General features: G+C 64.6%; 42 protein-coding genes and 1 tRNA gene. 22 read left to right on the forward strand and 21 right to left on the reverse strand.

The window, feature by feature from the left end; genetic code table 11:
• The first annotated feature begins 96 nt into the window (after positions 1–96).
• Together dnaJ and dapB are read left to right on the forward strand one after the other, a co-directional pair.
• Entirely contained in the window at positions 97–1,188 is a 1,092-nt protein-coding gene (gene dnaJ / locus ABZF37_RS02160) for a molecular chaperone DnaJ (protein ID WP_372716279.1), read from the forward strand.
• Positions 1,189–1,195: 7 nt separating this feature from the next.
• Entirely contained in the window at positions 1,196–2,020 is an 825-nt protein-coding gene (dapB, locus tag ABZF37_RS02165; protein WP_372716280.1) for a 4-hydroxy-tetrahydrodipicolinate reductase, read from the forward strand.
• Positions 2,021–2,056: 36 nt separating this feature from the next.
• Here dapB and ABZF37_RS02170 read toward each other — a convergent pair whose 3' ends face one another.
• From ABZF37_RS02170 to ABZF37_RS02180, 3 genes are all read right to left on the reverse strand, one after another.
• A complete protein-coding gene (locus tag ABZF37_RS02170) occupies positions 2,057–2,383 on the reverse strand; it encodes a lipoprotein (RefSeq protein ID WP_372716282.1) in 327 nt (108 codons plus the stop codon).
• A gap of 16 nt (positions 2,384–2,399) precedes the next feature.
• Complete coding sequence (locus ABZF37_RS02175) at positions 2,400–5,645, reverse strand: TonB-dependent receptor domain-containing protein (RefSeq protein ID WP_372716284.1); 3,246 nt, start codon at positions 5,643–5,645, stop codon at positions 2,400–2,402.
• Positions 5,646–5,742: 97 nt separating this feature from the next.
• Complete coding sequence (locus tag ABZF37_RS02180) at positions 5,743–7,803, reverse strand: CHASE2 domain-containing protein (RefSeq protein ID WP_372716286.1); 2,061 nt, start codon at positions 7,801–7,803, stop codon at positions 5,743–5,745.
• A gap of 33 nt (positions 7,804–7,836) precedes the next feature.
• On the opposite strand from ABZF37_RS02180, the gene ABZF37_RS02185 reads away from it, so the two are divergent.
• On the forward strand, positions 7,837–8,490 hold the full coding sequence (locus ABZF37_RS02185) for a Crp/Fnr family transcriptional regulator (RefSeq protein ID WP_372716288.1): 654 nt from the start codon (positions 7,837–7,839) through the stop codon (positions 8,488–8,490).
• 20 nt (positions 8,491–8,510) lie between these two features.
• On the opposite strand, the gene ABZF37_RS02190 is transcribed toward ABZF37_RS02185, so the two are convergent.
• Together ABZF37_RS02190 and ABZF37_RS02195 are read right to left on the reverse strand one after the other, a co-directional pair.
• A complete protein-coding gene (locus ABZF37_RS02190) occupies positions 8,511–9,005 on the reverse strand; it encodes an aromatic-ring-hydroxylating dioxygenase subunit beta (protein WP_372716290.1) in 495 nt (164 codons plus the stop codon).
• A complete protein-coding gene (locus ABZF37_RS02195; protein WP_372716292.1) occupies positions 9,002–10,171 on the reverse strand; it encodes an aromatic ring-hydroxylating dioxygenase subunit alpha in 1,170 nt (389 codons plus the stop codon). The genes ABZF37_RS02190 and ABZF37_RS02195 overlap by 4 nt, the downstream gene beginning before the upstream one ends.
• Positions 10,172–10,300: 129 nt before the next feature.
• On the opposite strand from ABZF37_RS02195, the gene ABZF37_RS02200 reads away from it, so the two are divergent.
• The gene (locus ABZF37_RS02200) at positions 10,301–11,449 is read left to right on the forward strand and encodes an alkaline phosphatase family protein (RefSeq protein WP_372716294.1); all 1,149 of its coding nucleotides are present in this window, start codon (positions 10,301–10,303) and stop codon (positions 11,447–11,449) included.
• Between the two features lie 7 nt (positions 11,450–11,456).
• On the opposite strand, the gene ABZF37_RS02205 is transcribed toward ABZF37_RS02200, so the two are convergent.
• The 3 genes from ABZF37_RS02205 to ABZF37_RS02215 all read right to left on the reverse strand — a co-directional run bounded on the left by ABZF37_RS02205 (position 11,457) and on the right by ABZF37_RS02215 (position 13,657).
• Complete coding sequence (locus ABZF37_RS02205; protein WP_372716359.1) at positions 11,457–11,897, reverse strand: CBS domain-containing protein; 441 nt, start codon at positions 11,895–11,897, stop codon at positions 11,457–11,459.
• Between the two features lie 69 nt (positions 11,898–11,966).
• Positions 11,967–13,040 carry an ACR3 family arsenite efflux transporter gene (arsB, locus tag ABZF37_RS02210; protein WP_372716296.1) on the reverse strand — a complete coding sequence of 358 codons (1,074 nt, stop codon included), beginning with the start codon at positions 13,038–13,040 and terminating at the stop codon, positions 11,967–11,969.
• 176 nt (positions 13,041–13,216) lie between these two features.
• Positions 13,217–13,657, reverse strand: a complete 441-nt coding sequence (locus tag ABZF37_RS02215) for a hypothetical protein (RefSeq protein ID WP_372716298.1) — start codon at positions 13,655–13,657, stop codon at positions 13,217–13,219.
• Between the two features lie 120 nt (positions 13,658–13,777).
• Here ABZF37_RS02215 and ABZF37_RS02220 point away from each other — a divergent pair, with 120 nt between their 5' ends.
• Genes ABZF37_RS02220 through ABZF37_RS02235 form a run of 4 tightly spaced genes read left to right on the forward strand, consistent with a single transcriptional unit; the run spans position 13,778 to position 15,415 of the window.
• Positions 13,778–14,296: an RNA polymerase sigma factor gene (locus ABZF37_RS02220; RefSeq protein WP_372716300.1), complete on the forward strand. Its 519-nt coding sequence runs from the start codon at positions 13,778–13,780 to the stop codon at positions 14,294–14,296.
• Positions 14,293–14,661, forward strand: coding sequence for a hypothetical protein (locus ABZF37_RS02225; protein ID WP_372716302.1), 369 nt, complete (start codon positions 14,293–14,295; stop codon positions 14,659–14,661). The genes ABZF37_RS02220 and ABZF37_RS02225 overlap by 4 nt, the downstream gene beginning before the upstream one ends.
• Complete coding sequence (locus ABZF37_RS02230) at positions 14,658–14,825, forward strand: hypothetical protein (RefSeq protein ID WP_372716304.1); 168 nt, start codon at positions 14,658–14,660, stop codon at positions 14,823–14,825. Before ABZF37_RS02225 ends, ABZF37_RS02230 begins: the two co-directional genes overlap by 4 nt.
• Entirely contained in the window at positions 14,822–15,415 is a 594-nt protein-coding gene (locus ABZF37_RS02235) for a DUF3106 domain-containing protein (RefSeq protein WP_372716306.1), read from the forward strand. Before ABZF37_RS02230 ends, ABZF37_RS02235 begins: the two co-directional genes overlap by 4 nt.
• A gap of 163 nt (positions 15,416–15,578) precedes the next feature.
• On the opposite strand, the gene ABZF37_RS02240 is transcribed toward ABZF37_RS02235, so the two are convergent.
• Complete coding sequence (locus ABZF37_RS02240) at positions 15,579–16,082, reverse strand: cytochrome c5 family protein (protein WP_372716308.1); 504 nt, start codon at positions 16,080–16,082, stop codon at positions 15,579–15,581.
• A gap of 226 nt (positions 16,083–16,308) precedes the next feature.
• Here ABZF37_RS02240 and ABZF37_RS02245 point away from each other — a divergent pair.
• The 3 genes from ABZF37_RS02245 to ABZF37_RS02255 all read left to right on the forward strand — a co-directional run bounded on the left by ABZF37_RS02245 (position 16,309) and on the right by ABZF37_RS02255 (position 18,909).
• Positions 16,309–16,385, forward strand: a tRNA-Arg gene (locus ABZF37_RS02245).
• A gap of 114 nt (positions 16,386–16,499) precedes the next feature.
• On the forward strand, positions 16,500–17,972 hold the full coding sequence (gcvPB, locus tag ABZF37_RS02250) for an aminomethyl-transferring glycine dehydrogenase subunit GcvPB (RefSeq protein WP_372716361.1): 1,473 nt from the start codon (positions 16,500–16,502) through the stop codon (positions 17,970–17,972).
• Between the two features lie 4 nt (positions 17,973–17,976).
• The gene (locus tag ABZF37_RS02255; protein WP_372716311.1) at positions 17,977–18,909 is read left to right on the forward strand and encodes a carbohydrate kinase family protein; all 933 of its coding nucleotides are present in this window, start codon (positions 17,977–17,979) and stop codon (positions 18,907–18,909) included.
• Positions 18,910–18,918: 9 nt separating this feature from the next.
• Here ABZF37_RS02255 and ABZF37_RS02260 read toward each other — a convergent pair whose 3' ends face one another.
• From ABZF37_RS02260 to ABZF37_RS02285, 6 genes are all read right to left on the reverse strand, one after another.
• Positions 18,919–19,653, reverse strand: a complete 735-nt coding sequence (locus ABZF37_RS02260; protein ID WP_372716313.1) for a 16S rRNA (uracil(1498)-N(3))-methyltransferase — start codon at positions 19,651–19,653, stop codon at positions 18,919–18,921.
• A gap of 10 nt (positions 19,654–19,663) precedes the next feature.
• Positions 19,664–20,434 (reverse strand): 16S rRNA (adenine(1518)-N(6)/adenine(1519)-N(6))-dimethyltransferase RsmA, encoded by a 771-nt coding sequence (rsmA, locus tag ABZF37_RS02265; RefSeq protein WP_372716315.1) that lies wholly within the window; start codon positions 20,432–20,434, stop codon positions 19,664–19,666.
• Positions 20,431–21,423, reverse strand: a complete 993-nt coding sequence (gene pdxA, locus ABZF37_RS02270) for a 4-hydroxythreonine-4-phosphate dehydrogenase PdxA (protein ID WP_372716317.1) — start codon at positions 21,421–21,423, stop codon at positions 20,431–20,433. The genes rsmA and pdxA overlap by 4 nt, the downstream gene beginning before the upstream one ends.
• Before the next feature lie 6 nt (positions 21,424–21,429).
• On the reverse strand, positions 21,430–22,692 hold the full coding sequence (locus ABZF37_RS02275) for a peptidylprolyl isomerase (RefSeq protein WP_372716319.1): 1,263 nt from the start codon (positions 22,690–22,692) through the stop codon (positions 21,430–21,432).
• A 23-nt stretch (positions 22,693–22,715) separates the two neighbouring features.
• Positions 22,716–24,917 (reverse strand): LPS-assembly protein LptD, encoded by a 2,202-nt coding sequence (locus tag ABZF37_RS02280; RefSeq protein ID WP_372716321.1) that lies wholly within the window; start codon positions 24,915–24,917, stop codon positions 22,716–22,718.
• A 232-nt stretch (positions 24,918–25,149) separates the two neighbouring features.
• Positions 25,150–25,818, reverse strand: a complete 669-nt coding sequence (locus ABZF37_RS02285; RefSeq protein WP_372716323.1) for an HAD family hydrolase — start codon at positions 25,816–25,818, stop codon at positions 25,150–25,152.
• Positions 25,819–25,971: 153 nt separating this feature from the next.
• On the opposite strand from ABZF37_RS02285, the gene ABZF37_RS02290 reads away from it, so the two are divergent.
• The 6 genes from ABZF37_RS02290 to ABZF37_RS02315 all read left to right on the forward strand — a co-directional run bounded on the left by ABZF37_RS02290 (position 25,972) and on the right by ABZF37_RS02315 (position 31,211).
• Positions 25,972–26,487 carry an RNA pyrophosphohydrolase gene (locus tag ABZF37_RS02290; RefSeq protein ID WP_372716325.1) on the forward strand — a complete coding sequence of 172 codons (516 nt, stop codon included), beginning with the start codon at positions 25,972–25,974 and terminating at the stop codon, positions 26,485–26,487.
• Between the two features lie 23 nt (positions 26,488–26,510).
• Positions 26,511–27,512, forward strand: coding sequence for a uroporphyrinogen-III C-methyltransferase (locus tag ABZF37_RS02295; RefSeq protein ID WP_372716327.1), 1,002 nt, complete (start codon positions 26,511–26,513; stop codon positions 27,510–27,512).
• Entirely contained in the window at positions 27,509–28,771 is a 1,263-nt protein-coding gene (locus ABZF37_RS02300) for a heme biosynthesis protein HemY (RefSeq protein WP_372716329.1), read from the forward strand. Before ABZF37_RS02295 ends, ABZF37_RS02300 begins: the two co-directional genes overlap by 4 nt.
• A gap of 6 nt (positions 28,772–28,777) precedes the next feature.
• Positions 28,778–30,046, forward strand: a complete 1,269-nt coding sequence (locus ABZF37_RS02305; protein WP_372716331.1) for an HlyC/CorC family transporter — start codon at positions 28,778–28,780, stop codon at positions 30,044–30,046.
• Positions 30,047–30,218: 172 nt separating this feature from the next.
• Positions 30,219–30,701, forward strand: coding sequence for a glutathione peroxidase (locus ABZF37_RS02310; RefSeq protein ID WP_372716333.1), 483 nt, complete (start codon positions 30,219–30,221; stop codon positions 30,699–30,701).
• Positions 30,702–30,755: 54 nt separating this feature from the next.
• Positions 30,756–31,211 carry a DUF3237 domain-containing protein gene (locus ABZF37_RS02315; protein ID WP_372716335.1) on the forward strand — a complete coding sequence of 152 codons (456 nt, stop codon included), beginning with the start codon at positions 30,756–30,758 and terminating at the stop codon, positions 31,209–31,211.
• Between the two features lie 7 nt (positions 31,212–31,218).
• Here the strand turns inward: ABZF37_RS02315 and ABZF37_RS02320 are convergent, their stop codons facing one another.
• Positions 31,219–32,928 (reverse strand): FAD-dependent oxidoreductase, encoded by a 1,710-nt coding sequence (locus ABZF37_RS02320; protein ID WP_372716337.1) that lies wholly within the window; start codon positions 32,926–32,928, stop codon positions 31,219–31,221.
• 135 nt (positions 32,929–33,063) lie between these two features.
• Between ABZF37_RS02320 and ABZF37_RS02325 the strand changes: the two genes are divergently transcribed.
• The 4 genes from ABZF37_RS02325 to ABZF37_RS02340 all read left to right on the forward strand — a co-directional run bounded on the left by ABZF37_RS02325 (position 33,064) and on the right by ABZF37_RS02340 (position 36,559).
• On the forward strand, positions 33,064–34,425 hold the full coding sequence (locus ABZF37_RS02325; RefSeq protein WP_372716339.1) for an aromatic ring-hydroxylating dioxygenase subunit alpha: 1,362 nt from the start codon (positions 33,064–33,066) through the stop codon (positions 34,423–34,425).
• A 15-nt stretch (positions 34,426–34,440) separates the two neighbouring features.
• A complete protein-coding gene (locus tag ABZF37_RS02330) occupies positions 34,441–35,016 on the forward strand; it encodes a 3-phenylpropionate/cinnamic acid dioxygenase subunit beta (protein ID WP_372716341.1) in 576 nt (191 codons plus the stop codon).
• A 75-nt stretch (positions 35,017–35,091) separates the two neighbouring features.
• Positions 35,092–35,457: a putative quinol monooxygenase gene (locus tag ABZF37_RS02335; protein ID WP_372716343.1), complete on the forward strand. Its 366-nt coding sequence runs from the start codon at positions 35,092–35,094 to the stop codon at positions 35,455–35,457.
• A gap of 19 nt (positions 35,458–35,476) precedes the next feature.
• Positions 35,477–36,559: a VOC family protein gene (locus ABZF37_RS02340; protein WP_372716345.1), complete on the forward strand. Its 1,083-nt coding sequence runs from the start codon at positions 35,477–35,479 to the stop codon at positions 36,557–36,559.
• A gap of 72 nt (positions 36,560–36,631) precedes the next feature.
• Here ABZF37_RS02340 and ABZF37_RS02345 read toward each other — a convergent pair whose 3' ends face one another.
• The 5 genes from ABZF37_RS02345 to ABZF37_RS02365 all read right to left on the reverse strand — a co-directional run bounded on the left by ABZF37_RS02345 (position 36,632) and on the right by ABZF37_RS02365 (position 42,038).
• Positions 36,632–37,552, reverse strand: coding sequence for a hypothetical protein (locus ABZF37_RS02345; protein ID WP_372716347.1), 921 nt, complete (start codon positions 37,550–37,552; stop codon positions 36,632–36,634).
• Between the two features lie 8 nt (positions 37,553–37,560).
• A complete protein-coding gene (locus ABZF37_RS02350; RefSeq protein ID WP_372716349.1) occupies positions 37,561–37,896 on the reverse strand; it encodes a cytochrome c in 336 nt (111 codons plus the stop codon).
• A complete protein-coding gene (locus ABZF37_RS02355) occupies positions 37,893–39,605 on the reverse strand; it encodes a PQQ-dependent dehydrogenase, methanol/ethanol family (RefSeq protein WP_372716351.1) in 1,713 nt (570 codons plus the stop codon). The genes ABZF37_RS02350 and ABZF37_RS02355 overlap by 4 nt, the downstream gene beginning before the upstream one ends.
• 156 nt (positions 39,606–39,761) lie before the next feature.
• Positions 39,762–40,550: a glutathione S-transferase family protein gene (locus ABZF37_RS02360; protein WP_372716353.1), complete on the reverse strand. Its 789-nt coding sequence runs from the start codon at positions 40,548–40,550 to the stop codon at positions 39,762–39,764.
• A 36-nt stretch (positions 40,551–40,586) separates the two neighbouring features.
• Positions 40,587–42,038 carry an NAD-dependent succinate-semialdehyde dehydrogenase gene (locus tag ABZF37_RS02365; protein ID WP_372716355.1) on the reverse strand — a complete coding sequence of 484 codons (1,452 nt, stop codon included), beginning with the start codon at positions 42,036–42,038 and terminating at the stop codon, positions 40,587–40,589.
• 100 nt (positions 42,039–42,138) lie between these two features.
• Between ABZF37_RS02365 and ABZF37_RS02370 the strand changes: the two genes are divergently transcribed.
• Positions 42,139–42,551: thiamine pyrophosphate-dependent enzyme (locus tag ABZF37_RS02370; protein WP_372716357.1), on the forward strand; the 413-nt coding region annotated here is incomplete at its 3' end.

A 42,551-nucleotide genomic window follows, 5' to 3' on the forward strand; every position in this document is an offset into this window, starting at 1 on the left:
CCGCGCGCTGTTTGAGCAGCGCGCGAGGTTGACACCCCCACGTCGGGCGCAGCCACGCTTCGCCCGACGTTTTGATGTATTCGGCGGCGACGACCCATGGCGCAAGTGGATCTTTATGAAGTGCTCGGCGTATCCCAGACGGCCGACGAGGCGGAAATAAAAAAGGCCTACCGACGCCTGGCCATGAAATACCACCCTGACCGCAACCAGGGAAATGAGGAAACCGAAGAGCGCTTCAAACAGATACAAGCGGCTTACGCCGTCTTGTCCGATCCCCAGAAACGGCAGTCCTACGACCGTTTCGGCCACGCCGGCATCGACCCGCAAAGCGCCGGAGGCGGCGGCTTTGGCGATATCTTCGGGGATGTTTTCGCCGACATATTCGGCGCTGGGCGCAGCAGTCGTGGGGGTGCCAGTCGTGGCTCCGACCTTCGCTACGAACTGGACATCAGCCTGGAGGAAGCCTTTCACGGCACCACCTCGACACTGAATATCCCGGTGCTGACAAACTGCGGCACCTGCGACGGCAAAGGCACCAAACCGGGCACCGCACCCGTCGCCTGCAGTACCTGTGGCGGACACGGACAGATACGTACCCAGCAAGGCTTTTTCTCGCTGCAGCAAACCTGCCCTACCTGCCGCGGTGCCGGGCAAGTGATCCGCGACCCCTGCCTTGACTGCCATGGCGCCGGACGGGTGGAAACGCCCAAGTCCCTGCAAGTGAAAATCCCTCCGGGTGTCGATAGCAACGACCGCATCCGCCTGGCCGGCGAGGGCGAGGCCGGGCGCCGTGGCGGACCACCTGGTGATCTTTACGTCGATATCCACTTGCGCCCGCATGCGCTGTTCGAGCGCGACGGCGGCAACCTGCACACCGAAGTCCCGATCAGCGTGGTCACCGCGGCACTCGGTGGCGAACTGGAAGTGCCGAGCCTGGAAGGCCGGCTCGGCCTGACCGTCCCCGCGGGCACCCAGACCGGGCGGGTGTTCCGACTGCGCGGCAAGGGCATGCCGTCAGTCCGCGGTGGCGGGGTGGGCGACCTCATGATTCGCGTGGCGGTGGAAACCCCGGTCAACCTCGATAGCGACCAGATCGAACTGTTGCGAAAACTGGGCGAAACTATGGGCGAGAATCACCAGCCGCGCGGACAATCCTGGTTGGGACGCGTGAAAAGCTTTTTCGAGTAAGACGCCAATGAACGGCAACGCCACGCCGAAGACGCGAATCGCCATCGCTGGCGCGGTGGGCCGCATGGGCCAGACCTTGATTGCCGCCTGCGCCGAACACCCGGACCTGGACCTCAGCGTCGCCTTTGAACATGCCGGCAACAGCGCACTCGGCAGCGACGTCGGGCTGCTGGCCGGGCTTGCCGCCAGTGGCCTGCAGCTCAGTTCGGATGCTGCGCTGGCCACAACAAGCTTCGACGTACTGGTGGATTTCACCAGCCCGGCCGCCACCCTGATCCACGCAGCGGCCTGCGCGGACCAGGGCCGCGCCATGGTGGTCGGTACTACTGGCCTGGACGCCAGCCAGAAGGCACAGCTCGCCGAGCTGGCGACGCGTATTCCGGTGATGTTCGCGCCCAATATGAGCATCGGCGTTAACCTGTGCTTTGCGCTACTGGCGACCGCCGCGCGCGTGCTGGGCGATGACTTCGACATCGAGATCATTGAGGCACACCACCGCCACAAGGTGGACGCGCCGTCCGGCACCGCTTTGCGGATGGGCGAGGTGGTGGCTGAGGCGCTCGGACGGGACTTGCGCCAATCCGCCGTGTACGGGCGCGAAGGCCAGACCGGCGCCCGCGCGCGGGACGCCATCGGCTTCGCCACCGTGCGCGGGGGCGACATTATCGGCGATCACACGGTGCTGTTCGCCGGTGACGGCGAGCGGATCGAAATCACCCACAAGGCGAGCAGCCGTCTCACGTTTGCCCGTGGCGCCCTGCGCGCCGCAGGCTGGCTCAAGGGTCGCCCGGCGGGGCTCTACGACATGCAGGACGTGCTCGGGCTGCGCTGAAACACGGTCAGCGCGGCGTGTTCGCTTGCGGCTTGGCTAGCACGGCACCTTGTACCACTGGCCGCCGACGTAAATCCAGTGCCAGCATGAGCCCTCGACCTTCAGCACCAGAACCTGACTTACGCCGCGGATGGCCGTGATGCCTTCCGAGGGCGGCGTATCGCTCGGCTGTAGGGGCTTGCCGGTTGCATCCCGCGGTTCGAGTTCACCGGTGGGTCCCGGCACCAGCACGAACGGCAAACCGGCGAAGGGATTGACCTGCCCCGGCGAGTCGGGCGGCGGGCCCTTCCTGCCGCAAGCAGTCAGGACAAGACTGCTCACCAACACAACAACCAAAGCAACGGCGCGGTACTTGTTGACCATCGGACCCTCCGGAAAGTCAGTCGAAATAAAGACTCAGACTTCCATACAACAGGCGCCGTGGGTGGATTAGCGGATGCTCCGGATCCGCGTCCTGAAAGCGCACCGCCTGGTCGAACAGGTTCAGCACACCGACGCTGAGCAAGCCAGTCCTGCGCGGCAGTCCCCAGGCCAGCCTGGCATTGCTAACCCAGAAGTCATCCCGGGCGTGGCGCGGCTGTCCCGAGGTGCTGAGCAGGAAATCACCGCTCTGCCAGTAGGCCGTGCTGGACAGATCGGCCAGCCAGCCCGCGGGGTGGCTGTAACGTATGCCCAGGGGCAGGCTCTGGGTCCGCAGCCTGAATATCTCCCAAGCTCCGGATTCGACGATAGCCGGCGCCTCCTCGGCATGAACCGCCCCCTGGTAGCGATACTCCGCCCGCAGTGCCCAACGCGGCGCCGGCGTCCAGTAAACATAGGCGCGGTGCAGCTGCTCACGAGCATCGGCGAAGGCGGCAACCGCTGACTCAAGATCAGGCGGAACCAGCTCGAAATAGGGTTTTTTCAACTTGCGCCAGGTGGCTTCGACACCGACGTCGAGGCCTGTCCGCAGCCGCCGGTCCAGACCCAGGCCGTAGCGCTCGCTGCGAGTGCCAAAATTATCGTCGAAGTACTGCACGAAGCCGGCCACCTGCACCGGCTCGATCGTGCCCTTGCCGACCAGCTCACGCTTGACGGCCCGCAGTGCCACGGCACGCAAAGTGGTGCTGTCGTCGAGCATCCATGTCAGGCCAAGCTTCGGACTCCAGTGAGTTTCCTTGATCTCGGTGGTTTCAACCTCGTCGATCGCCACGCCGACGGTCCAGCGCGTTCTGGCCGGACCGTCCAGATGCCCATACATGTAGCCATTTCTTTGCTCTGTGCGGGATTCGTCAGCGAATGAGAAGAAGCCGTTACCGAAGCCGAAGCTCAGATTTTCGCGGTAGAACCCACCACCAACCTGCAAGGTGCCGAGGCGTGTGGTCAACACTTGCTGTGCTTCGGCCAGCCACGGCCGGGCCTGCTCGCGACTCTGCAACACCAGCGGCGGCAACTCGAACTCCGGCGGCAGTTCGAGCTCGTAATCCTGCCCACGACGGGCGTTCTGGCGCTGCACTGATAGCAGCGTGTCGTTGCCCGGCAACCAGGTATGCCGCAGACCCAGCCGATAGGTATCCACGTCATCGAAGCGGCGCAGTGTCGGCGAGGCGACATCCGGGAACGGATACAGGGCAATGTCGCCGCGCTCGCGTTCGCTGCGCCGCACCTCAGCCTGCACGCTGGTATCCGGCGTCACACGCCAATGTGCAAACAGGTTGTACAGATCAATCGCCTGATCGGCGTTGTGCCGAAAGCCATCGGTTTCGTAATGGAACTGCGCCGCTGAAACTGACAGTGGCCCAGCCAGCACGGTGGCCATCAAGTCATCGCTGAACAGGCCATCGCCTCCACCAACCGCACTGGCTAGCGCCGTAACCCCGTCGCGCACGAACAACGGCGTGTACTCATTGAGCCCGCTTTGCAGGGACACGGCACCCTGGCGGATGGCCAGATCCTCCGCGCGCGCCCGTGGCTGCAGGGGCAGGACCGTTTGCGGCTGCCACAGCTGCGCCTGGAGCAGCTCGGACAGGCGACCGGTTTCGTGCTGTGGCATACCCAGATAACTGTCCGCCAGGAGGCGGTGTGCGGAAAAATCGGCGGGATCAGCCGCCAGCGATTCCGCGCCCCGACGCTGCGCCAGCTGGGTGAAGCCGAGCGCCTCGTAAGCACGTCCGGCACCGGCCTGGCGCGCCGCAAGATCCTCATCCAGTTGCAGTTTCGAGCGGTAGACAGCGCGGTTGTCGTTGCGCTTGATGGATTCTTCGATGGCCGCCAGCGCTTCGACCGGTCGGTTGTCGGCCAGCAACGCCAGCGCCTCGTAAAACCAGGGCGTCGGGTCGGCCGGATCGAGTGCCTTGGCGCGGCCCAATTCTGCCTGCGCCGGTTGCCTGCGGCGTTCCGACAAGTAGGCCTTGGCAAGGTAGCTGCGCAGCAGCGACTGGCCAGGGTCGAGACTGACGCCGATTTCCATCTGGCGTCTGCCGGTGGCCAGCCGATTGTGCCGGATCAGCGCCAGGCCAAGACCCAGCCGCGCCAGCGGATCAAGCGGGTCGGCCAGGGCAGCATGCTCGAACGCAGCTTGCGCCGCCTGTGCATCATCGGCCAGTAAATGCGCAAAACCAAGCGTGCGCAGGGCCAGCGCCGCCGCCGATCCGTCAACGGCAGCCTGTGCCAGGCGGCGGGCCGCGCGATGGTTGCCGCTGGCCAGTTCAAGCTCGGCCAGGCGCAGCGTCGGCAAGCCATCGGCCGGTGCCAGATCGACCGCTCGGGCGGCAGCGGCCCGGGCTCCGGGCAGATCGAAAACTGCCTGCCGCGCATAGGAACGCGCCAGCCATGCGTTCGGCAAGGCCGGCGCCAGGGCCACGGCGTCCCTGCTCAAGGCATCGGCCAGAGTCATATCACCCTGAGCGATCGCGATCACCGCCTGCAGGGCCACGGCCTCGGCACGCTGCGCCGGGTCATCGCTGCGCACTGCCGCCGCAGCCAGTTGCGCTGCCGCGGGGATATCACCTGCCGCCAGCCGCTGCCGGGCCTCGCCCAGCGCGCCGGTTGCCAACGGCGGGTAATAGAGCGCCCAGTCCAGACCCTCACGGCTGCGCACGGCCACCTCTAGTTCGCGCGTTCCCGCAGAGCCCACGCGCAGGCGTTGGCCCGGCGCGACCGATTGGCCATCGACCATGACCCGACCGTCAAACACGATCAGCTCGTCCCCCTGCGGCGCGGCCGAAAGCAGAAATTCGGTGCCGTCGATGGCGGCGTTCAGATACGGCGTTGAGACATCGAAGCGCTGGCGAGTACGACTCAGGAAATGGCCCCGACCGCGTTCGATATGCGCCGTCAGTGTCGGTGCGCTGGGGTCCTGGCGAATGGACGCGGCGCTGAGCCCGGACAGGCGCAACACAGTATCGTTTGCGAGTTCCAGCACGGCGCTGCCGCCCTCGCCCACCCGTACCGAGACATCACCGCAGAAGGCCTCCCCCGATCGGGCAACACGCCAGCCGGCAGCGCCAGGCAACTGCACCTCGACTACGCCCCGGATGCTCGCCAGTCGCACCAACCAATGGTCGCATGCCTGCGCCGGCATGGGCACCAGAATAATCAGGGCCAAACACAGCCGCACCAACCCACTCAACCACTCCCTGTCCACAACGAGCAACTCCTGGATATTTTTGTTGTACCTCCCAAGATTGGCAGGAGGTCTGCGGCTTCTTCAAGCCTCTGGCCACCGCTGCGACACGGTTGCGCTATTTCGGGACGACGATCACCCCATCCGACGGCACCTTATCATTCTGCCCTTGCAGACTCGCCAGGTAGAAAGCCGCCACCGTGTCGCCAGGATCGGTGGCCAGCACCTCGGCAAACGCGTCCCGGGCCGCGCCGACGTCGCCTGCCGCGAACGCGTCCAAAGCCCACTCGAACAGCGGTCGCGCGGCTACTGGCACGGCTAGCAACTCATACAAGACCACGGCGTCCGTTTTCCCCGCCAGACGGAACCGCCCGACTCGCCTGCAATCGACCCCCGTCAGACTGCCGATCACCTCATGACTGGCCAGTACCTGGGTGCCAAGACGCTTGTTCAGAACCTCAATACGGCTGGCCGTATTGACGACGTCGCCCACCGCCCGGTACTCGTAATGATCCAGAGCGCCGACCGGCCCCAGCACCAGCTCACCGACATGCAACCCGACGCGAGTCGGCAGGCCTCCGCCAAACCCGGCCAGCGCCTGCTGGATACCGAGCGCGGCACGGCAGGCGCGCAACTGCTGCGCGATTCCGCCGTGCCGGACCGGCCACAGCGCCAGCGCCGAATCGCCAACGATGTCCGTGACGATCCCACCCTGGACGCGGATGGGCGCCAGCAGGGCAGCGTAGTACTGATTGATCAGCTCCCTCAGGGCAGCCGCCGGCAGGTGCTCGGACACGGTTGTATATCCGGCGGCATCGCTGATCAGACACACCGCGCGCAGCGGTACTGGCCGGCTTTGCGAGGGCGCACTACCGGTTTCACGGGCCACGCGCTCCACCACGTGGGCGGGCAAGTAGTGGCGAAACGCCGCGGCCACCTGTTGACGTTCGCGGCCACTGTCGCGCGCGCGCAGAACGAGCGTTCCCAGCAGCGCAACCGTGACCTCGGCCCACCACGGAGCGAGCGGCAACCAGACATGGAATCGCCCGAATGCCGTCAGAACAGCCAGGTAAGCGGCGCCCGCCAGGGTTACCGCCAGGACACTCGCGCCAACCGGCCGCAGCGGCAGACTCGACGCCGCCAGCACAAGCGCACCCACGAGCAGTCCACCTGCAATGATTCCCGGTGAGGCCGGCTTCAAAGATTCGCCTCGCAGCAGATTCAGATAGGCGGTGGTAGCAATCTCGACCCCCGACAGGTCAAGGCCATCGGGACGACTTACGGCGGTAAGAAAACTATCCAGCTGGTTGGGGAAATACGGCTCGACATGGCCGATGAACACGGCGCGACCGGCCACATCCGGCACTTGGCCGAGCAGCACATCCGCTGCCGGGATGATATTCAGGGTGCGCGGCGGTCCATAGAAATTGAGCATGCGCTCGTTGGCGCCGACCGTCAGATCGCAGGCCGCCCTCTGAGCGCGTGTCATCTGCGGCTTGGCTGGGCACGAGGGCGAGCCGGCCTGAACCTGTACCGCGGCAGCCGGTAACGTGGCCAAGGTTGGCATGGCCGGGTGGTAGGTCCAGACGGTGTCGACCCGCGTCGGCGACTTGGGCAATGCGAAGGTCGCCACGGCCGCCGCGGCATCGGCCAAGGGCTTGTACGGTCGACGCAGCCGATCCACCCGCAACTGCCCTTGCGCCTGGGTGCCGGGCACGTCTTGCACCTGCCGTTCCAGGTTGCCAAACAGCACCACGTTACCGGCGTCGGAGATGGCACCGGCGAGCGCCGCATCGCCGTCACCCGAGCGCGCCCGAGCAAAATACACGTCGACCGCGATCACCGCAGCCCGACCCTGGGCCGCGCGCCCGATCAGATCGGCATGGATGCGCCGCGGCCAGTCTGCAAGCCGTGATGGCAAACCCAGCCGCCGCGCGGACGCACTGTCGATGGCGAAGATCGTCGCCTCGGCTGGTGCCGGCAGCGGTCCACGCTGGGCAAACAGCCACGGCAAGGTCACTTCCCGCTCGAACCGGTCCGCACCAGGCAGTTGCCAGGCGACCAGGCCCGCCAACCACACCACGGCTGCCAGCATCAAGCCACTGCGCAGCGGCTTGCGCTGATCCACGCCACCGGTTTGCGCCCGACCGACGGCGGGCCGGATAATTTGCGTCGTCACTACGTTCTCGACACGCAAAAGGCCACGCAGCCCATGTCCAAGGAACTCATGCAGTTCTCCATTCTGCAGCCGCTGTCGGACGCAGACCTGCAACGCTTGCGCCAATTCGGTCGATTGCGCTCGATAGGTGCCAATTGCCGCCTGATCGAGGAAAACGAGGCCACCACCACGGTGTTCTTTCTGCTGGCCGGCGAGGCGCGAGTGTTCGTTACCGGTGCCGACGGCCGGGAAGCCACGGTCAACGTGCTCAAGGCCGGCAACTGGTTTGGCGAGCTCGCCATCCTTGGTGACGGCCTGCGATCCGCATCGGTCGTCACCAGTACTCCGGCACGGTTGCTGGTTATACCCGGCCCGGCTCTGCGCAGCATCCTGGTGCGTTACCCGGCTTCCATGGAGCGCCTGCTGGAGACCCTCGGCCTGCGCATCCGCGAGCTGACCGAGACCGTGCGTGGGTTTGCCCTGGGTGACGTATACCACCGCCTGGCGCGGCTGTTCGGTGAACTGGCCATCGAGCGTGACGGCCAGCTACTGATTCTGAACCCGCCGCCACAGCGCGAAATGGCGTCGCGGTGCGGGGCGTCACGCGAAATGGTGGCACGGGTGCTGCGGGAACTGCGCAAGGGTGGCTACGTCCAGACCAGCCGCCAGCAGATCATTCTCAAGAAGTCATTGCCGATGCGCTTCTGAAATCCACACCGCCCAGCGGATTACAACGGATAGATGATGTAGCGCGGCGGCACCGCGGTATCCATTACCGCCCGTTTGGAGGCAAAGCGCAGCGCGCCGCCCTCATCCACAATGACATCCTCGTAATGCCCCACTGCCAGCAGGGCCGACTTGCCCTCGGCGTTGGTATAGAACACCGAGAAGTTGGTGCTGGCCGCCAGGCTGCCGTCCTCACCCCAGGCACACAGGTCACGCGACATCAGATGACGCGGCTGGTAGTGCTCGACGGCGTGATTCCATACCTCGTTCACGTACTTGACCCGATCGCGCAGGCGTTCGTGGCAGTCGTCCAGCATCATGCCGACCGGCAGGCCCATACGCACGTTCTCGGCCGACGTCAGCTCGTAGCGGCCTGTGCTGGCAAAGCAGGCCAGCCAGCCCGCCATATCACGTCGGTCGAGCGCGCGCGCATAAGCCTGCTGCAGGGCATCCACCCGCGCCAGCAGCCCGGGATCCGTAATGGCAGGCGCACTCACAGGCCCATCACCTGCTTGTAGTAGCGCCACCAGGGCGTGTTGCCGGCCTCGTCGTTCTGTAGGCTTCGATGGCCGTCCGGGCTTTCCTGCAGGCCTTTCAGGAAGTTGATTTCGCCCCCTGGCGCGCCCATGGCTTTTTGCACCCGCTCGAACATCGAGCCGTCCTCAATGCTCACGAAGCCGCTGGGCCCCAGCAGGTTGGCGCTCTGGCGAACGCGGTGCTGCAGCAACTCCGGCGGATCGTCGGCAAACCCAAGGTAGGTGTAGTGCACTTCGGTCTTGCCCGGACCCAGTGGGCGACCGAAGCGGAAGTTCATGGAATTCAGGTGCTTGACCACCTGCGTCACCGGCCGCAACAGATTGACCGCAGCGGTGCGCTCGTCGCCCTCGGTGAACACCAGGGTCGGGTCGGCCAGGTAGCCGTTGTCGACCATGCGCTGGGCGCCGTAATGCGCTCCCCAGTGCCCGGCGAAGCCGTCGGCCACCAGCGGTGCGGTGCCCCCCTGATAATTCAGCATGCGAAAAGCGGTGTGGAGCAGGCCGGCGTGATAGCCGTCGTTGTCCATGTACACCTTCCAGTTGCAGTTGAAGATGATCTTCTGGTAGCCGAGCAGCTTCAGCCTGCGCTCGCCGCCGCCCAGCGCGGCGCGAATCGAGTCGGCCACTTCGCCGAAAAACTCGTCGATCGGTGGCGTGGCGTCGTCAAAGGTGGCCCACAGCACCTGGTTCCACAGCACCGCGCGCAACCGGCGCAGGCCGTAGTTGCCCCTGTCGAAGTTTTCGGGGAAGCGCTCCTCGCCCGGGGCTTTTCGCAGGTTGCCGCAGTTGTCATAGGCCCAGCCGTGGTACGGGCAGGTGAAGTCAGTCGCCGCGCCTTTGAATTCAGTGGTGATCTGCACCCCCCGATGGGCGCAGGCATTGACCATGACGACGAATTCATCGGCTCCGGTACGGGTAACGATCAGGGGCGTCTCGCCGACCACAACGGTCTTGTAGTCGTTGACGTCCGGCAGTTCCGCTTCGAGTGCCACCGGCTGCCAGAACGGTCCATAGAAGATACGCTCCAGCTCCTGACGGTAAATCGCCTCGTCGGTATAGAGAGCATAGGGAATGCGCGTGTGGTCAGTCCACGCCCGGACCGGCAGGTCGCGGCTGGGTGCGTTCATAATTGGTGCTCCGGAATGATCGGCGGCAGGGCTCGGCGTGCCCTATCGGGCTTTATATAACACCTTCGCGTGAACACACCAGAACATTCCTTGACCGCCGCCCAGCCAGCGCAAGCTGGGAATACGGCCTTGACGGCACCCGATTACGGGCGCGGCACGCTGGCGTTGATGGCCTCGGTGGAACTGGCCTGCGGCGGGCCCGGATCAGGGTTAACGCCGCTTCCCGCGCTGCCCCCGGCGATGCTGTCGGCAAAGCGCAGCGTGGTGGTGCTGATCATCGACGGCCTGGGCCGCGATTACCTGCTGCGAACGCTGCCTGGTAGCCTGCTGGCCAGCCACCTACTGTGCAGCCTGGACAGCGTATGCCCGGCCACCACGGCGACTGCCGTGACCAGCTTTTTCACTGGCCTGACTCCGGCCAGCCATGGCCTGCTGGGTTGGTTCACGCCATTCGAAGCCCGCGACCAGGTGGTACTGCCGCTGCTGGCGCGCGTACGCAATGGCCCGGGCCTGCCGGCACCCGATCTGGCCACTTTGTATCGCAGCCCGCCGCTGGCGGCCCGCCTGACCCGAAACTGCCATATCGTCACGCCCCGGCGTATCGCCGGTTCGGCGTACACGAAACATCATGCCGGCCCGGCTCAGGTACATGGCTACCGGTCACTGGGCGGGATGTTCGGGCAGTTGGAACGCCTGATACGCGCCGATGGTCCGCCACGCTATGTGCATGCCTACTGGCCGGAGTTCGACCACCTCGCTCACGAGTGCGGTGTGGGGCACCGCCGCACGCGGGAGCACCTGAGCCAGATCGAGGCCCAACTGGCGGCCTTCCTGCGCCGCCTGGTCGGCGCCAACGCAGTGTTACTGGTAACGTCCGATCACGGCTTTGTCGACACGACGCCACAGCGCAGCCTGCTGCTGAACGACTATCCGGCGTTGAACGCGCAACTGCGCCTACCGCTGGCCGGTGAGTCACGCCTCGCTTTTGTGCATTCCCAGCCGAACCATCGCCACACCCTGGGGACGGATCTGGCGGAATTTCTGGGTGATCGGGGCACCGTCTTCAGCGGCGAGCAGTTCATCGCCAATGGTTTCTTCGGCCCCGGCACGCCTCACCCCGCGCTCGCACAGCGGGTTGGTGACTGGGTGGTGGCAATGGCCGATGGCTGGACCCTGCGCGACCGGCTACCGGGTGAGCAGCCGTTTTCGCCAGTGGGCGTACACGGTGGCCTGAGCGATGCCGAACGGGGAGTGCCGCTGGCGGTTTTCGAAGCCTGACCCAGGCTCAGGCCGCCTCGTCACCCGGCGGTGAGGGCTTGGGCGGCGGCGGACTTTGCTCACGCAGCAGGCGGGCCAGTTCGCGACAGGCATCGGTCACCGTGAATACGCCTGCCAGGCGGCCCTTGCGCGTGACCAGCGCCGAGCCGATGCGCCGTTCCACCATCGTGTCGAGCACCTGGTCCAATGGCGTACTGAGGTCCACCACATAAATGTCCGTCGCCATGGCCTCACGCACTTGCAGACCGCTGCGCTGCGCGTAGTCCGGATTCAGACCGAGCAAAAGCTTGATGTCACGATCGCTGATCACGCCCACCAGGCGCTCGCCGTCCATCACTGGCAGGTGGTGCAAACGGTGCAGGTTCAGGAATTCGCGCGCCTCCGACAAGGGCGCATCGGCCGCGATGGCATGCGGAAACGGCGTCATGATGCGGCGAATTTCGGGCATCCGTTTCACGACACGATCCGGTGGCGGTAGATTCCGGCCAGCATGCCACAAGATGCCGGCGGCGCCGTGTTAGGCCACCCGCGCCGCGCCGCGCTGATACCACTCGCGGCTGCGATTGACCAATGCCACCAGCGCCAGCATAGCGGGCACCTCCACCAGCACGCCAACCACGGTCGCCAGCGCGGCTCCGGAGTGCAGGCCGAACAGGCTGATCGCCACCGCCACCGCCAGCTCGAAAAAATTGGATGTGGCGATCAACGCCGCGGGCGCTGCGACCGTCAGCGGCACCCGCCAGGCGCGCGCCCACAGGAATGCGATGGAGAAAATCAGCGCCGTCTGCAGCAGCAGCGGTATGGCGATCAGCGCGATATCCAGGGGGCGCTCCATCAGGGTGCGCGCCTGAAAGGCAAACAGCAGCCCGACGGTGACAACCAGCGCCGCCACTGTTAACGGCTTGATGCGCGCCGTGAAATCGCGGACCGCCTGAACGCCACCGCGCCGCTGCAGCCGCCGGCGCGTCAGGTTGCCGGCCACCAGCGGGATCACCACATACAACAACACCGACAGCAGCAGCGTGCTCCACGGCACACTGACCTGGGTGACGCCGAGCAGCAGGACCACGATGGGCGCAAACGCAAACACCATGATCAGATCGTTCACCGCCACCTGCGCCAGGGTGTAGTTCGGATCCCCGCGCGTCAGGTTGCTCCAGACGAACACCATGGCCGTACACGGCGCCGCGCCCAGCAGAATCATGCCCGCGATATAGGCCTGCGCCAGCTGCGGGCCGACCCAGTCACCCCACAGCGGACCGAAGAACAGCAGCGCGATACCGGCCATGCTGAACGGCTTGATCAGCCAGTTCACCACCAGGGTGATAACCAGCCCGCGCGGCCGCTCGCCGACCCGGCGCACGGCGGCAAGATCGACGCTCACCATCATCGGGAAAATCATCGCCCAGATCAGCACCGCCACCGGCAGATTCACGTGCGCATATTCCAAGCGCGCCAGCGCTGCAAACGGCGCGGGCGCCAGGTTGCCAAGCCCGGTTCCAACGAGCATGGCCAGCGCTACCCAGACACTCAAATACCGCTCGAAAACCCCTAATGGCGATGCCGCGGATGCTTTGCGCGACGTATTCATCAAATACTCCGAAGCATTGGGTACTGGCGGCCGCAGGACGTTTGAATGAACCCGCCGGTCGCGAGTCTACCCGCGCCCTGTTGTGGTTTTTTATTGACGGCCGTGTCAACCCTGCTGATTCGCCAACCGTTATCCATGACAGGCTAGCGGACACCGGCCTGATCACCCTCTCGAACTCAAGGAGCCGACCGATGAACAAAAACTTCTGGCTGAGCACCCTGCTCGGTTGCAGCCTGGTTGCCGGCGCGGCATCGGCCGAGGACCGAGGCGACCGCGTCGAACAGCGCCTCGACCAACGCGGCGACCGGGTGGACCAGCGCCTCGATATCCGTGGTGATCGCATCAACACGCGCCTGGACAACCGCGGCGAGCGTATCGACACCCGGCTTGATGAGCGCGGCGATCGCGTCAATCAGCGCCTCGATGACGCCGCAGAGCGCGCTTACGATTCCGGACACGAACAGGCCGGACAACGTCTGGACGCGCGCGGCGACCGAATCGACACTCGGCTGGACAACCGCGGCGAGCGTATCGAAACTCGCCTGGATTCCCGCGGCGATCGCATTGACCAGCGCCTTGACGCCCGTGGCGATCGCGTCAACCAGCGCCTCGACCATCGTGGCGAGCGCATTAACAGCCGCCTGGACAACCGCCCTCGTACCCATGCCACAGGTGCCCGGCGACGCAGTCGCTGAACCCACCCCACGATTGACCGGGTGCAAAATCGGCAATCGGCCATGGACCAGTTCCTGGCCAGCGTGGAACGGCGCGCGCTGCGCATGGCGGAAATCGCTGTTGGCAACCGCGCCGACGCCCTGGACATCGTACAAGACGCCATGCTGAGCCTGGCCCGTCGTTATGGTGGCCGGGATCCGGCACAGTGGCCACCTCTGTTTCATCGCATCCTGGAGAACCGGATTCAGGATTGTCGCCGCGGGCGCCAACGCAACGGTCGTTACTTTCTGGACCTGCCCCACACCGACGACGACACTGCCGACCCGCTGGACGTCCTGGCGCGCGATCCCGCGCCCGGACCGGACCGGCGCGCCCAGGGCAGCCAGGCGCTCATATGTCTGGAAGCCGCAATACGTACTCTGCCCGATCGCCAGCGGGAAGCGTTCTCGCTTCGTATCTGGCAGGACATCGACGTCGCTGGCACGGCCCGCGCCATGGGCATCAGCGAGGGCAGCGTCAAAACGCATCTGTTCCGGGCGCTGGCTGCGCTGCGCGGCGCGCTTGGGGAGCACTGGCCATGAACTACCGCGATCCCGAACAAGATGCACTCACGCAGACCGTGCGCCGCCTGCTGCGGGACAGCGAACAGGATATCGACGCGCCAACCGCAGCGCGTCTTGCTTCGTTCCGTCGCGATGCGACCGCGAAACTGGCGCCAGCCACTCCATGGCGACCCGTGCTCGATCGGCGCTGGCCGGCCCTGGCCGGCGCGGTGGCGGGGCTGGTGTTGATCACACTGATGGTGTTGCGTCCGGACCAGACGCCACTGGACATGGACGTACTGGATTACGCAACGGCTGACGACGCCCCCATCTACGAAGACCTGGAGTTCTACCTGTGGGCAGACGAACTCGACCCCTCTGGCTCGCGGCGCTCGCCGTCATGACGCTGCCAGGCCAAGCGAACGAAATACCGCCGGACCCTGAACTGCTCGAATTCATCGCGCAGTGGGGCGATTTCACCCCCCTGCTGGATGAACCCGTGGGCCACGCCGTAGCCGATGAAGAACTCACGCCACCCACGCCATGGCCACGGGGAGACGATCAATGAAACGCGTTGGAATCCCCTGCTCCGACCGCCAGGCTGGCCCGCCAGCCTGGCAGGGACGTCTGCTGCGGACAGTGTGCATAACGCTGTTGGCCCTGGGCGCCTTTGACTCGGCGATAGCCGAATCGAATCTGTCCTGGGACCAGCTACAACCGGAACAACAACAGCTCCTGAAACCGTTACGGGACGAATGGGACAGCCTGCCAGCGGCACGCCAGCAGCGCCTGGCACAGGGTGCCGAGCGCTGGCGACAGATGTCTGCTGACGAACGCGCGACGGCGCGTGAGCGCCTGGCGCGTTTCCGCAACATGACACCCGATCAGCGCGCGCAACTGCAGCGCCAGCGCGAGCGTTTCGAGTCCCTGCCGGCAGACAGGCAGCAGCGGCTGCGCGAACGCTGGCAGCGCTTCAAGATGCTGCCGCCGGAGCGGCGTCAGGAACTGCGCGAACGCTTCCAATCCCGGTCGCCCGACGAGCGCAGGCGGCTGCGCGAGCACCGGGATCAGGTTCGTGGCCAAGCGGCCGGGACAAATGCGCGACGCCCAGGATCCCATGCCGGCTCGCGGCCCAATGGCGCGAGACCCAACCGTTAGCCTCGCCCCGTCCAGGGGCAACAGGCTTCCACCCATCGAGCGGGCCGAATGACGACCTGCCGGCGAAGGCTTTACGCGCCTCTCGGGAAGCGCGGAATAGATCGGCGCTTCCCTGGCGTTTGGCATCGGACCTCCCGGGAGGCTCCGCGGTCGACTCGGGAGTCTATTGCTTGACCTGGTCCACCATGTAATCGACGGCAGCTTCGACCTGCCCGTCGCTCAGGTTCATGAAACCGCCCTTGGGCGGCATGGCACGAATGCCCTGCAGCGAGTGCTGGTGCAAGGTTTCGATACCCTGCGCGAGACGCGGCGCCCAGTCTTCGGCATTGCCAAGCTTAGGCGCGCCGGCGACACCCGAGGCGTGGCAGGAAAAACACGCTTGCTGATACACCGCCGCACCGTCGACCGGACCGGCATCCGGCGCCGCAGCTGTCACCGCGAGCGCACCTTCCGGACCGCCAGCGCCGCCTTGATGTACCTGTCCCACCGGCTTGATGCGCTGGTCAGCCAATGCGGTCACGCTAGGATCAATCTTGGTCGGGCGCAGCGAGCTGACCGCAACCACGGCAATGCCGATGATCAGAAACATGAAGGCAACCAAGGACAACATAACGATAGTAAAAGCACTGGCGGGATTATCCCCGTGCGGGGCGGAATGGGCGTTCACAAGAGCTCCTTATTAAGGACAGGGCGGGAGAGTGCTGCCTCGCGGCGCGGCGAATTATAAAGGCGCACGCGACACGTTGTCCGGTTTGCCAGCCGCCCGGGCGCCAACGTTGCCCCCGGCAGCCTAACCCTGGCATCCCCCTCCCGCGCTGCGGCGTGCGCTGGGTCCATGCGCCGGATTCCCCCGGCACGGAGCACATACCACTGCTGCTAAACTAACCCCGTTCGCGCCCTTAGCTCAGCTGGATAGAGTGTTGGCCTCCGAAGCCAAAGGTCAGAGGTTCGAATCCTCTAGGGCGCGCCATTATTCCCGCGCGGTTTGTGCACTGCGCGAGCGGTGCTGCCCGCCGAAGTTTCTGTTGTCACCCTGCCAGGTATCGTCAAGCGTCATGGTCACCATCAGTTCGCAGCCACGCCGATGTTGATCTTCGACCAGTCACGCCCAGGCCGCGCCAACGGTTCGCAGCTGGCTTACGCGAGCGCTCCCGACGACCTGCCAGCGTCTCTGCTGCGGGCCTGTCCGCCGCCGCTGCCGGAGGTTTCCGAACTTCAGGCCGTGCGGCACTACACGCGTTTATCGCAGAAAAATTTCTCCATCGACACGCACTTCTACCCGCTCGGCTCCTGCACCATGAAGTACAACCCGCGGGCGGCCAACGAGTTGGCGCTGCGTCCGGTGCTGCGTGACCGCCACCCGCTGGCACCGGAGGCCACGGGCCAGGGTTTTCTGGGCTGCCTATGGGAGCTGCAGGACATCCTCGCCACCGTGACCGGCATGGCCGGCGTATCCCTGACGCCGCTGGCGGGAGCGCAAGGCGAACTGGCCGGTATCGCCATGATCGAGGCTTACCACCGGACCCGCGGCGATCACGCGCGACGCGAGATTCTGGTGCCCGACGCAGCGCACGGCACCAACCCCGCATCGGCCGTGATGTGCGGTTATGAGGTACGGGAAATCCCCACCGGCGCCGATGGCGACGTGGACCTCAATGCCTTGCGCGCCGCCGTTGGACCACAGACTGCCGGCCTGATGCTGACCAACCCTTCAACCCTGGGCGTGTTCGAGCGGCAAATCCTCGACATCCAGCGTGTAGTGCACGAAGCGGGCGGCCTGCTTTACTACGATGGCGCCAACCTGAACGCCATCCTCGGCCACGCCAGACCAGGCGACATGGGCTTCGACGTGGTCCATCTGAATCTGCACAAGACATTTGCAACGCCGCATGGTGGCGGGGGGCCGGGCGCAGGCCCGGTTGGCGTGAGCAAGCGCCTGCTGCCGTTTCTGCCGGTACCGATGGTGGCACGCGAGGGCGAACGCTACCGCTGGTTGAGCGAGGCTGACCGGCCGCAGAGCATCGGCCGCCTGTCCGCCTTTGCCGGTAACGCCGGCATTCTGATCCGGGCCTGGGTGTACGTGCGCCTGCTCGGGCGCGCGGGGCTGCGTCGGGTGGCCGATTTTGCCACCCTGAACGCGGCCTACCTGCAGGCGCGGCTGCGTGATGCGGGGTTCGATCTGGCGTTCCCGACGCGGCGCGCCAGCCACGAGTTCATCCTCACCCTGCGCCGACAAAAACAGAGCCTCGGCGTGAGCGCGCTTGACGTTGCCAAGCGCCTGCTCGATTACGGCTACCACGCACCGACGGTTTACTTTCCACTGCTCGTTCCTGAATGCCTGCTGATCGAACCGACCGAAACCGAGGCACTGGATATGCTGGACGGTTTCGTGGCGGCACTGATCGGCATCGCCCAGGAAGCGCGCGAGCAGCCGGAACTGCTGCACGCGGCGCCGCATACCTTGCCAGTACAGCGTCTGGATGAGGTGCGTGCCGCGCGTCAGCCGGACCTTGCCTGGCGCCCGGCCGTGATGGCCGCAACCTCGACCGGCGGATAACGCAGTGCGGGCATTGATCTGTGGCTCCATGGCCTACGACACCATCATGGTGTTCCAGGACCGCTTCAAGAACCATATCCTGCCGGATCAGGTACACATCCTTAACGTGTCGTTCCTGGTGCCGCAGATGCGCCGTGAGTTCGGCGGCTGCGCCGGCAATATCGCCTATAACCTCTCGCTGCTGGGCAGCGAGCCGCTGCCGATGGCCACCGTGGGCGAGGACTTTGGCCCCTACCAGGACTGGCTGGACAAGCACCGCATAGATCGTCGCCATATCACCCAAGTGGCGGGCAGCTTTACCGGTCAGGCGTTCATCACGACCGATCTGGACGACAACCAGATCACCGCTTTTCACCCCGGCGCCATGAGCGAATCGCACCGCAACTCGCTGGCTGACGTGGACGAAGTCGACATCGGCATCGTGGCCCCGGATGGCCGCGATGGCATGCTGCTGCACTCACGCGAGTTTGCCGAGGCGGGGGTGCCGTTCATCTTCGATCCCGGTCAGGGTCTGCCCATGTTCGACAAGGCAGAACTGCTGACCTTCATCGACGAGGCAACCTGGATCACCGTCAACGATTACGAGATCGAGCTGCTCCAGTCGCGCACGGAACTGTCCGCTGGCGACATTGCCAAACGGGTCGAGGCACTGATTGTCACGCGCGGCGGCAAAGGCTCGAACATCTATACCGGCGGTCACCGCATTGACATCCCGGCGGTCAAAACGGCCGCCGTCAACGACCCCACGGGCTGCGGCGATGCCTACCGGGCTGGCCTGCTGCATGGGTTGATGCACGAACTCGACTGGCCAATTACCGGCCGTGTCGCCTCGCTGATGGGCGCCATCAAGATCGAGCAGCACGGCACGCAGAATCACTATTTCACGCGCGAGGCCTTCGAGCAACGCTTCGTGGCCGAGTTTGGCCACGGTTTTTGATCCAGCCGGTCAGGCGCCCAGGTCCCCTGCCAGCGCCTGCAGCAAGGTCAGCGCCACCAGGGCAGCGGTTTCGGTCCTGAGCACCCGCGGCCCCATGCGGACCGCCCGGTAGCCGGCGGCCTGCGCCGCTTCCCTTTCGTGGGGGGCAAGCCCGCCTTCAGGTCCAATCAGCACGCTGACCGGGCCAGTGAGCGGGCCAACCTGCGTCAACGCCCGTGCCGCCCGCGGGTCGAGTAAAAAGGCCGTTCCCGGCAGCGCGTGGGTGAGGTGCTCAGCCAGCGTGCAGGGCGCCATTAACGTCGGCACGCGCGTGCGCCCGCTCTGTTCGCAGGCTGCCAAAATCACCCCCCGCCAGTGCGCCAGGCGCCGCTGCTCGCGCTCGCCGTGCAAGCGCAGTACCGTGCGCTCGGTCACCACCGGCACCACCGCCTGCACGCCTAACTCCACGGCCTTTTGCAGCGTGTAGTCCATACGCTCACCGCGCGAAATACCCTGCACCAGGCACAACGAAAGGGTGGACTCGACCCGATCGGGCGTGTGCTCGCCCACCTGCGCCACCAGCGCGCCGCCGACGCCACGCGCCAGTTCTGCCGCGTACTCCCCGCCAAGGCCGTCAAACAGGCACAGATCATCGCCAGCGCGCAGGCGCAGCACTTTGGCTGCGTGCTCCATCGCCCGGCGGTCGAGCGTCACCTCGCTCCCACTTGCCAGAGGCTGGTCCACATAAAGACGCGGGATGCGCACCGGTCCTAGCTCAGGCGTCCGCCAAGCGCACGAAATCGGCGACTGACAACCGCTCCGGACGTAAGGCGGGATCAACCGCCGCCGCTGCGAACTGCGGCTCATCCACCACACCGGCGAGGCTGTTGCGCAAGGTCTTGCGGCGCTGGGAAAAAGCGCGCTGCACCACCTCCGCGAAACGTTTTTCATCGCCAGCCGGATAGGGCAATTGTCGGTAAGGCGTCAACTCGACCATTCGCGAGTGCACCTTGGGCGCGGGCGAGAATGCACCCGGCGGCACCACAAATAGCGCCTCCACCCGACACGCGTACTGAATCATCACCGACAGCCGACCGTAGTCTGTATCACCCGGTGCGGCGGCCATGCGATCCACCACCTCGCGCTGTAGCATGAACAGCATGTAGGCAATGGCTGAGCGCTGGCTGAGCAAGTGAAACAACAGCGGTGTCGAAATGTTGTACGGCAGATTACCGAACACCCGCAGCGGGGCGCCTGGCACGGTCAGGCTGGTGAAATCAAACCGCAACGCGTCGGCACTGAGCAGCCGCAGCCCGGCATGCGTGGCAAAGCGAGTCGCCAGCTTGGCCGCCAGATCGCGGTCCAGTTCAATCGCGGTCAAGGTACCGGCGCGTTCGAGCACCGGGGCGGTCAGGGCGCCATGCCCGGGACCGATCTCGACCAAGGTCTCGCCAGGCTCAGGCGCCAGAGTCGCCACGATATGGGCAATGATGCCGGGGCTTTGAAGAAAATTCTGCCCGAAGCGCTTCCTTGCGACCGGAATCATTCGTGACCGGCAACGAGTGAGGCCGCCTGCGCTACGGCTGCCCGCAGGCTTCCACTGTCGGCCCGGCCGCTGCCGGCAAGATCATAGGCGGTGCCATGATCGACCGAAGTGCGAATGATCGGCAGGCCCAGGGTGACGTTTACCGCTTGCCCAAAGCCGGCGTATTTGAGCACTGGCAGGCCCTGGTCGTGGTACATGGCGAGCACGGCGTCAAATCGCGTCAGGCGTTCGGGAGTAAACACTGTATCCGCCGGCAGTGGGCCGGTCAGGTCCAGCCCCTCGGCCCGCGCTGCGGCAATGGCCGGCTCGATCAAGTCGATCTCCTCGCGCCCCAGGTAACCGCGCTCGCCAGCGTGGGGATTCAGCCCACACACCGCGATACGCGGGCGTTTGAGTCCAAACCTTCGATGCAGATCGTGGTTCAGAATCCGCAGCGTGCCTATCAAACCATCGATGCTGAGCGCCTCGGCCACGTCCCGCAACGGCAAATGCGTCGTCGCCAGGGCCACCCGCAACTGTCCCGCCACCAGCATCATCACGACCTGCGGGCAAGCGACGCGGGCGGCCAGATATTCCGTATGGCCGCTGAACCGGATACCGGCGTCGCAAATCACGCCCTTGTCGAGTGGTGCCGTCACCAGGGCATCGAAGCGGCCTGCCAGGCAGCCATCGATGCCGCGGTCAAGGCCATCCAGAACAGCCCGTGCATTAGCGGGTTCAGGTCGTCCGGGCTGCACCGGGCGCGGCAGGCGAACCGGCCAAACCCGGGCGGACCCGGGCGCAGCAAGACTCGGGACCTGCGTCGGGTCAAACACCTCAAACCGCACCGGGAGCTCAAGCGCCGCCGCCCGTGCCGCCAGCATGTCGGCGTCGCCGATCAGGGTGATTTCGACGTTGGGTAGCGAAGGCAGACGCACCAGGTCAAGGCAAATGTCCGGGCCGATACCGGCCGGCTCGCCGACGTTAAGCGCCAGGCGAATCATGCGCATGCGCCTTTAAAGGTGCAGTTCCACGTATGCCTCGTCGCGCAAGCGCTGTAACCAGCTCTGGGTCATTTCCTCGGCCTTGCGTGCGCGCAGCGTGTCGCGGGCATGCGCGCGACGGTAGTTTTCGGTATCGTCGTGCTGGCGCCGGGCCAGCACGCGCATCAAGTGGTAGCCAAAATTGGACGCCACCGGTTCACTCAGTTGTCCCAGCGGCAGATTCCGCATGGCAGTCCCGAACGCCGGCACCACCTGTTGGCTAGTCACCCACCCCAGATCGCCGCCGTTTACCGCCGACGCGGGATCGTCCGAATGGCTGCGCGCCAGGTCATGAAAATTCTCCCCGGCCAGAATGCGCTGGCGCAACGACTGGATACGCGCCAGCGCCTCTTCCTCGCGCCCCGACTCGGTCTTGATCAGGATGTGCTCGACATGGGTCTGCTCCACCACATGCCGGCCACCGGTCGCGTCGGACTCCAGCAATTTCAGGATATGGACACCATTGGAGCTGGGAATGAGCGCACTCACGCCTTGCAATGGCAAATCACGCACGGCATCCAGAAAGGGTGGCGGTAACTCATCGGCGTTGCGCCAGCCAAGGTCGCCCCCCTCCAGCGCCTGCTGGCCCCGCGACACCGTTACTGCCATCTGGCCGAAGTCCGCCCCGGCCAGCAACTCCTCACGCACCTGACGTGCTTTTTTCAGAGTACTGCGCTGCTGCTCCGGGGTTGGGTTGGGCGGCAGGGCGATCAGGATGTGCGCCAGGTGATAGCGGCTGGCCGCCGTCGCGCCACCTTCGGCCAAGAACCGCTCAACCTCGGCATCGGACACGCCAATGCGGGCGATGACTTCCTTCTGCCGCAACTGGGTAATCCGCATCTCGATGCGGACTTCCTCACGGAACTCCTCGAAATCGCCACCGTCAGCGACAATCGCCTCGCGCATCTGCGCCAACGACAACTTGTTGCGGGCGGCGATGTTCTCCAGCGCAAAGTTCAGCTCGTCGTCACCAATGTTGACGCCGGCGAGTTCGGCCAGCTGTAGCTGCAGGCGGCGAGCCACCAAATGCTCAAGTACCTGGCGCTCGAATTCGCGCATGGGTGGCGCCGCTGTACCGCGCTGACGCAGGTCCGCCAGAATGCGCTGCACCTCGTGTTGGAGCTCGCTGGCGACGATCACGTCCTTGTTCACGACCGCCACCACCCGATCGAGGTTGGCTGCGAGCCCTGCAAAAGGCAACGCGGCACTGAACAAAATGGCGAGCAGTCGTTTCACGTCAGGTGTTATCCACAGGGGAATCAGAAGCCAGCGGCATCACGGCGATAGCCGAACACACCTTCCGTGATCAGGTCCTCGACCTTGTTACCCACGTTGGTCAAGCCCTTTAGCTCAAGTTCGAACAAGATGGCGTTGGTGGTTCCGCCACTCAGATTACGCACGTAGCGACGGGTAACCACTCGCGCACCCCAGCAACAGCTCTCGTAGCCCAGGCCAAGGAAACTCTCGATGACTTTGGCCTCGGGCAGGGAGTAGTACGACCGGCCCACCACCTGCCAGTTGCGGCCCAGCGGGATGACGCCGGACACATCAAGCTGCTCCAGGTTGTCCACCTGCCCCGGCGCGGACAGGTCAGGCAGCTCGCGGCGCATGCGATAGGACGCGTTCAGAAGCATGCCACCGGCTGGACGGTAGTAGAGACCGACCACGGAACGCTGCGTGCTGCCGCTGTCGGGATCCCACTCCATATCGCCGCGCGCGGTCAGCGCCCGGGTCAACCGCGCCCACAGCTCTCCGACAAAAGCCGACTGACCGTCGTCAGCCGCTGCCATCGGCAACAAGTCCACCTGGCGATCCCGGAAATAATAAATCTGGCCCAGGCTGGCGCGCATCATCTCGACGCCGCTGGTGGCGCTCAAAAAACGACTGGTTACCGCCGCCGTGACCTGGTTGGCGTCACCCTGCCGATCCGGCCCTGAGAAGCGGTTGCTGCGAAACATCGACTCGAATCTGAAATCGCTATCGCCAGTATCAAACAGGGGGATGTCGTCCTGATTGCGCCGCGGTGCATACAGATAAAAAAGTCGTGGTTCAAGCGTCTGTTGCGCTGCCAGGCCCCACAGGTCGACATCGCGCTCAAAAAACAGGCCGCTGTCCACGCTCAGGATCGGCAACGCCCGGCTGGGTGCGTCATCCAGGCCCGGCAGCTGATGATTCAGCTGATACTGGGTATAACGAAAACCTAATCGTGGCTCGACCCGAAACGCCGCCCGCTCCCATGGCAGGCTGATACTCGGATACAGGTCCAGCCGCGTGCCATCCACCAAATCCGGGTGGTCGTAGGTGGTGTACTCGCTATCCAGCGCGTAACTCAGGCCGCCGGGGGCGAAACCCGAGGTGTTGAAGGCTAACTGTGGCAACCGTCGATACGGGCGGCTACCGGACAGGGTCTGATAGGTTTCGACCTGGCCCCTTACGCGCCAGTTGTCACCGTTGTAGCTGGTGGTGGCAAGGCGCTGCAAATGGGTGGTACTGACGTCCGTGAGACCGCGGCCAAAGTCCTCGAAATAAGCTTCGTCCGATACCCGGTTATAGGTCAGGTAGTGCGTCCAACGGGGGGTGATGACCCCACTCTGGCTCATGAACAATGCATCACGGCTACGCCCTGCCACGCCATCTGACGGCAGGAAAGTGCCATTCAGCTCCCCCGCTACACCGCTGAACAGATAGCGGCCACCTGCCTCCATCATCAAACCCCGCTTGCTCATATAGCGCGGCGCGATGGTGGCGTCGTAATTCGGACCCAGGTTCAGGTAGTACGGAGCGCGCAGCTCGAATCCGGTTTCATCGGTACTGCCGGCACTCGGGGCGAGGAACCCGGATTTGCGTTTGTCCGACAGCGGAAAACTGAAATACGGACTGTAGAAGATCGGCACGCCCTTGAAATCCAGCACCACATTGCGTGCTACGCCTTGCCCGGCGTCAAAATCAAGGTCGATCTGAGATGAGCGCACAGCCCAATCGCGTTTGCCCGGCGGACAGGTTGTATAGAAGGCGCCTTCCAGGCCATGGCGGCTTGAGTCCCGGCGGATGATGCGGGTGGCCCGGCCACGGGCCCGCTTCTCGCGCAAGGCGTAGCTGGCGTTCTCGATCGTGCCCTGGTCGGAGCCGATGTTGTAGTTAAGGCTGCTGCCTTCGAGCATCATTCGGCTGTCGCCGAATACCACGGCGCCGGCCGCGCCCACCGCCTGGGTATCCCGGTTGAAGGTGACCTCGTCGGCGTTCAGCTGACGGTCTCCCTTGACCACGGCCGCCTGGCCACGCAACACGATGTCACCAGAAGGCTGGGTCTCGGATCTCGTGGCCACGACGTAAATGGGCTGACCACTGGCCTTGGCACGGGCGGCGACCGCCGGATCCGGCCCGATGAACTCGAAGGCGCTGCCGCACTGGGCGTCGCTGGGCTGGCGTACCGAAGCCTCGCCCGGAGCAATCAGACACAAAACGACGCTCGCAACGGGGAGCGTCCGACCCAGCTTCGCAACCAGAAAACGCGGGTACTTACGCAACACTAAGGGGCCCAGGGCTCAGGCTGAAAAACACGCCCCGCAGGGCGCGAATCGCTGTAATACGGGAGTTCGGCCAACACAGCACGTGAACCAGGCCGCTGCCTGCGCAAGCCGCAGAGATGATAGCAGACTTGTCGTATCGATCCGGCGGACATTGCAGGCCTCCTCAGCTCGCCACACGCAGGCTTATCTGGCGCCAGCCACGTTCACTGGCGACCGTGGCCAACGCTGGGTCGGCGTCGACCACGCACGGCACGTCGGCTCGCTCCAGCAAAGGCAAGTCGTTATGTGAGTCGCTGTAGAAGTACAGGTAAGCGCCGACATAGCCGTAGCGAGCCTGCCAGCGCTCAAGACACGCCACCTTGCCGTCCCGAAAACACGGTGGCTCCAAAGCGCGGCCAGTAAAACTGCCCGCTTCCAATTCGGGCTCGGTGGCGATCAGTGCCGGCACGCCCAACAGAGCCGCAATCGGTCCGGTAATAAAACGGTTAGTGGCCGTGATGATGACCGGCAGGTGGCCTTTGCGGCGATGGCTTTCCAGCAGCGCCCCAGCGCCTGGCGCTATGCGCGGGACGATCCACTCGCCGATAAAGAACTCGCGCAACTGGAACAACTGCGACATGGGCAGGTCACGTAGCGGGCGCAGCGCAAAGGCGAGAAACTCGTGGATGTCCAGCTCGCCGGCCTTGTAGAGTTCGTAATAGCGCGCGTTTTCGACCTCATAAGCCGGCCCGTCCACCAACCCGACATCTGCCAGATAGCGACCCCACAAATAATCGCTGTCGTCCGTCAACAAGGTGTTATCCAGGTCAAACAAGGCAAGCGTACGCGGCATCAAGGGCTATTCCGGCGGCGGGTCGGTGTTAACATCCGAAGCCAGTTTACCGTGCGACGGTACGCGTCCTGAAGGCGGCCCGCACCAGGTTCACTACGAGACCCCGATGGCTTCTGACGATGCCCGTGCCTGTGTTTTTGCAAGGATCGCACCATGATTGATGCGGAAGGCTTTCGAGCAAACGTCGGCATCGTCCTGGTGAATCATGCTGGCCAGGTATTCTGGGCTCGGCGCATCGGCCAAAACGCATGGCAATTCCCTCAGGGCGGCATCAAGCAACACGAGCAGCCGGAACAGGCCTTGTTCCGCGAGCTGCATGAAGAAGTGGGACTTGCACCGGATGAGGTGGAACTGCTCGGCAGCACGAGCGGCTGGCTGCGTTACCTGATCCCACGCCGGTATCTGCGGCGTGATCGCCCCCCTTGCATTGGCCAGAAGCAACTGTGGTACCTCCTGCGCCTGAGCGCCAACGAAGATCGTATCCGGCTCGACGCCTCGGGCCTGCCTGAGTTCGACGCCTGGCGCTGGGTGGATTACTGGACGCCGCTGGAACACATCGTCAACTTCAAGCGCGAGGTCTACCGCCATGCGCTCGAAGAACTGGTCAGTCTCTTGCCGCAGCCCGCGCAAGCTAGCGCCTCCCGCGCAACCCGCCTCAACGGCGGGTAACCGAAATAACCAAATTTGCTCCTGTGCCGACCGACACCACTACAAAACCCGAAGCATCCGCTACGCCCGGCGATGTTGCCGAAGCCCGACCAAAACCGAAATCCGGCCGGCGTGCCGGCTGGTTCATTCTTGCCCTGCTGCTGGTGCTCGGCCTGGCCAGCGCTGTGGTCGCCGTCTGGCGACCGTTACAGGTAACACTGACAACGCAAGCAGCCACTCAAGCACGCTTGACCAGTCAGCTTGAGGCTCTCAGTACCTGGCAAGCAACCGCCAGTGACGACCTGTCAGCACTCGAAGGTCGCAGCCGGGGACTTGCTGCCCGCATCAACCAGTTAGGGCCGGAGCGCCTCACCCAATGGGCACTGGCCGAGGCTGACTACCTGCTACGTACCGCGCAGCGGGCGGCGCAGCTCGATTACGACCCCGCCCGGGCCGCGCTGGCGCTTGATCTGGCAAATGCCACCCTGGCGCCGGTGTCAGGCAGTGACAGCTTGCGAGCCAGCATCGATGCGTTACGCGCCCAACTGCGTTCATTGACGATTCCGGACACCAGCGCATTGGCGGAGGAACTCGCCCAGGCAACCAAGATATTGCAGACGGCGCCGCTGCGCGAACCCGGCGTGTTGCCCAGTGAAGCCCGCCCCCCTGGCTGGCGGGGCGCGTTGCAGCATGCGTGGCAACAACTCGGCGATGTCATTGTGCTGCAGCGGGTAGGGAGTCCAGTCCAGCCGCTTCTGCGTCCCCAGGAAGCACAATATCTGCGCCAGCAGTTCGCTCTGAAGCTGGCTTCCGCTGAATATGCCCTGCGGCGACGGGACACCACCGCCGCACAAAGCGACCTTGGCGATCTTGAAGCCTGGGCCTCGGCGTACCTGGATACCAGCGAGCCTGCCGTCGCGGATGCGCTGGCCACGGTGCGGCGTCTGGCGGGTCTGGAACTGCGCCCGCCGCTGCCCGATCTGTCCGGCCCACAGGAACAACTCGCCACCCTGCGCCGCACAACGGCAGCAGACCGCCTCCCATGAGGCGATTGTTTTGGCTGCTGCTGGCGGCCTCGGCCGGAGTGCTTGCCGCGAGCAAATTGGCTGGGCAGCCGGGGTACCTGCTGCTGGCCTGGTCCGACTGGCGGCTGGAAATCCGCAGCCTGCTGCTGGCGCTGGTATTGCTACTGGTCCTGTTTGGCGTGCTGCACTGGCTACTTGGCAGCACCTACCGCACCCGCCAGGCCTTGGCGCGGCGGCGCCTGACACGCCAGATGCGCCGACGTCAGCAGGCGGAAGCCGATCTTTCGGCCGGCCTGCTGGCGCTGCTGGAAGGCAACTACCCACAGGCGCAAAAAACACTCCAGCGAGGGCGGCGGGCGGCCGGCGCGCCCGAACTGCATGCCCTGGCGCTTGCCCATCTGGCGCAACTGCGCGGCGACAACCTGTCGCGCGAGCGTGAATATGCGGCGGCCCGCGCCGCCGCGCCCGCAGCCGGCATGGCCATTGCCTGGCTGCAGGCCAGCGCCCAGCTGGCGGCTGGCGACGCGGTTGGGGCCACTGCCACCTTGCACGCCCTGGGTGGTCATAACAGTCCACGCCTGCTGCAACTCGAAGCCGAACTTGCCCGCCAGCGTGGCGATTGGCAAGTCCTCGGGGAGACCATCCCGCGCCTGCGGCGGGCCGGTGTAATCGACGCCACGGAAGCCAACCGCCAGGAGCTTGCCTGCGCCAGCCAGCAGTTGGCCGGCAGCGAAGTACCGGATCTGCTGTGGCCACAGCTGCCGCGCCGAGTGCGTCGCGAAAGCTCGGTGCAACTGGCGTACGCCAAAGCCCTGCGCCGCGCCGGCCGCCAGGACGCCGCTCAGGAAGCCCTGGTCGGGCTTTTGAACAGCGACTGGCAGGGCGCAGCGGTCACCGAGTTCGGCCATTTTTCTGGCAATGAGATCGAGCGCGAACTTGCGCGCGCCGAGCACTGGCTTGCGAAGCACCCGAAAGATCCTGAGTTGCTGCTGGCCCTCGGCCGACTGGCCCTGCGCGCCCGGCAATGGGCGCGGGCGCAGGCGTATTTCGAAAGCAGCCTGTTGCTCAAGCCAGACATACAAGGCCACCTCGAACTTGCCGAACTGCTTCACAATACCGGCCAGGCCGAAGCTGCTGCAGAGCACTATCGGTCCGGTCTTCGCCTGGCCGTGATGCCACCCGGCGAGCGACCGGCGCAGCCCGACCCACGAAACTTCTCCTTGACAGCCGGGGCGCCGGCTGTCGATGATCAGACCGTCTTTATGCTACCGAAGGTCTAGTTTCGTTTGGACGAAGTACCCCTGGCACTGCTGTTTGCGGTGCTGGTTTTGATGCTGGCGCTATCCGCGCTGTTCTCGGGCAGCGAAACCGCCCTGATGGCGATCAATCGCTACCGCCTGCGACACCTTGCGCGCGTGGGCCATCCCGGAGCGCGCCGGGTCGAGGAGTTGCTGCGGCAACCCGACCGATTGATCAGTCTGGTCCTCCTCGGCAACAACTTCGTCAACGTGCTTGCCTCGTCGATCGCCACGCTGATTGCCTTGCGCCTGTGGGGAGAGGCCGGCATCGCGATCGGCGCGGTACTGCTCACAATCACCCTTCTGATCTTCTCCGAGGTAACGCCCAAGACGCTCGCCGCACTGCACCCGGAACGGCTCGCATTCATCGCCGGCTACTATTTGTCGGCCCTGATGGCCGTCCTGCTGCCGCTGGTGCTGGTGGTCAACTTCTTCTCCACCGGGTTGTTGCGCCTTCTGGGGGTGCATACCCAGAACAATGGCGAAAACCCGCTCACCCGCGACGAACTCAAGACCTTGCTGTTCGAAGCCGGCCATCACTTCGCGCCGCGTCACCGCGGTATGCTGCTGCGCCTGCTTGACCTGGAAAGCGTGGTGGTGGAAGACGTCATGGCGCCCCGCGGCGAGGTCCGTTATCTGGACCTCGACGATCCCTGGCCGGACCTGCTGGGGCAAATGATCAACAGCTCGCACACTCGCATGCCGGTGTGCCGAGGTTCGCTTGACAAGGTACTGGGCGTGCTGCACCTGCGCCGGGTAACGCATCTGCTTGCCGACGGCAAGTTCGACCACGAGCGCCTGCAAACGCTGTTGGACGAACCCTATTACGTCCCGGAAGGCACTTCCCTGACGCAGCAGCTGCTGCAATTTCAGGCCAACCGCGAGCGCTTTGCGCTGGTCGTCAACGAGTACGGGGATACCGTTGGTCTGATTGTCCTGGAGGACATTCTGGGCGAGATCATCGGCAAATTCTCGGACACCCCGACCGCCACCATGAGCGATGTACACCCGCAGCCGGACGGCTCATGCCTGGTAGCCGGTAGCGCCAGCGTGCGCGAACTGAACCGCAGCATGGGGTGGGATTTGCCTCTCACCGAAGCCAAGACCCTCAATGGCGCCATCCTTGAGCACCTGGAAAACATCCCCACGCCGGCGACCAGCCTGTTGCTGGGCGGCTATCCTGTGGAAATTGTCCAGACCCAGGGCAACGTCGTTAAGGTCGCGCGCATCGGGGTCAAACTGAAGCGCAGCGCCTGAAGCGCCGCTTCGCTCCGGCAGTTTCTGGCCACACCCTGATTCCGTCCGGTTGTTGCCAGTTCCGGCGCTGCAAGTCGGCCCAACGTGGTTGAATAGCCGGCGTGCCCACCGGGGCCGGTACCGCTCGCGGCACTGACCAGTGCAACTGAACAACCCGCTAGGAGAAACCACGATGGCCGACATTTACAAGGTCGAAGCGAAACAGTTGGACGGCGCCGCCGTAAAGCTGGACCAGTTCAACGGCAAGGCACTGCTGATCGTCAACACGGCGAGCAAGTGCGGCTTTACCCCGCAGTACGAGGCGCTTGAACAGGTGTACCGCAAATTCAAGGATCGCGGCTTAGAGATTCTGGGCTTTCCCTGCAACCAGTTCGGCAAACAGGAGCCCGGCGATGCACAGGAAATCGCCACCTTCTGCAGCACCCGCTACAACGTCAGCTTTCCCATGTTCGAGAAAATCGAGGTCAACGGCGATGGCGCCCACCCCCTGTATCGGCTGCTCAAGGCGCAGGCGCCTGGCGTGCTTGGCAGCGAGCGCATCAAATGGAATTTCACCAAGTTCCTGGTGGGACGCGACGGGCAAGTGCTCAAACGCTACGCACCAGCCACCAAACCGGAAAAAATCGAGTCCGACATTGAAGCAGCGCTGGGCTGATCACGCGTGACCAGACGTTAGCCCTGCAGCGGCGACCAACCCGGACGGAATGATATGAAACTGACCGCGCTGATGCGCTTCAACGTCGCCGTCGCCGCGCCAATCGAGGTCGGACCCACACCGACCGGGCTGCGCATGGTGGCCAACATCACGGGCGGGGCGTTCGATGGCGAGCGCCTGACCGGGCGCATCCACGCCAGCGGCGCCGACTGGATACTGGTCGATCAGACCGGCATGGGCCGGGTTGACGTAAGAATCGTTCTGGAAACCCATGACGGCGCGAATATCTACGTCACCTACGGCGGGCTTCTGGAGCTGAACGAGCGCTTCGGCCAGGCGACGGCAAGTGGCGGCGAAACCCGTATCGGCGAACTGTACCTGATGACCCATTTACGCTTCGAGACCGGGGATCCCCGGTACCAATGGCTCAACCAGCTCCTGGCCGTGGGTGAGGGCCGCGTGGTCCCCGGCGGTATCGAGTACCAGGTCTACGAGCTACAGCACGGTTGAAACGCGCCTACGCCGGCCCCTCGGCAGGGATCTTGCCGGCCGCCGCCAGGGCAGCGACGTACCCAAAGGTCATCGAAGGCCCGATCGTGGCCCCCGGACCGGGATATGAATGCCCCATGACCGAGGCCATGCTATTGCCGGTCGCCCACAGGCCCTGGATCACCCCGCCGTCCTGATCCAGTACCTGCGCCAACGCGTTGGTCACCAGACCGCCGCGGGTGCCGATGTCGCCGGGGTAAAGCTTTACGGCGTAAAACGGCGGCTTGATCAGCGGCGCCAGGTTCGGGTTGCGAAAGTGCGGGTCGCCGAAAATGCGGTCGTAGGCGCTCTCACCGCGGTGGAACTCCGGATCGACACCGCTTTCGGCGTAGGCGTTGAACTTGCGCACCGATGCCAGCAGCCGGTCGCCCGGCACGCCGATTTGCTGCGCCAGTGCCTGCAAAGTCGGCGCCTTGAAAAAATCCTCGTGTTCGAAGAACTTCCTGGGCAGGGGCAGTGCCGGCATCGCAAGGCCCAACATGTACGAATTGCGGTTGGTGCGGTCCAGGATGATCCAGCACGGCACATGCGATACGCCGCCGCTGTTATGCAGTTCGTGAATGCGGTGGACCACGTCCGAGTACGGCGCCGCCTCGTTCACGAAGCGCTCGCCCTGGCTGTTCACCACCATGGCGCCGGGTGTTGAGCGCTCGGTGACACTGAAGTTCGGATAGCGCTGGCCACCGATCTGGCTGACTGGCCCCCACCAGGCATCCTCCATCAGATCCAGACGCGCACCGGCCGCGTGACCGGCGCGGATGCCATCACCGGTGTCGCTCTCAACCGCGATCGACCACGCCGCCTGCGACGGCTGCGGGTGGTATTGATCGCGCATGGCCTGGTTATGGGCAAAACCGCCAGCGGCCAGCAGCACGCCGCGCGTGGCCCGGTAGCGGCGCGGCTTGAAATTGCGTGTCACTTCCACGCCAAGCACGCGGCCGTCTTCCTGGATCAGCCGCGCGAGCGCCGTATTGCGTTCGACCGGTACGCCGGCGCGCAGCACCGAGTAATACAGCCGCCCTGCGACGCCCTGCCCCATGGTCAGCATGGCCTTTCGGGTCAAGATGTTGCGGGTTGTGTCATACATCGTTTTCAGCAGCTGGCGGCGACCGCTCCAATGCCTGCGCATGCCACCCATGATCTGCGCCGCGCGCAGGCTGATTGAGGTGTAGCGCACGCCGGGCATTACCGGCGGGCGCAGGTATCTGAAATTCGACCCGAGCTGGTGGCCATCGAAGGGCACCGGCTCCAGAGCACGGCCATCGGCAAAGCCGCCCGGTGCTTCCGGGTAGTAATCCGAATAGCCCTTGCTCCACTCGAACTGCATCGCGCTGTGGTCGCGCAGAAACCGAATCATTTCAGGCCCGTATTTCAGGTAGGCCTGTTGCAAGGCGGGCGGCGTGCGGTCACCCACCGTGGCGGCCATGTAGGTCCTGGCCAGGTCTTCGCTGTCCGGCAGGCCGCCTTCGAGCGCAAGGTAGTTATTCGGAATCCATACGCAGCCGCCAGAGCGGGCAGTGCTACCCCCGACGTACGCCGATTTCTCTATGATCAGGCTGCGCAAGCCGTGGTGATGGGCGGTCAGCGCCGAGGTCATACCACCACCCCCGCTGCCAACCACGATCCAGTCGAACTCCTCATCCCACGCGACCGTTGGCCGGGCGTCACGATCGGTCATCGGTAGCTTCCCTCCTTACTGCAGCAGTTCGCCACCGAGGTCACCGCGCAAATTGACACCCCAGTTCGCTGGCCCCTACCATCGCTGAACGCTCGTAAAGGATAATGCAGCGACTGGACTGGAAGGAGGAGAAGCATGGACGTTTCACAATGGATCGATCCGGACCGCGGCCTGATTCGTGGCGAGATTTTTCACAGCCAGGAAGTCTACGCGCAGGAGCTTGAGCAGGTTTTCGCCCGTTCCTGGATATTCCTGGCGCACGACGCCATGCTGCCGCAACCGGGCGACTTCATCCAGAACTATATCGGCGAGGATCCGGTACTGGTGGTGCGCCAGCCGGACGGGACCGTCAAAGCGTTCCTCAACCAGTGCCGTCACCGCGGCATGCGCCTGTGCAGGGCGGACACCGGCAACGCACGCAATTTCATGTGCTCGTTCCACGGCTGGAATTACGGCCTCGACGGCCGCGTGATCAACATCCCGCACGGCGAGGAAATCTACAACGCCGAAGACCGTGAGCAATTCCGCGCCACCGAGGTAAGGCTCGCGAATTACAAAGGCTTCATTTTCGGCACCTGGGACACCACCGCTCCGGAGTTCGAGGAGTATCTGGGCGATTTCGCGTGGTACTTCGACGCCTACATCGACCGCTACGAAGGTGGTCTCGAAATCGTCGGCCTACACAAATGGGTGTTACCCGCCAACTGGAAATTCAATGCGGAGCAGCCGACTTCGGACATGTATCACGGCGAGGTATCCCACGCATCGGCGTTCCAGGTGATGATGCCCACTCCCGTGGACGCCAACAGCCCCCCGCCTGACTGGGCCATGAGCCAACTCGGGCAACTGGCCAGCCCGGCGGGCTTTCAGTTCGTGTCCCCCTATGGCCACGGCACTGGCTGGTTTGCTGGCGGCATGCCGGTCATGAACGAGACCATCTACCGCTGGCAGGAGGCCACCAAGGACCAGGTCGCGGCGCGTCTGGGACCACAACGGGTTACGGCGCATGGGCACGCCAACATTTTTCCGAACTTCATGATGCTCAGTAATTACACGTTCCGCGTCACCCACCCACGCGGCCCGAACGAGATGGAAATCTGGGCCTGGTCGATGGCACCGGTAGCGGCACCGGCCGAGGTCAAGGAGGCGATCCGCCTGGATCTGCTGCGCACCTTCAGTCCCGCCGGAATGTTCGAGCAGGACGACGCCGTCAACTGGGAAGAGGAACAGCGCATCCTGCGCGGCTACATGGCGCGCAAGGTTCCACTCATCTACAAGCAAATGCTGGGGCGCGCGCGTTACGACGCGGACGGCCTGCCAGGGCGCACGGTGCCCCACGTGTACGCTGAAGAAGGTGCCCGTGGCATGTACCGACACTATATCGACATCATGTCGGGCGCGCCCTGGCCGGACCTGGCGCGGCTGAAGCAACGGCGCGAGGACGACGAACGCAGCGCCACTGCGGCGCCGGCAAAACCCGACTCGTTTGCTGCCTGAGCCAGGGGGCCGAACATGAGCGAGCAAGCCAAGGTCGTGCACCTGTTTCAGCGCCAGGAACACCTGGCGCCGGTCAACGTACCCCTGCAGACAGCCTACGACATCGAGCAGTTTCTGTATGCCGAGGCTGAACTGCTGGATGCCTGGCAATTCCATGACTGGCTGGCCCTGATGGCGCCGGACGTTCACTACTGGGCACCAGTGCGTGTGAACCGTCTGGCGCGGGAAATGGATCGCGAGATGTACCCGCCTGGCACGGCGGCGCATTTCGACGAGAACCTGCAAATGCTCGGTGAACGCGTGAACCGCTTGCATACCAACATGGCCTGGTCGGAGACGCCGCCCTCGCGCACGCGACATCTGATCAGCAACGTGCGGGCGCATACCACCGAGCCTGACAACGAATTCGACGTCCAATCGAGTTTTCATGTCTACCGCACCAGCAGCGAGCGACACCAGGATTCTGTCATCGGCAGACGTTTCGACCGCCTACGTCGAGCGGACAGCGTCTATGGATTTCAGATCGTCAGTCGCACGGTGGTGTTCGACATGGCCACTCTGCTGGTCAAGAACCTGAGTCTTTTTTACTGATCCATCCGGGGCGAGCCCCGAGGCGGCACAAGTACAGGGTTCCCCAGTCCACAGAATCCCAAGGAGGAATGACCCATGGCAGGCGTACGCGTCATCGTGACTTTGAATTTTCCGAACCAGGACGCCGCTGACCAGGCGGTCGGCGGCATGGCGCAGGCCTTCAAGCCGGTCCTGCAGGAGCCAGGCGCCCTGCAATACGAACTGTTCCGCAGTGTGGACAACCCGGGACGGGTCATCCTGATGGAGCACTGGGCCAGCCGCGAGCTCTACGACCAGCACTGGCACAAACAGATGCGCGAACAGGGCGCGCCCGACCAGGAACAAGCCCGCGCGCTGAACCCGACTTTCGAGTTCTACGCGCAGGAAAACTACGAACTGGTGGACGGCATCTGGGAGCCGCTGGACCCCGCTGACCGCCTGTCCACCATTCGCTGGGCCTGACACGGCCAGGAGCACCGCGATGAACAAGATACCGACCGATGACCTGATTCATATCGGAGTCGTCGTACAAGACGCCCACGCCAGCGCGCGCAAGTTCGCGCGCATGTATGGCATCGAGGAGTGGGCGGTGACCGACCACACCCCGCAGCGGCTGAGCAAAGCCACCACGCGTGGTCACGCCTCGCCGCAGCATTTCCTCACCGCCACCGGTCAGGCGCAGACGGGCCTTGGGCCGGTCACCATCCGTCTGGTGGAGCCGCGCGGCGGCTGGACCACGTATCAGGAATTCCTGCTCACCAAGGGCGAAGGCATCCATCACATCTGCACCGGCGTGGTCGACAGCGCTCGCATGGCGCAACTGGAGAGCTGGCTCGCCGGGCAGGGCGTGGCAATCGCGCAAAGCGCCGTGTTGCCGGACGGCGTCCGGGAGGTGTGTCTCGATACCCGGGACACCCTGGGGGGGTTTTACGTACAGCTACTGGTGGCCGATGGCGAGCGCCAGACCGAGAAGCCGGACGAGGTCTGGAACCTTGCCGATGCAATTCCCGAGGGCGGCCCACTGCTGCCACTGGGCACATTCCAGATGCACTTCGGCGTGGTGGTGCATGACCTCATGGCCCGCGTCGCGGACTGGTCGCGCCTGTTCGGCCTGGCCGACTGGAACTTCATGAACTGGCGCACTGCCCCCGGCTCACTGGAAAACCCGGAGTATCTGGGCAAACCGGTCGACCATGCCTACTTCACGACGCTGTTCAATTTCACCCCGTTACTCGGCTTCGAGGTCATCCAGCCGACGTTTGGCCCCAGTCACTACAAGGAAAACTACCGCAACCTGGTCGGCGAGGGCATTCACCACGTCAACGCATCAATGCTGCCAGATGCGGCCAGCTGGAAGGCCAACGCCGAACGCCTGGCCAAAGCCGGTATGCCGGTAGTCATGGGCGGCGGTATCGGTGGCGGCTTCGCCAATTTCTATTATGTCGATACAGCCAAGGATCTGGGCTACGTCACAGAGGTGCTGCACCCTGGACCCGAATGGGAAAAGGGGCCGGCCGGCATTCATCCGGTGATGACTGCGGATCTGTCGACCACCGCGCCCTGATCGCCCGGCCGAGAACTTCGCCAGCGCCGACGCGGCGACCAGAGTCGTAACGAGTCCAACGGTCAACCGTTATCAGGAACCGCCGGCAGGCTGCGCAAGCAGGCGCAGCGTGAGCGGCGGCAGGACTTGCGGCTCTCCCGGCATCAGGAAGCGGTAGCCCAGCCGGACGAACTCGGCCTTGATGTCACCCTCGGCCAGCAGGTCGGAAATCGCCTGGTCAAACAAGTCCACCAGGCCACGGCGGGTGTCCAGCGCCACGAAGCCCACGTTCACCTGTAGCGGGTGTTGATAGCCGCCGTCACGCAGGTGGCTGTCCGGGTGCGCTTTTTTATAAGCGTCGAATTGCGGCCCTTCCACCAGCGCGGCCGCACCATGACCTTTTTCGAGCGCGGCCAGTACACCCGCCTGCAGCATCGGCACGTGCACCACGTCCGGACGCAGCACGCCCCCGCCGTGAGCCAGCAGGATGTGATCGGCCAGCGTGTTTTGCCCCGCCAACAGCGGCAGTCCGCGAAGCTCATCAAGGCTGCTCACCGCGCGCTTGCCCTCGGCCGCACCGAGCACCACACGAAAATCGACTGACCGATACGCCGCCGTGTGAATGGGTGTGCCCAGCTTCACGAAACGGCGGCTGCCGTCCGGCAGCACCAGCGGATAGGTGTCGGTCAATGGCACCCGCAAGCCATCGCTCACCAGCGGGAAGCCACCCGCCAGCTGGCATACCCCCGCGGACAGCAGGCCGTTGACCTGCGCCGCCGGGGAACTGTCAGAGTCGTCTTCCACCTCGTACCAGATGATCTCCAGCGGGCGGCCCAGCCAGTCCGCCACCTGCTCCGCAACGGCCATGTCGATGCCGCCGCGCTCTTTTGACGACAGCGGCGGCGGGCCACTTTCCAGGCATACCTTGAGCCCCTGCCCCATGCCGAAAGCCGGCCCGGCAAGCAAGGCCACCGCGCAAATGATGCCGCGCAGCCGGTTTCGATGATCAGTCATGACCTGCCTCATTGCCGCTGTGCCTGCTGCGTCGCTGTTACGTAAGCAAACAATGCGTCGATGTCTTCGTCGGTAAGGATGTCGTCGTGGGCCGGCATGCCGTTCTTGCCGTGCATCACCGACTCATGGAAGCGCTGCGGATCGTCCGGCGGAAACTGACGCAAATCGGCGGCCGCCGCCCCGCTGCTCTGTAATGCCTGGCCATGGCACTGTCGGCACATCTGCAGATAGAGCTGGCCGCCCAGCTCGGCGAGGGCCGGATCGGGCGCCCGCCCGCCGGCCTGTGTGAGACAGCTCCAGGCCAGCGCGACGGCAAGCGCGCCGCGCCACGTCCGGAAGATCAATTGGCGGCGCCTGCGGGTCGCGGCAGGCGGAACACCGTCAGGCTGCCGCCCTTGGGCACCTTGGCGAGCTCCGGATGTGGCAGATACAGCGCCAGCAGCCCACCGATGCCGCTCATAACGGCCACGTACTGCTCGCCATCGAGGTCATAGGTAATGGGTGGACCGATGATTCCGGACCCGGTCTTGTGACTCCACAGCAGCTTACTGGTGCGCGCGTGGTGAGCGACCAGCTCGCCGGTCATCAGCCCGGTGAACACCAGATCGCCGGCCGTGGACAAGGTACCGCCATTGGACGGTGGGTCGTGAGGCACTTCCCATATGCGCTTGCCGGTGAGCGGATCCACCGCCCGCAGGTAACCGAGCGGCTTGCCGTCATCTGGCAGACGAAACGAAAAATCGGCCGCCACGTACATCATGCCGCGCCGCCAGGAGGCGTTCAGCAGCTTGTACTTCATCGACAGCTCGAAACCGTTCAGATACACCAATCCGGTGTTCGGGTTGTACGAGGCCGGCCCCCAGTTCTTGCCACCGATGTTGGATGGCCATACCACTTGCTCCTGACCGGCCAGGACGGCCTGCGCCACCTCGGACAGGATCGGCTTGCCGGTCTTGGGCTCCAGACCGGTCGCCCAGTTCAGCGTGTCGACGAACTGATTGGCCTTGAGCAACTCACCGGTCGCGCGGTCAATCACGTAAAAGAATCCGTTTCGGTTCGCGTTCAAAATGACCTGGCGCGGCTTGCCGTCGATTTGCAGATCGGCCTGGATCAATTCGTTCACGCCGTCGTAATCGAAGGTGTCGTTCGGCGCGTACTGGTAGTGCCAGACCCGCTCGCCGGTTTTGGGCCGCAGCGCCACCACGCTGTCGGTGTACAGGTTGTCGCCGGGACGAACGATGGCATTCCACGGGCCGGGGTTGCCGATGCCCCAGTAGACCAGATCAAGCTTCGGATCGTAGGAGCCCGGCAACCAGGTGGCTCCACCGCCGTGCAGATAGGCGTCCCCTTCCCAGGTCTTGCCACCGGGGTCATCCGGCCCGGCGGTGGTCCAGAAGCGCCACAGCTTCTGGCCGGTAGCCGCGTCGTAACCGTCCAGAAAGCCACGTACGCCCATGTCGCCGCCGGCCACGCCAGCAATGACAACGCCATTGGCGACCAGCGGTGCGCCGGTCATGGTGTAACCATCCTGCCAGTCGGCGGCCTGCACGTTCCAGACTTCCTTGCCGGTCTTCATGTCCAGCGCCAGCACGTGATTGTCCAGCGTCTGACGGATCAGCTTGCCCTCATAGAGCACCGCCCCGCGTGCCACCATGCCGCAGCACACCACGCGAAACATGCGTTTTTCGTAGGTCAGATCGTGCCGCCACAGCGGCTTGCCGGTGCGGGCGTCGAAGGCAAACGTGCTTTTGTGGGTGATGGCGTAGATCACGCCGTCGTGGACCAGTGGCTGGGCTTCCTGGCCGTGGTCGTCGTCAAGGCTGGCGGTCCAGGCCGGCGCGAGATGTTCGACAGTGCTGGCATTGATCTGGTCCAGCGGACTGTAACGGTTCACGTTCAGCCCCATACCGTACGTAACCACGTCCTGGGTATTGACATGATCAGCCAGCAGGTCCGCCTGACCGGGTGCCGCCGCCCAACTGGCGCCGCATACCAGCAGCAAGCCTGCCAGCGACGCGCTTGAAACGTTACCGAACAACTGCGACTCGCTCATGCGAGGTCTCCTCCCTGTATTTCGATGTATCAAACCCGGACGACGATGGATGCTGCCGACCTCCGGGCCTGAACCGATGCCTGCGGATCAGACCAGCCAGCGTTTCCCGTGGCCCACAATCCGCCAGTTCTCAAGACACACAATCGGTCTGGGCTTTCAGGCCGCGAGCAAGGTCTGTAACCTCGGCCATGCCTCGGCGCCACGGCCTTCCAGCCGACTGAGCAAGGCCGGGTCGAGCCCCGACCGGATGCCCTTGTCATACGCAGGGCGTGCGAGGCTGCGCTGCAGCCAGGCGCAGACCCGCGGACGGTGCTCATAAAACGCCTGCCAGCCGAACTGCATCAAGGTCTGGAAATACGGCAATACCGCAAGGTCCGCCAGGGAGTAACTGCCGCCGGCCAACCACTCCCGGTCGGCGAGTGCACGTTCCATGTCCTGAACAGTGTGGTCATACACGTGCACACCATCGGCGACGTCCGGTGCGTCCAGTCCCTGGTGATAAAGCCGGGTCTGGCGTTCGCGGCGGGCCTTGTCCGGCACCCGCGCGATGAGCGCCTCCGCCTGCTCGGGCGATTTTTCCAGCAGCACGGGCCGCATCAGCAGCGTCCACTGCAGGGAGGCCATCGCAGCGTGCAGTTTCTCGTCGACATGTTTCATCCACAGCCGCATTTCAGCCTTCTCCAGCGCACCGTCCGGCCTGAGCCGCATCGCCGGGAAGGCATCTTCCAGATACTCACAGATAACCGATGATTCGATAATCGGCACGCCGTCGTGCACCAGCGTGGGCACCACGCCCTTGGGGTTCAGCCTCAGGTACTCCGGGCGCAGGTTTTCCTTCTGCGCCAGATCCACCTGATGCGCATGCCAGGCTAGCGCTTTCTCTTCCAGCGCCAAACGCACCTTCTGGGCGCAGGGCGACATGGGATGGGTGTACAGCTCCAGCATGGCGATCTCCTCCAGTTCGACCAAAAGTGTCGCGCTTCAGGCTCCTCGCGGCACGGTCTGCGCTTCTGCAAATTCGTAAATACCCTCGGCGCCGCCCTCGCGGCCGAAGCCGGACTGCTTGATACCACCAAACGGCGCTTCTGGCGTCGGGCCAGAGCCGGTGTTCCAGCCGACGTGCTGGAACTGCAGCGCCATGATGGAACGCTGGGCGCGGGCCTCGTCGCGGGTGAACACGTAGGCGGCCAGGCCAAACTCGGTGTCGTTGGCCATGTCCAGCACCTGTGCCTCGGTGTCGAATTCGATCACCGGCACCAGCGGGCCGAAGGTTTCTTCCTTGCAGCAGGCCATATCGTGGGTCACGCCGCGCACCACCGTTGGCGGGTGAAAGCCGCCCCATTCGGTGTCGATCGGCTTGGCGCCGCCGCCGACCAGCAGCGTCGCGCCCTTGGCGATGGCGTCTTCCACGTGATAACGCACCTTCTCGTAGCCGGAGCGGTCCACCAGCGGGCCGATGTCGGTGTCGGCGTCAATGCCGTTGCCGAGTTTCAGCTTGCGCACGCGCGCGACGACTTTCTCCAGGTACGCATCGGCCACGCTGCGCTGCACATAGACCCGGTTGGCGCACACGCAGGTCTGGCCGTTGCCACGGAATTTGCTGGCCATCAGCTGATCCGCCGCGTGATCGAGGTCGGCGTCCTCGTAGACAATGAACGGCGCGTTGCCGCCCAGTTCCAGCGTCAGGCGCTTGACCAGTGGCGCACTTTTTTCGATCAGCTCGCGACCGACCTCGGTGGAACCGGTAAAGCTGACCACCGCCACATCGGGGCTGCTCAGCAGCGCGTCGCCGATCATGCCGGCCGAGCCCATCACCAGATTGGCACGCCCGGCCGGCAGCTTGACCACCTGATCCAGCAGCGTGAACAGGGCCAGCATAGTCAGCGGCGTCTTGGAGGCCGGCTTGATGACGCTGGCGCAGTCGGCGGCGATGGCGGACGACAGCTTCTTGGCGATCATGCCGATCGGGAAGTTCCACGGCACGATCAGGCCCACCACGCCGGCCGGGCGGTACTGCACGGTCCACTCGCAGCCGCGCGGCTTTTCGGCGAGCTTGCGAGGTTTGAGCAGATCCAGATGCTCGGCGCAGTAAGCGAAAAAGCCGGCCGCGTAGTCGGCCTCGCCGGCGCCCTCCTTCCACGGCTTGCCGTGTTCCAGGGTCAGGATGCGGCCGATTTCCTCGCGGTTTTCGCGCAGCGCCTGGGCAATGCCGGTCAGCCACGCATAACGCTGCTCGAAGCTCGACGGCGTGCGCAGTGCCTGTTTGGCAGCCGTGATCGCCGTCAGCACTTCGTCGCGGGCCAGCGACGCCACGTCGGCCAGGTGGTCTCCGGTGGCGGGGTTGATGACACGAAAGGTCTTGCCGGACGCGGCCGGCGTCCAGCGGCCGTCGATGTAGGCGTCCAGATGGGGTAACAGCGGAGAGTCGATCATGATCTGTCCTTGATGGCCGAAGGCGCCCGTCCGGCGCTGAGTGATGTCGATGGCATTATAGGCCGGCCGGTCGTTCGGGCCGGCGGACGAGGAGACCGCGATGGGACAGCACAAGTGGGCAGAGCAGGCCCCGGATGAGGACTTTTTTCGCATCCTGGGGCCGGATGGCAGTCTGGTCGGGGACGCGCCCGATCTTGACGACCCCACGCTGCTGCGCATGTACCGCGCCCTGGTGCAGACCCGCGCCTACGAGACGCACACCATCCGCATGCAGCGGCGCGGCGAACTGAGCGTGACCGCACAGTCCATGTACGAGGAAGCCGTGGGTCTTGGCGCCGCGGCGGCGCTGCGCGAAGGCGACTGGTGTTTTCCGTCCTACCGGCAGTTCGCGGCGCATCTGTACTGGGGCGTGCCGATGGATCGCACGCTGGCCGTCCTGCGCGGCGGCGCGCCCGAGATGGTGGCCGAGCACCTGCCGATGCAGCGCCCGCCGGGCGTCACCTTCACCCCCTA

This window comes from Immundisolibacter sp., assembly GCF_041601295.1.
Taxonomy (GTDB): Bacteria; Pseudomonadota; Gammaproteobacteria; order Immundisolibacterales; family Immundisolibacteraceae; genus Immundisolibacter.

Excerpts from the sequence above, each read along its gene's own strand:
- dnaJ (WP_372716279.1), top strand. The coding sequence starts at position 97 with ATGGCGCAAGTGGATCTTTATGAAGTGCTCGGCGTATCCCAGACGGCC.
- dapB (WP_372716280.1), top strand. The coding sequence starts at position 1,196 with ATGAACGGCAACGCCACGCCGAAGACGCGAATCGCCATCGCTGGCGCG.
- ABZF37_RS02170 (WP_372716282.1), bottom strand. The coding sequence starts at position 2,383 with ATGGTCAACAAGTACCGCGCCGTTGCTTTGGTTGTTGTGTTGGTGAGC.
- ABZF37_RS02185 (WP_372716288.1), top strand. The coding sequence starts at position 7,837 with ATGTCCAAGGAACTCATGCAGTTCTCCATTCTGCAGCCGCTGTCGGAC.
- ABZF37_RS02195 (WP_372716292.1), bottom strand. The coding sequence starts at position 10,171 with ATGAACGCACCCAGCCGCGACCTGCCGGTCCGGGCGTGGACTGACCAC.
- ABZF37_RS02205 (WP_372716359.1), bottom strand. The coding sequence starts at position 11,897 with ATGCCCGAAATTCGCCGCATCATGACGCCGTTTCCGCATGCCATCGCG.
- arsB (WP_372716296.1), bottom strand. The coding sequence starts at position 13,040 with ATGAATACGTCGCGCAAAGCATCCGCGGCATCGCCATTAGGGGTTTTC.
- ABZF37_RS02215 (WP_372716298.1), bottom strand. The coding sequence starts at position 13,657 with ATGGTCGAGGCGCTGGTTGACGCGATCGCCACGGGCGTCAAGGCGCTG.
- ABZF37_RS02220 (WP_372716300.1), top strand. The coding sequence starts at position 13,778 with ATGGACCAGTTCCTGGCCAGCGTGGAACGGCGCGCGCTGCGCATGGCG.
- ABZF37_RS02225 (WP_372716302.1), top strand. The coding sequence starts at position 14,293 with ATGAACTACCGCGATCCCGAACAAGATGCACTCACGCAGACCGTGCGC.
- ABZF37_RS02230 (WP_372716304.1), top strand. The coding sequence starts at position 14,658 with ATGACGCTGCCAGGCCAAGCGAACGAAATACCGCCGGACCCTGAACTG.
- ABZF37_RS02235 (WP_372716306.1), top strand. The coding sequence starts at position 14,822 with ATGAAACGCGTTGGAATCCCCTGCTCCGACCGCCAGGCTGGCCCGCCA.
- gcvPB (WP_372716361.1), top strand. The coding sequence starts at position 16,500 with ATGTTGATCTTCGACCAGTCACGCCCAGGCCGCGCCAACGGTTCGCAG.
- rsmA (WP_372716315.1), bottom strand. The coding sequence starts at position 20,434 with ATGATTCCGGTCGCAAGGAAGCGCTTCGGGCAGAATTTTCTTCAAAGC.
- pdxA (WP_372716317.1), bottom strand. The coding sequence starts at position 21,423 with ATGCGCATGATTCGCCTGGCGCTTAACGTCGGCGAGCCGGCCGGTATC.
- ABZF37_RS02285 (WP_372716323.1), bottom strand. The coding sequence starts at position 25,818 with ATGCCGCGTACGCTTGCCTTGTTTGACCTGGATAACACCTTGTTGACG.
- ABZF37_RS02290 (WP_372716325.1), top strand. The coding sequence starts at position 25,972 with ATGATTGATGCGGAAGGCTTTCGAGCAAACGTCGGCATCGTCCTGGTG.
- ABZF37_RS02300 (WP_372716329.1), top strand. The coding sequence starts at position 27,509 with ATGAGGCGATTGTTTTGGCTGCTGCTGGCGGCCTCGGCCGGAGTGCTT.
- ABZF37_RS02310 (WP_372716333.1), top strand. The coding sequence starts at position 30,219 with ATGGCCGACATTTACAAGGTCGAAGCGAAACAGTTGGACGGCGCCGCC.
- ABZF37_RS02315 (WP_372716335.1), top strand. The coding sequence starts at position 30,756 with ATGAAACTGACCGCGCTGATGCGCTTCAACGTCGCCGTCGCCGCGCCA.
- ABZF37_RS02320 (WP_372716337.1), bottom strand. The coding sequence starts at position 32,928 with ATGACCGATCGTGACGCCCGGCCAACGGTCGCGTGGGATGAGGAGTTC.
- ABZF37_RS02325 (WP_372716339.1), top strand. The coding sequence starts at position 33,064 with ATGGACGTTTCACAATGGATCGATCCGGACCGCGGCCTGATTCGTGGC.
- ABZF37_RS02330 (WP_372716341.1), top strand. The coding sequence starts at position 34,441 with ATGAGCGAGCAAGCCAAGGTCGTGCACCTGTTTCAGCGCCAGGAACAC.
- ABZF37_RS02335 (WP_372716343.1), top strand. The coding sequence starts at position 35,092 with ATGGCAGGCGTACGCGTCATCGTGACTTTGAATTTTCCGAACCAGGAC.
- ABZF37_RS02340 (WP_372716345.1), top strand. The coding sequence starts at position 35,477 with ATGAACAAGATACCGACCGATGACCTGATTCATATCGGAGTCGTCGTA.
- ABZF37_RS02345 (WP_372716347.1), bottom strand. The coding sequence starts at position 37,552 with ATGACTGATCATCGAAACCGGCTGCGCGGCATCATTTGCGCGGTGGCC.
- ABZF37_RS02355 (WP_372716351.1), bottom strand. The coding sequence starts at position 39,605 with ATGAGCGAGTCGCAGTTGTTCGGTAACGTTTCAAGCGCGTCGCTGGCA.
- ABZF37_RS02360 (WP_372716353.1), bottom strand. The coding sequence starts at position 40,550 with ATGCTGGAGCTGTACACCCATCCCATGTCGCCCTGCGCCCAGAAGGTG.
- ABZF37_RS02365 (WP_372716355.1), bottom strand. The coding sequence starts at position 42,038 with ATGATCGACTCTCCGCTGTTACCCCATCTGGACGCCTACATCGACGGC.